The 54,911-nt window shown below is 70.0% G+C and carries 64 protein-coding genes, 4 tRNA genes and 2 pseudogenes (1 of these 70 running past the window's edge); 2 read left to right on the forward strand and 68 right to left on the reverse strand.

The annotated features are described in order from the left end of the window. Positions 1-64: 64 nt before the first annotated feature. The 40 genes and pseudogenes from glmS to rpsL form a co-directional block, all read right to left on the reverse strand. Positions 65-1,888, reverse strand: a complete 1,824-nt coding sequence (gene glmS, locus VFJ21_08250; protein ID HET7407108.1) for a glutamine--fructose-6-phosphate transaminase (isomerizing) — start codon at positions 1,886-1,888, stop codon at positions 65-67. Positions 1,889-1,920: 32 nt separating this feature from the next. After that, positions 1,921-3,249: a phosphoglucosamine mutase gene (gene glmM / locus VFJ21_08255; protein HET7407109.1), complete on the reverse strand. Its 1,329-nt coding sequence runs from the start codon at positions 3,247-3,249 to the stop codon at positions 1,921-1,923. A gap of 4 nt (positions 3,250-3,253) precedes the next feature. Further along, entirely contained in the window at positions 3,254-3,808 is a 555-nt protein-coding gene (gene rpsI / locus VFJ21_08260) for a 30S ribosomal protein S9 (protein HET7407110.1), read from the reverse strand. A 34-nt stretch (positions 3,809-3,842) separates the two neighbouring features. After that, on the reverse strand, positions 3,843-4,286 hold the full coding sequence (gene rplM / locus VFJ21_08265) for a 50S ribosomal protein L13 (GenBank protein ID HET7407111.1): 444 nt from the start codon (positions 4,284-4,286) through the stop codon (positions 3,843-3,845). Positions 4,287-4,396: 110 nt separating this feature from the next. Continuing rightward, positions 4,397-5,179: a tRNA pseudouridine(38-40) synthase TruA gene (truA, locus tag VFJ21_08270; protein HET7407112.1), complete on the reverse strand. Its 783-nt coding sequence runs from the start codon at positions 5,177-5,179 to the stop codon at positions 4,397-4,399. Between the two features lie 4 nt (positions 5,180-5,183). Then, positions 5,184-5,996 carry a 50S ribosomal protein L17 gene (gene rplQ, locus VFJ21_08275; protein HET7407113.1) on the reverse strand — a complete coding sequence of 271 codons (813 nt, stop codon included), beginning with the start codon at positions 5,994-5,996 and terminating at the stop codon, positions 5,184-5,186. A 51-nt stretch (positions 5,997-6,047) separates the two neighbouring features. Further along, positions 6,048-7,076 (reverse strand): DNA-directed RNA polymerase subunit alpha, encoded by a 1,029-nt coding sequence (locus VFJ21_08280; GenBank protein ID HET7407114.1) that lies wholly within the window; start codon positions 7,074-7,076, stop codon positions 6,048-6,050. Between the two features lie 66 nt (positions 7,077-7,142). Beyond that, a complete protein-coding gene (gene rpsD / locus VFJ21_08285; protein ID HET7407115.1) occupies positions 7,143-7,769 on the reverse strand; it encodes a 30S ribosomal protein S4 in 627 nt (208 codons plus the stop codon). A gap of 65 nt (positions 7,770-7,834) precedes the next feature. Next, complete coding sequence (gene rpsK, locus VFJ21_08290) at positions 7,835-8,239, reverse strand: 30S ribosomal protein S11 (GenBank protein ID HET7407116.1); 405 nt, start codon at positions 8,237-8,239, stop codon at positions 7,835-7,837. Positions 8,240-8,299: 60 nt separating this feature from the next. Further along, positions 8,300-8,680 carry a 30S ribosomal protein S13 gene (gene rpsM / locus VFJ21_08295; protein HET7407117.1) on the reverse strand — a complete coding sequence of 127 codons (381 nt, stop codon included), beginning with the start codon at positions 8,678-8,680 and terminating at the stop codon, positions 8,300-8,302. A gap of 120 nt (positions 8,681-8,800) precedes the next feature. Beyond that, entirely contained in the window at positions 8,801-8,914 is a 114-nt protein-coding gene (gene rpmJ, locus VFJ21_08300) for a 50S ribosomal protein L36 (GenBank protein HET7407118.1), read from the reverse strand. A gap of 52 nt (positions 8,915-8,966) precedes the next feature. Then, a complete protein-coding gene (gene infA, locus VFJ21_08305; protein ID HET7407119.1) occupies positions 8,967-9,188 on the reverse strand; it encodes a translation initiation factor IF-1 in 222 nt (73 codons plus the stop codon). 140 nt (positions 9,189-9,328) lie between these two features. Further along, positions 9,329-10,153 (reverse strand): type I methionyl aminopeptidase, encoded by an 825-nt coding sequence (map, locus tag VFJ21_08310; GenBank protein ID HET7407120.1) that lies wholly within the window; start codon positions 10,151-10,153, stop codon positions 9,329-9,331. Between the two features lie 31 nt (positions 10,154-10,184). Then, the gene (locus tag VFJ21_08315; GenBank protein HET7407121.1) at positions 10,185-10,838 is read right to left on the reverse strand and encodes an adenylate kinase; all 654 of its coding nucleotides are present in this window, start codon (positions 10,836-10,838) and stop codon (positions 10,185-10,187) included. A gap of 16 nt (positions 10,839-10,854) precedes the next feature. Then, positions 10,855-12,150: a preprotein translocase subunit SecY gene (secY, locus tag VFJ21_08320; protein ID HET7407122.1), complete on the reverse strand. Its 1,296-nt coding sequence runs from the start codon at positions 12,148-12,150 to the stop codon at positions 10,855-10,857. A 160-nt stretch (positions 12,151-12,310) separates the two neighbouring features. Continuing rightward, positions 12,311-12,751, reverse strand: coding sequence for a 50S ribosomal protein L15 (gene rplO / locus VFJ21_08325; GenBank protein HET7407123.1), 441 nt, complete (start codon positions 12,749-12,751; stop codon positions 12,311-12,313). Between the two features lies 1 nt (position 12,752). Next, entirely contained in the window at positions 12,753-12,935 is a 183-nt protein-coding gene (gene rpmD, locus VFJ21_08330) for a 50S ribosomal protein L30 (GenBank protein ID HET7407124.1), read from the reverse strand. Then, entirely contained in the window at positions 12,935-13,531 is a 597-nt protein-coding gene (rpsE, locus tag VFJ21_08335; GenBank protein HET7407125.1) for a 30S ribosomal protein S5, read from the reverse strand. The genes rpmD and rpsE overlap by 1 nt, the downstream gene beginning before the upstream one ends. A gap of 46 nt (positions 13,532-13,577) precedes the next feature. Continuing rightward, on the reverse strand, positions 13,578-13,961 hold the full coding sequence (rplR, locus tag VFJ21_08340; protein HET7407126.1) for a 50S ribosomal protein L18: 384 nt from the start codon (positions 13,959-13,961) through the stop codon (positions 13,578-13,580). Continuing rightward, positions 13,961-14,497, reverse strand: a complete 537-nt coding sequence (gene rplF / locus VFJ21_08345; protein HET7407127.1) for a 50S ribosomal protein L6 — start codon at positions 14,495-14,497, stop codon at positions 13,961-13,963. Before rplF ends, rplR begins: the two co-directional genes overlap by 1 nt. Before the next feature lie 15 nt (positions 14,498-14,512). Continuing rightward, the gene (rpsH, locus tag VFJ21_08350) at positions 14,513-14,917 is read right to left on the reverse strand and encodes a 30S ribosomal protein S8 (GenBank protein HET7407128.1); all 405 of its coding nucleotides are present in this window, start codon (positions 14,915-14,917) and stop codon (positions 14,513-14,515) included. 64 nt (positions 14,918-14,981) lie between these two features. Then, positions 14,982-15,167 (reverse strand): type Z 30S ribosomal protein S14, encoded by a 186-nt coding sequence (locus tag VFJ21_08355; GenBank protein ID HET7407129.1) that lies wholly within the window; start codon positions 15,165-15,167, stop codon positions 14,982-14,984. A gap of 5 nt (positions 15,168-15,172) precedes the next feature. Further along, positions 15,173-15,739, reverse strand: coding sequence for a 50S ribosomal protein L5 (rplE, locus tag VFJ21_08360; protein HET7407130.1), 567 nt, complete (start codon positions 15,737-15,739; stop codon positions 15,173-15,175). A gap of 31 nt (positions 15,740-15,770) precedes the next feature. After that, complete coding sequence (rplX, locus tag VFJ21_08365; GenBank protein HET7407131.1) at positions 15,771-16,088, reverse strand: 50S ribosomal protein L24; 318 nt, start codon at positions 16,086-16,088, stop codon at positions 15,771-15,773. A gap of 26 nt (positions 16,089-16,114) precedes the next feature. After that, positions 16,115-16,483 carry a 50S ribosomal protein L14 gene (gene rplN, locus VFJ21_08370; GenBank protein ID HET7407132.1) on the reverse strand — a complete coding sequence of 123 codons (369 nt, stop codon included), beginning with the start codon at positions 16,481-16,483 and terminating at the stop codon, positions 16,115-16,117. Between the two features lie 52 nt (positions 16,484-16,535). Continuing rightward, positions 16,536-16,817, reverse strand: coding sequence for a 30S ribosomal protein S17 (gene rpsQ, locus VFJ21_08375; protein HET7407133.1), 282 nt, complete (start codon positions 16,815-16,817; stop codon positions 16,536-16,538). Positions 16,818-16,831: 14 nt separating this feature from the next. After that, positions 16,832-17,068, reverse strand: coding sequence for a 50S ribosomal protein L29 (rpmC, locus tag VFJ21_08380; GenBank protein HET7407134.1), 237 nt, complete (start codon positions 17,066-17,068; stop codon positions 16,832-16,834). After that, positions 17,068-17,487 carry a 50S ribosomal protein L16 gene (gene rplP / locus VFJ21_08385; GenBank protein HET7407135.1) on the reverse strand — a complete coding sequence of 140 codons (420 nt, stop codon included), beginning with the start codon at positions 17,485-17,487 and terminating at the stop codon, positions 17,068-17,070. The genes rpmC and rplP overlap by 1 nt, the downstream gene beginning before the upstream one ends. Before the next feature lie 252 nt (positions 17,488-17,739). Beyond that, positions 17,740-18,357, reverse strand: a pseudogene (gene rpsC / locus VFJ21_08390) (30S ribosomal protein S3). Beyond that, positions 18,357-18,770: a 50S ribosomal protein L22 gene (gene rplV / locus VFJ21_08395; protein HET7407136.1), complete on the reverse strand. Its 414-nt coding sequence runs from the start codon at positions 18,768-18,770 to the stop codon at positions 18,357-18,359. Before rplV ends, rpsC begins: the two are co-directional and overlap by 1 nt. Continuing rightward, positions 18,763-19,044, reverse strand: coding sequence for a 30S ribosomal protein S19 (rpsS, locus tag VFJ21_08400; GenBank protein ID HET7407137.1), 282 nt, complete (start codon positions 19,042-19,044; stop codon positions 18,763-18,765). The genes rplV and rpsS overlap by 8 nt, the downstream gene beginning before the upstream one ends. A gap of 11 nt (positions 19,045-19,055) precedes the next feature. Then, positions 19,056-19,892, reverse strand: a complete 837-nt coding sequence (rplB, locus tag VFJ21_08405) for a 50S ribosomal protein L2 (protein HET7407138.1) — start codon at positions 19,890-19,892, stop codon at positions 19,056-19,058. A gap of 30 nt (positions 19,893-19,922) precedes the next feature. After that, positions 19,923-20,219 (reverse strand): 50S ribosomal protein L23, encoded by a 297-nt coding sequence (gene rplW / locus VFJ21_08410; GenBank protein ID HET7407139.1) that lies wholly within the window; start codon positions 20,217-20,219, stop codon positions 19,923-19,925. 314 nt (positions 20,220-20,533) lie between these two features. Further along, a pseudogene (gene rplD, locus VFJ21_08415) lies at positions 20,534-21,154 on the reverse strand (50S ribosomal protein L4). Further along, the gene (gene rplC, locus VFJ21_08420; GenBank protein ID HET7407140.1) at positions 21,151-21,822 is read right to left on the reverse strand and encodes a 50S ribosomal protein L3; all 672 of its coding nucleotides are present in this window, start codon (positions 21,820-21,822) and stop codon (positions 21,151-21,153) included. The pseudogene rplD and the gene rplC overlap by 4 nt, the downstream one beginning before the upstream one ends. Positions 21,823-21,835: 13 nt before the next feature. Then, on the reverse strand, positions 21,836-22,144 hold the full coding sequence (gene rpsJ, locus VFJ21_08425; protein ID HET7407141.1) for a 30S ribosomal protein S10: 309 nt from the start codon (positions 22,142-22,144) through the stop codon (positions 21,836-21,838). 88 nt (positions 22,145-22,232) lie between these two features. Next, positions 22,233-23,426: an elongation factor Tu gene (gene tuf / locus VFJ21_08430; GenBank protein ID HET7407142.1), complete on the reverse strand. Its 1,194-nt coding sequence runs from the start codon at positions 23,424-23,426 to the stop codon at positions 22,233-22,235. Positions 23,427-23,512: 86 nt separating this feature from the next. Continuing rightward, entirely contained in the window at positions 23,513-25,621 is a 2,109-nt protein-coding gene (fusA, locus tag VFJ21_08435) for an elongation factor G (GenBank protein HET7407143.1), read from the reverse strand. 66 nt (positions 25,622-25,687) lie between these two features. Next, positions 25,688-26,158 (reverse strand): 30S ribosomal protein S7, encoded by a 471-nt coding sequence (gene rpsG / locus VFJ21_08440; protein ID HET7407144.1) that lies wholly within the window; start codon positions 26,156-26,158, stop codon positions 25,688-25,690. Between the two features lies 1 nt (position 26,159). Continuing rightward, positions 26,160-26,534: a 30S ribosomal protein S12 gene (gene rpsL / locus VFJ21_08445; GenBank protein HET7407145.1), complete on the reverse strand. Its 375-nt coding sequence runs from the start codon at positions 26,532-26,534 to the stop codon at positions 26,160-26,162. 255 nt (positions 26,535-26,789) lie between these two features. On the opposite strand from rpsL, the gene VFJ21_08450 reads away from it, so the two are divergent. Continuing rightward, complete coding sequence (locus tag VFJ21_08450; protein HET7407146.1) at positions 26,790-27,332, forward strand: mismatch-specific DNA-glycosylase; 543 nt, start codon at positions 26,790-26,792, stop codon at positions 27,330-27,332. 4 nt (positions 27,333-27,336) lie between these two features. Here the strand turns inward: VFJ21_08450 and VFJ21_08455 are convergent, their stop codons facing one another. From VFJ21_08455 to VFJ21_08550, 20 genes are all read right to left on the reverse strand, one after another. After that, positions 27,337-31,332, reverse strand: a complete 3,996-nt coding sequence (locus VFJ21_08455; GenBank protein HET7407147.1) for a DNA-directed RNA polymerase subunit beta' — start codon at positions 31,330-31,332, stop codon at positions 27,337-27,339. A gap of 44 nt (positions 31,333-31,376) precedes the next feature. Further along, a complete protein-coding gene (rpoB, locus tag VFJ21_08460) occupies positions 31,377-34,835 on the reverse strand; it encodes a DNA-directed RNA polymerase subunit beta (protein HET7407148.1) in 3,459 nt (1,152 codons plus the stop codon). A 230-nt stretch (positions 34,836-35,065) separates the two neighbouring features. After that, positions 35,066-35,794 carry a hypothetical protein gene (locus tag VFJ21_08465; protein ID HET7407149.1) on the reverse strand — a complete coding sequence of 243 codons (729 nt, stop codon included), beginning with the start codon at positions 35,792-35,794 and terminating at the stop codon, positions 35,066-35,068. Beyond that, positions 35,791-36,441, reverse strand: a complete 651-nt coding sequence (locus VFJ21_08470) for a hypothetical protein (protein ID HET7407150.1) — start codon at positions 36,439-36,441, stop codon at positions 35,791-35,793. Before VFJ21_08470 ends, VFJ21_08465 begins: the two co-directional genes overlap by 4 nt. Next, entirely contained in the window at positions 36,408-37,796 is a 1,389-nt protein-coding gene (locus tag VFJ21_08475) for an MlaD family protein (GenBank protein ID HET7407151.1), read from the reverse strand. The genes VFJ21_08470 and VFJ21_08475 overlap by 34 nt, the downstream gene beginning before the upstream one ends. After that, the gene (locus tag VFJ21_08480; protein HET7407152.1) at positions 37,793-38,968 is read right to left on the reverse strand and encodes an MCE family protein; all 1,176 of its coding nucleotides are present in this window, start codon (positions 38,966-38,968) and stop codon (positions 37,793-37,795) included. The genes VFJ21_08475 and VFJ21_08480 overlap by 4 nt, the downstream gene beginning before the upstream one ends. Beyond that, positions 38,965-40,083 (reverse strand): MCE family protein, encoded by a 1,119-nt coding sequence (locus VFJ21_08485; protein HET7407153.1) that lies wholly within the window; start codon positions 40,081-40,083, stop codon positions 38,965-38,967. The genes VFJ21_08480 and VFJ21_08485 overlap by 4 nt, the downstream gene beginning before the upstream one ends. After that, a complete protein-coding gene (locus VFJ21_08490; GenBank protein ID HET7407154.1) occupies positions 40,080-41,069 on the reverse strand; it encodes an MCE family protein in 990 nt (329 codons plus the stop codon). Before VFJ21_08490 ends, VFJ21_08485 begins: the two co-directional genes overlap by 4 nt. Beyond that, entirely contained in the window at positions 41,066-42,133 is a 1,068-nt protein-coding gene (locus VFJ21_08495) for an MlaD family protein (protein ID HET7407155.1), read from the reverse strand. Before VFJ21_08495 ends, VFJ21_08490 begins: the two co-directional genes overlap by 4 nt. Then, positions 42,130-43,410, reverse strand: coding sequence for an MCE family protein (locus VFJ21_08500; protein HET7407156.1), 1,281 nt, complete (start codon positions 43,408-43,410; stop codon positions 42,130-42,132). The genes VFJ21_08495 and VFJ21_08500 overlap by 4 nt, the downstream gene beginning before the upstream one ends. A 6-nt stretch (positions 43,411-43,416) precedes the next feature. Then, positions 43,417-44,286: an ABC transporter permease gene (locus VFJ21_08505; GenBank protein HET7407157.1), complete on the reverse strand. Its 870-nt coding sequence runs from the start codon at positions 44,284-44,286 to the stop codon at positions 43,417-43,419. Continuing rightward, a complete protein-coding gene (locus VFJ21_08510) occupies positions 44,286-45,059 on the reverse strand; it encodes an ABC transporter permease (protein HET7407158.1) in 774 nt (257 codons plus the stop codon). Before VFJ21_08510 ends, VFJ21_08505 begins: the two co-directional genes overlap by 1 nt. Further along, positions 45,056-46,174 (reverse strand): ABC transporter ATP-binding protein, encoded by a 1,119-nt coding sequence (locus tag VFJ21_08515; GenBank protein HET7407159.1) that lies wholly within the window; start codon positions 46,172-46,174, stop codon positions 45,056-45,058. The genes VFJ21_08510 and VFJ21_08515 overlap by 4 nt, the downstream gene beginning before the upstream one ends. Positions 46,175-46,429: 255 nt before the next feature. Further along, complete coding sequence (gene rplL, locus VFJ21_08520) at positions 46,430-46,828, reverse strand: 50S ribosomal protein L7/L12 (GenBank protein ID HET7407160.1); 399 nt, start codon at positions 46,826-46,828, stop codon at positions 46,430-46,432. 47 nt (positions 46,829-46,875) lie between these two features. Further along, the gene (rplJ, locus tag VFJ21_08525) at positions 46,876-47,568 is read right to left on the reverse strand and encodes a 50S ribosomal protein L10 (protein HET7407161.1); all 693 of its coding nucleotides are present in this window, start codon (positions 47,566-47,568) and stop codon (positions 46,876-46,878) included. Between the two features lie 232 nt (positions 47,569-47,800). After that, positions 47,801-48,523: a 50S ribosomal protein L1 gene (gene rplA, locus VFJ21_08530; protein ID HET7407162.1), complete on the reverse strand. Its 723-nt coding sequence runs from the start codon at positions 48,521-48,523 to the stop codon at positions 47,801-47,803. A gap of 55 nt (positions 48,524-48,578) precedes the next feature. Beyond that, the gene (gene rplK / locus VFJ21_08535) at positions 48,579-49,010 is read right to left on the reverse strand and encodes a 50S ribosomal protein L11 (GenBank protein ID HET7407163.1); all 432 of its coding nucleotides are present in this window, start codon (positions 49,008-49,010) and stop codon (positions 48,579-48,581) included. 25 nt (positions 49,011-49,035) lie between these two features. After that, positions 49,036-49,854 carry a transcription termination/antitermination protein NusG gene (nusG, locus tag VFJ21_08540; protein ID HET7407164.1) on the reverse strand — a complete coding sequence of 273 codons (819 nt, stop codon included), beginning with the start codon at positions 49,852-49,854 and terminating at the stop codon, positions 49,036-49,038. A 64-nt stretch (positions 49,855-49,918) separates the two neighbouring features. Beyond that, complete coding sequence (gene secE / locus VFJ21_08545) at positions 49,919-50,164, reverse strand: preprotein translocase subunit SecE (protein ID HET7407165.1); 246 nt, start codon at positions 50,162-50,164, stop codon at positions 49,919-49,921. Between the two features lie 38 nt (positions 50,165-50,202). Further along, positions 50,203-50,275 (reverse strand) — tRNA-Trp (locus VFJ21_08550). A 151-nt stretch (positions 50,276-50,426) separates the two neighbouring features. Here VFJ21_08550 and VFJ21_08555 point away from each other — a divergent pair. After that, the gene (locus VFJ21_08555; protein HET7407166.1) at positions 50,427-51,626 is read left to right on the forward strand and encodes a pyridoxal phosphate-dependent aminotransferase; all 1,200 of its coding nucleotides are present in this window, start codon (positions 50,427-50,429) and stop codon (positions 51,624-51,626) included. Here the strand turns inward: VFJ21_08555 and VFJ21_08560 are convergent. From VFJ21_08560 to VFJ21_08595, 8 genes are all read right to left on the reverse strand, one after another. Further along, a complete protein-coding gene (locus tag VFJ21_08560; protein HET7407167.1) occupies positions 51,612-52,532 on the reverse strand; it encodes a patatin-like phospholipase family protein in 921 nt (306 codons plus the stop codon). The two genes, VFJ21_08555 and VFJ21_08560, sit on opposite strands and share 15 nt — an antisense overlap. 116 nt (positions 52,533-52,648) lie before the next feature. Next, on the reverse strand, positions 52,649-53,314 hold the full coding sequence (locus VFJ21_08565) for a glycosyltransferase (protein ID HET7407168.1): 666 nt from the start codon (positions 53,312-53,314) through the stop codon (positions 52,649-52,651). Positions 53,315-53,400: 86 nt separating this feature from the next. Beyond that, positions 53,401-53,829, reverse strand: coding sequence for a MaoC family dehydratase (locus tag VFJ21_08570; protein HET7407169.1), 429 nt, complete (start codon positions 53,827-53,829; stop codon positions 53,401-53,403). Then, on the reverse strand, positions 53,829-54,293 hold the full coding sequence (locus tag VFJ21_08575; GenBank protein ID HET7407170.1) for a MaoC family dehydratase N-terminal domain-containing protein: 465 nt from the start codon (positions 54,291-54,293) through the stop codon (positions 53,829-53,831). Before VFJ21_08575 ends, VFJ21_08570 begins: the two co-directional genes overlap by 1 nt. A 115-nt stretch (positions 54,294-54,408) precedes the next feature. Beyond that, complete coding sequence (rpmG, locus tag VFJ21_08580; GenBank protein ID HET7407171.1) at positions 54,409-54,573, reverse strand: 50S ribosomal protein L33; 165 nt, start codon at positions 54,571-54,573, stop codon at positions 54,409-54,411. A gap of 31 nt (positions 54,574-54,604) precedes the next feature. Beyond that, a tRNA-Met gene (locus VFJ21_08585) sits at positions 54,605-54,678 on the reverse strand. A gap of 36 nt (positions 54,679-54,714) precedes the next feature. After that, a tRNA-Thr gene (locus tag VFJ21_08590) sits at positions 54,715-54,787 on the reverse strand. A 93-nt stretch (positions 54,788-54,880) separates the two neighbouring features. Continuing rightward, positions 54,881-54,911 (reverse strand) — tRNA-Tyr (locus VFJ21_08595) (it continues 51 nt past the right edge of the window).

Genomic DNA, 54,911 nt, shown 5'->3' on the forward strand with positions numbered 1-54,911 from the left:
CCCACACCGACGATCATCGGTCAGTCACCACGACCCTCGCGGCGGCCGGGTCGGCGAGCCGCGGTCACTCGACCGTGACGGACTTGGCGAGGTTGCGCGGCTGGTCGACGTCGAGGCCGCGGGCGATCGCGAACTCCGCGGCGAGCACCTGCATGGGCACCAGCGTGAGCAGCGGGGCCAGCAGCGACTTGGTGTCGGGGATCCGGATCAGGTGGTCGGCGTGCGGGGTCACGCTCTCGTCGCCGTCGGTGGCGATGACGATCGTGCGGGCGCCGCGCGCGCGGACCTCCTGGATGTTGGTGACCAGCTTGGCCGTGAGCGCGTGCCGGGGGGCGATGACGACGACCGGGGTGCCCTGCTCGACGAGCGCGATCGGCCCGTGCTTGATCTCCCCGGCGGGGAAGCCCTCGGCCGAGACGTAGGCCAGCTCCTTGAGCTTGAGCGCGCCCTCGAGCGCCATCGGGTAGCCGACGTGCCGGCCGATGAACAGCACCCGCTCGCTGTCGCTGATGTCGCGGGCCAGCTTGCGCACGGGGTCCATGCGGGTGAGGACCTCGCGGAGAAGGTCGGGGATGGTGGCGAGGTCGTGGTAGTGCGCGTGCACCTCGTCGGCGTCGCGGGTGCCGCGAACCTGGGCGAGGTGCAGGCCGACGAGGTACATGGCGGCGAGCTGCGTCATCACCGCCTTCGTGGAGGCGACCGCGATCTCGGGGCCGCCGCGGGTGAAGAACGCCGCGTCGCTCTCGCGGGCGATCGAGGAGCCGATCGTGTTGCTGACGGTCATGACCCAGGCGCGCTGCTGGCGGGCGTGCCGCACGGCCTCCAGCGTGTCGGCGGTCTCGCCGCTCTGGCTGATCGCGATGACGAGGGTGTTGCGGTGGACGACCGGGTCGCGGTAGCGGAACTCGCTGGCCATCTCGACCTGGGTGGGGATGCGGGTCCAGCGCTCGATGGCGTACTTGCCGACGAGCCCGGAGTGGTAGGCCGACCCGCAGCCGACGACGAACACCTGGTCGAAGCCGCGGATGTCCTCGTCGCTGATCGACAGCTCGTCGAGGTGCAGCCGCCCGTCGGCGCCCAACCGGCCGCCGATCGTCTCGCTGACGGCCTCCGGCTGCTCGTCGATCTCCTTGAGCATGAACGAGTCGTAGCCGGCCTTCTCCGCCGCCGCGGTGTCCCAGTCGACGTGGAAGCTCTCGCCGGGCACGTCGTTGCCGTCGAGGTCGGTGACGCGTACGCCGTCGCGGCGCAGCTCGACCACCTGGTCCTGGTCGAGCGCCCGGGCCTCGCGGGTGTGCGAGATGAACGCCGTGACGTCGCTGGCAAGGAACTGCTCGCCGTCGCCCAGGCCCACGACGAGGGGCAGGTTGCGGCGCGCGCCGACGACGAGGTCGGGGTGCTCGCGGTGCAGGACCACCAGCACGAACGACCCCTCGAGCAGCCGGCACACGCTGCGCACGGCGGCCGGCAGGTCGCCGTCGTAGGCCTCCTCGAGCAGGTGGGCGACCGCCTCGGTGTCGGTGTCGCTGGTCAGCCGGTGCCCGCGGGCCTCGACCCCGTCGCGCAGCTCGACGAAGTTCTCGATCGTGCCGTTGTGCACCACCGCGATGGCGCCCGTGCAGTCGACGTGCGGGTGGGCGTTGCGGTCGGTCGGCGCGCCGTGGGTGGCCCAACGGGTGTGGCCGATGCCGGTCGTCCCGGCCAGCTCGCGACCGTCGAGCGTCGTCTCGAGGTTGGCGAGCTTGCCCGCCTTGCGCACGACGGCGATGTCACCGTCGAGGATCGCGACCCCGGCGGAGTCGTAGCCGCGGTACTCCAGCCGCCGCAGCCCCTCCATGACGGCACCGAGTGCCTGCTGCTGCCCGACGTAGCCGACGATCCCGCACACGGCGTCGAGGGTATTCCAGCGGGGCGGCGGCGCTAGTCCGCGAGCGCGGCGGCGAGCCGGTCCGCCGCCTGCTGCGCTTCCTGCTCGGTGGGCGCCTCGACCATGACCCGCACGACCGGCTCCGTGCCGCTCGGGCGGACCAGGACCCGACCGTTGTCGCCCAGCTGGCGTTCGACCGCTGCCTTCGCGGCAGCGAGTCCGGACGCGCCCATGGCGGCCGTCTTGTCCGCGACTCGCACGTTGACCAGCACCTGCGGCAGCCGGGACATGACGGCGACGAGCTCTGCCAGCGGGCGGCCGGTCGCGGCCACGCGGGACATCAGCTGCAGCGCCGTGAGCGACCCGTCGCCGGTGGTGGCGTGGTCGAGGAACACCACGTGCCCCGACTGCTCGCCACCGAGCAGGTAGCCGCCGGCCCGCATGGCCTCGAGCACGTAGCGGTCACCGACCGCCGTCTCGACGACCTCGATGCCGTGCGCGGCCATCGCCCGGTGGAAGCCGAGGTTGGTCATGACCGTGGTGACGACCGTGCCGCGGGCGAGCCGACCCTGCTCGTGCAGGGCCAGCGCGAGCACCGCCAGGATCTCGTCGCCGTCGATGATCCTGCCGTCGGCGGCGACCGCGATGCAGCGGTCGGCGTCGCCGTCGAGGGCCACGCCCGCGTCGGCACCGTGCGCCCGGACGGCTTCGACGAGCCGCTCGGGGTGCGTCGAGCCCACCCCGGCGTTGATGTTCAGGCCGTCCGGTTCGGCGGCGATCGCGACGACCTCGGCGCCGGCGGCGCGCAGCGCGTCCGGCGCCGCGTCGTAGGCCGCGCCGTGGGCGCAGTCGACGACGACCCGCAGGCCGTGCAGCGACGCGGGGAGCGTGCCGACGAGGTGGGCCACGTAGCGCGCGACGGCGTCGTGGGCGGTACGCACCCGGCCGACCGCGGCACCGGTGGGCCGCGACCACGGCTGCCGGAGGTGGGCTTCGATCTCGTCCTCGACTGCGTCGGCGAGCTTGAAGCCGCCCGCGTCGAAGAACTTGATCCCGTTGTCGGGCATCGGGTTGTGACTGGCCGAGATCATCACGCCGGCGGCCGCGCCCCACACCGTCGTCAGGTGGGCGACGGCCGGCGTCGGCACGACACCGAGGCGTACGACGTCGACGCCGGCACTCGCCAGGCCCGCGACGACCGTGGCTTCGAGGAACTCACCCGACGCCCGGGTGTCGCGGCCGACGACCACGGTCGGCCTCGCGTCGCCCGAACGCTCGACCAGGACGTGGGCGGCTGCGACGGCCAGGTCGAGCGCGAGCTCGGCGGTCAGGTCGGCATTGGCGACGCCGCGAACCCCGTCGGTGCCGAACAGTCGGCCCAAGCCGCTACCGCTTGGAGTACTGGGGCGCCTTGCGGGCCTTCTTGAGGCCGTACTTCTTGCGCTCCTTCTCCCGGGCGTCGCGGGTGAGGAAGCCGGCCTTCTTCAGGGTGGGCCGGTTGTCGGCGTCGGCGTCGGTGAGGGCGCGCGCGATGCCCAGGCGCAGAGCCCCGGCCTGCCCGGACACGCCGCCCCCGTCGATGCGGGCGACGACGTCCCAGCCGTCCTCCTGCTCGATCGAGCGGAACGGCTCGGTGACGATCTGCTGGTGGACCTTGTTCGGGAAGTAGTCGACCAGGGGCCGGCCGTTGATCTTCCACTGGCCGGTGCCGGGCATGATGCGCACCCGCGCGACGGCCTCCTTGCGCCGGCCGGTCGCCGCCGCGGGGCCCGAGGGGACGGCGCGCGGCCGGGTGACGGTCTCGGACTCGGTGGAGAAGCCCGCGGCGGCGCCGGGCTGCTCGACCGGCTCGGGGGTGGCCGTCGGCGGGGTGCCGAGATCCTCGGCGCTCTGGATGGTCTCCGGCGCGGTCTCGGTACCGGTCAGGGGCTGGTCGCTCACGTGCGTCCTTCGGCTTGCGGGTGTCGGGCCGGCGCTACTGCGCGACCTGGTTGATCTCGTAGGGCACCGGCTTCTGCGCCTGGTGCGGGTGGTCCGGGCCGGCGTAGACCTTCAGCTTGGACAGCGTCTGGCGGCCGAGCGAGTTGTGCGGCAGCATGCCGCGGACCGCCCGCTCGATGGCCTGCTCCGGCCGCTTGGCCAGCAGCTCGTCGTAGGGCACCTTCTTCAGACCGCCCGGGTAGCCGGAGTGCCGGTAGGCGACCTTCTGCTCGCGCTTGTTGCCGGTCAGCGCTACCTTGCCCGCATTGATGATCACGACGAAGTCGCCGGTGTCGATGTGCGGTGCGAAGTAGGGCTTGTGCTTGCCCCGCAGCAACCGAGCGGTCTGGCTGGCCAGCCGGCCGAGCACTACGTCGGTGGCGTCGATGACGTGCCACTGGCGCTGGACGTCGGCAGACTTCGGGGTGTACGTGCGCACGGTGATGCCTTCGGTCGATCGGTGGGTTGCCGCGACTCAACGGGTCGCGAGCGCGCAGGAATCGACCCCGCGCACAACCTGGACAGGATAGCCGCGCCGCGCGGAGCCGGTCAAAGCCGCCGCCGACGAGTGCGCTCGGCCCGGGCCGCGAGCTCCTCGTCGGGCGGGTAGCGCACCGCGACCAGCGTCAGCCCGCGGGCGGGCGCGACGGTCACGGCCGGGTCGCGGGCACCCGCCGCGAGCACGGCAACCGGCCACTCGACCGGACGGCGACCCTCCCCCACGGCGACCAACGCGCCGACGAGCGCGCGGACCATGTTGTGGCAGAAGGCGTCGGCCTCCACGTCGACGAGGACGAGGCCACCGTCCCGGCGTACGTCGAGACGAAGCAGTGTGCGGACCGTCGTCGCGCCCTCGCGCCGGCGGCAGTACGCCGCGAAGTCGTGCTCCCCGAGCAGCGGCGCCGCCGCGACGGCCATCGCGGCCGCATCGAGCGGGCGCGGGTGGGCGACGGTGTCGTGGCGGCGCAGCGGGTCGGGCACCGCGTCGGTGAGCCGGTAGCGGTAAGCCCGCGACAGCGCGGAGAACCGCGCGTCGAAACCCGGCGGCGCGATGCCGGCCGCCGTGACGCGCACATCGGGGTCGAGCACTCCGAGCAGCCGCCGCTGCAGATCGTCGGGCACGGCGGCCAGGTCGGCGTGGGCGACCTGGCCGGTCGCGTGCACCCCGGCATCGGTGCGCCCGGCGACGGTCAGCGCCGCGGGTGCGGGCAGCCGCAGCACGGTGCCAAGGGCCTCCTCGAGGACGCCCTGCACGGTTCGCAGACCGGGCTGGCGGGCCCAGCCGGCGAACCCGCCGCCGTCGTAGGCGAGGTCGAGGCGGACGCGCGTCAGCCCGTCAGGAACGGTCGCCCTCGGCCTGGGACTCCTCGTCGGCCGTCGCGGTCTGCTCCTCGCCCGGACCCACCGCGGCGTCGCCTTCCACCGCGGGCGCGGCCTCGGTGACGACCTCGGTGTCGCCGCCCTCGGCGGGTACGGCGACCTGCTCGGCCGCCGACGCCTCGGCGGGCTCGACGTCGCCCTCGGCGGGGACCGGCGACTGGGCCGAACCGGTCTCCACACCCGCGGGCTCGGCGACCGCGTCCGGCGCGGCCGCCTCGCCGGCAACGGCGTCCTCGGCAGTCGCGTCCTCGCTCGCCGCTGCCTCGGCCTCGGCCGCCACGGCGGCCGCCGTCGCCGACGTCGACGCCAGGTCGGCCGCAGCCTCCGCGGTCGCGCCGGTCGGCGCGCGGCGACCACGGAACCGGGAGCCGCGGGCCCGCTCGGCCTCGCCGACCGCCTCCTGGGCGACCGTGCGGCCCTCGACCAGCTCGATCACCGCCATGTCGGCGTTGTCGCCCTTGCGCGGGCCGATCTTGGTGATGCGGGTGTAGCCGCCGGGACGCTCCGCGAAGCGCGGGCCGATCTCGGCGAACAGCTGGTGGATGACGCCGTTGTCGTGCAGCGTCTTGGCCACCTGCCGGCGGGCGTGCAGGTCGCCCCGCTTGGCGAAGGTGATCAGCCGCTCGGCAACCGGGCGCAGCCGCTTGGCCTTCGACACGGTCGTCGTGATGCGGCCGTGCTCGAACAGCGCGCCGGCCAGGTTGGCCAGCATCAGCCGCTCGTGCGCGGGGCTGCCGCCGAGGCGGGGGCCCTTCGTAGGCGTGGGCATGAGCTCGGTCTCCTCAGACGATCACAGTGCTCGATCGAGCAACGTGCTGCGTTAGTACTGCTCGGTCTCTTCGTAGCCGGTGGCCTCGTCGCCGTAGTCGTCGGAACCGTAGGTGCCGACGACCGTGCTCGGGTCGAACCCGGGCGGGCTGTCCTTGAGCGCGAGGCCCATGCCGGCCAGCTTGGCCTTGACCTCGTCGATCGACTTGGCGCCGAAGTTGCGGATGTCGAGCAGGTCGGCCTCGCTGCGGCTGACCAGCTCGCCCACCGTGTGGATGCCCTCGCGCTTCAGGCAGTTGTAGGAGCGGACCGTCAGGTCGAGCTCCTCGACCGGCAGCGCCAGGTCGGCGGCGAGCGCCGCATCGGTGGGCGACGGGCCGATGTCGATGCCCTCCGCGGTCTCGTCGAGCTCGCGGGCCAGCCCGAACAGCTCGACCAGGGTCTTGCCGGCGCTCGCGATGGCGGTGCGGGGCGTGGTCGACGGCTTGGTCTCGACGTCGACGATCAGGCGGTCGAAGTCGGTGCGCTGCTCGACGCGGGTCGCCTCGACCTTGTAGGTGACCTTGAGCACCGGCGAGTAGATCGAGTCGATCGGGATGCGGCCGATCTCCTGCCCGGGCTGCTTGTTCTGCGCGGCGGTCACGTAGCCGCGACCGCGCTCCACCGTGAACTCGATCTCGAGCTTGGCCTTGGCGTTGAGGGTCGCCAGACGAAGGTCGGGGTTGTGCACCTCGACACCGGCCGGCGGGGCGATGTCGGCCGCGGTCACCTCGCCGGGGCCCTGCTTGCGCAGGTACATCACCACCGGCTCGTCGAGCTCGCTGCTGACCACGAGCTCCTTGATGTTGAGGATCAGGTCGGTGACGTCGTCCTTGACGCCGGGCACCGTCGTGAACTCGTGCAGCACGCCGTCGATGCGGATGCTCGTGACGGCGGCGCCGGGGATCGACGACAGGAGGGTGCGGCGCAGGGAGTTGCCGAGGGTGTAGCCGAAACCCGGCTCGAGCGGCTCGATGACGAACCGCGACCGGGAGTCGCTGATCGGCTCTTCGGTGAGGGTGGGGCGCTGGGCGATGAGCAAGACGAACCTCTTCCGTCAGGGGCGAACCGCTATTTGAACGCCCTGGACTCCCGCGAGCGGGAGGGCTTACTTCGAGTAGAACTCGACGATCAACTGCTCCTGGACCGGCGTGTCGATGACCTGGCGGCTCGGGAGCGCGTGCACGAGGATCCGCATCCGGTTGCTGATGACCTCGAGCCAGGCCGGGACCGGTCGGGAGCCGGCCTCGGCGCGGGCGATGACGAACGGCGTCTGCTCGACGCTGCTCGGGCGCACCTCGACGATGTCGTTCTCGGCGACGAGGTAGCTCGGGATGTCGACCTTCTGGCCGTTGACGACGAAGTGGCCGTGCTTGACCAGCTGGCGGCCCATGTCGCGGCTGTGCGCGAAGCCCGCGCGGTAGACGACGTTGTCGAGGCGGCGCTCCAGCAGCTGCATGAGGTTCTCACCGGTCTTGCCCTGCCGCCGGTTGGCCTCTTCGTAGTAGCCGCGGAACTGCTTCTCGAGCACGCCGTAGATGCGCGCGCACTTCTGCTTCTCGCGCATCTGCAGGAGGTACTCGGAGTCCTTGGTGCGGCCCCGGCCGTGCTCACCCGGGGGGTAGGGACGGATCTCGATCGGGCACTTCGGGGACTCGCACTTGCTGCCCTTGAGGAACAGCTTCATCTTCTCGCGGCGGCACCTCTTGCAATCCGCCCCTGTATACCGAGCCATCTACTTTCTCTCTTTCGGGGACCCCGCCGCGTTTTCGAGCGCAGCGAGAAAACGTGGTGGGGTTGTCAAACCCGCCGCCGCTTGGGGGGGCGGCACCCGTTGTGAGGAACTGGCGTGACGTCCTGGATGGTGCCGACCTCGAGGCCGGCGGCCTGCAGGGAGCGGATCGCGGTCTCCCGCCCGGAGCCGGGGCCCTTCACGAAGACGTCGACCTTGCGCATGCCGTGCTCCTGCGCCTTGCGCGCGGCGGCCTCGGCGACCATCTGCGCCGCGTAGGGCGTGCTCTTGCGGGAGCCCTTGAAGCCGACGTGGCCGGAGCTCGCCCACGAGATCACGTTGCCCATCGGGTCGGTGATCGAGACGATCGTGTTGTTGAACGTGCTCTTGATGTGGGCGTGCCCGTGAGCGACGTTCTTCTTCTCCTTGCGGCGTACCTTCTTCGGTCCGGCCGCTCGGGTCTTCGGAGGCATCTCTCTCCTGCTGGGTTTCGGTAGGTGCTCTGCAGCTGAACTGCGTGTCCGGGGCGCGGACTACTTCTTGCCGACCTTCTTCTTGCCGGCGACGGTCTTGCGGGGACCCTTGCGGGTGCGCGCGTTGGTGTGGGTGCGCTGGCCGCGCACGGGCAGTCCCCGGCGGTGGCGGATGCCCTGGTAGCAGCCGATCTCGACCTTGCGCCGGATGTCGGCCGCAACCTCCCGGCGAAGGTCGCCCTCGACGCGGTAGTTGGCCTCGATCCAGTCGCGCAGCTTGATGACGTCGTCGTCGCTGAGGTCGCGGACGCGGACGTCGGGCGAGACGCCGGTCTGCTTCAACGTCTCGAGGGCGCGGCTGCGGCCGACGCCGTAGATGTAGGTGAGCGCGACCTCGAGCCGCTTCTCACGCGGGAGGTCGACGCCGACGAGTCGGGCCATCTGGGCGGTGCTCCTTCATGCTCGGAGGTCTGTCGCGTCACCGTCCCGACCCGCCCGGGTCAGGCCCCGGCCTCCGACCGGGGGTGAGGTGCGTGGTGCGCGTTGTCCGGGTTGTGGGCTTCAGCCCTGCCGCTGCTTGTGCCGCAGGTTGTCGCAGATCACCATGACGCGGCCGTGACGACGGATGACCTTGCACTTGTCACAGATCGGCTTGACGCTCGGCTTGACCTTCATCGTGTGCTGCTCCTCGGGAGGCGCCCGAGAAGACGCCCGATCAGTGCGGTGCTCACTTGTAGCGGTAGACGATCCGACCGCGGGACAGGTCGTAGGGGCTCAGCTCGACCACGACACGGTCCTCGGGAAGGATGCGGATGTAGTGCTGACGCATCTTGCCGCTGATGTGCGCCAAGACGCGGTGGCCGTTGGCGAGCTCGACCCGGAACATGGCATTCGGGAGCGGCTCGACGACGCGGCCCTCGATCTCGATGGCGCCTTCCTTCTTCGGCATGTCGTGCGGTTCCGTGCTCCTCGGTCGTGGGATCGTCTTGGTGGTGTCGGGCCGCGCGAACCCGGGCACGCCGGGCGTGCCTGGTCGCGGGCCAAAACGAAAGTCTACGTCATGCGGGCCGACGCGGCCAACCGGCCGGATCAGCCGGCCGCACGCTGTGCGGTGAGCCCGGCGAGCCGGTCCTTGCCGCCGTCGAGCGCCGTGAGCACCCACGGGCCCTCGTCGGTGAGCGTGAACGTGTGCTCGAAGTGGGCGCTGGCCGCCCCGTCGCGGGTCACGACCGTCCACTCGTCGGCGAGCAGCCGGGTGTAGCGGGCGCCGAGGTTGACCATGGGCTCGATCGCCAGCGCGAGGCCGCGCACGAGCTTGGGCCCGCGGCCGGGACCGCGGGGCGCGTAGTTGTAGACCTGCGGGTCCTGGTGCATCTCGGTGCCGATCCCGTGGCCGACGTACTCCTCGACGATGCCCCACGCGGCGCCCGTCGGGTGCGGCTGGCTGCGGATGTAGACCTCGATCGCGTGCGAGATGTCGGTGAGCCGGCCACCGAGACGGGCCGCGGCGATGCCCCGCCACAGCGACTCCTCGCAGACCCGGAGGAGCTCGAGCAGCTCGGGTGCAACCTGGCCGACCGGCACGGTCACGGCGGCGTCGCCGTGGTAGCCGTCGACGATCGCGCCGCAGTCGATCGACACCACGTCGCCCTCGCGCAGGACCCGCCCGCGGCTCGGGATCCCGTGCACGATCTCGTCGTTGATCGAGGTGCAGATGCAGGCGGGGAAGCCGCGGTAGCCCTTGAACGACGGCGTCGCCCCCTCGCCGCGGATCGCCTCCTCCGCGATCGCGTCGAGCTCACCGGTGCTGACCCCGGGGGCGACGGCGGCCTTGAGCTTGTCGAGCGTGCGGCCGACGACGAGGCCGGCTTCCCGCATCAGCGCGATCTCGGCGTCGGTCTTGATCTGGATCATCGGTTTGCGCCTTCTCGAGAACACCGTGGGGTCACCGGGAGTGCGGCCGCAACGCCGCCATCGCGCGGTCGGTGATGTCGTCGACAGGGCCGGTCGCGTCGATGCCCACCAGGATGCCGCGGGCCGCGTAGAACTCCACCAGCGGTGCGGTCTGCTCGTAGTAGACCTCCAACCGGTGCCGGATGGTCTCCTCCCGGTCGTCGTCGCGCTGGAACAGCTCGCTGCCGCACGCGTCGCAGATGCCCTCGACCGACGGCGGGTCGAAGTCGACGTGCCAGACGTGCGAGCAGCCACGGCAGGTACGCCGACCGGACAGGCGCCGCACGACCTCCTCGTCGTCGACGACGAGCTCGAGGACGACGTCGAGCCCAGTGCCCATGTCGAGGAGCATGTCCTCGAGGATCCGCGCCTGCGGCACGTTGCGGGGGAAGCCGTCGAGCAGGAAACCCTTGCGGGCGTCGTCCTCCGCCAGCCGGTCGCGGACCATCGCGACGGTCACCTCGTCGGGCACGAGGTCGCCCCGGTCCATGTACTCCTTCGCCCGGCGGCCGAGCTCGGTGCCCTGGCTGACGTTGGCCCGGAAGATGTCGCCGGTCGAGATCTTGGGCACCTGCAGATGGGCGGCAACGAACTCGGCCTGCGTGCCCTTGCCGGCACCGGGCGGCCCGACGAGGACGAGCCGCATCAGCGTTGCCCCAGCACTAGCGGAGGAAGCCCTCGTAGTTGCGCAGCATGAGCTGGCTCTCGATCTGTTTGGCCGTGTCGAGGCCGACACCGACCAAGATCATGATCGAGGTGCCGCCGAACGGGAAGACCTGGCCGTTGCCGAGGAACCCGAGCGCGATCATCGGCAGCACGGCGACCAGCCCGAGGTAGAGCGAGCCCGGAGCGGTGAGCCGGGAGAGCACGTAGTCGAGGTACTCGGCGGTCGACCGGCCCGGTCTGATGCCCGGGATGAAGCCGCCGTACTTCTTCATGTTGTCGGCGACCTCGACCGGGTTGAACGTGATCGCGACGTAGAAGTAGGTGAAGAACAACGTCAGCACCAGGTAGGTGAGGACGTAGGACGCGCTGTCACCGTGCGACAGCCACTTCTGCACGAAGCTGTTGAAGCTGTTGTTGTGCCAGACGCTCGCCGCGAGGCTCGGGAGATACATGAGGCTCGAGGCGAAGATGACCGGGATGACACCGGCCTGGTTGACCTTGAGCGGGATGTAGGTCGACGTGCCGCCGTACATCCGCCGGCCGATCATGCGTTTGGCGTACTGCACCGGGATGCGCCGCTGGCCCTGCTCCATGAAGACGATCGCCGTGACGATCGCGACACCGATGAGGATCACGATCGCGAAGACGAACCCACCGTTGGAGGCGAGGATCTGCTGCCCCTCGAACGGGAAGCGTGCCGCGATCGAGACGAAGATCAGCAGTGACATGCCGTTGCCGACGCCGCGGTCGGTGATCAGCTCGCCGAGCCACATGATGACCGCGGTGCCGGCCGTCATCGACAGCACGAGCGTGGTGATGCGGAAGATCGAGGTGTCGGGGATCAGCGTCTGCGGGCAGCTCACGCCCTGGAACAGCCGGCCGGTGCGGGCGAGCGCCACGATGCCGGTGGACTGCAGGATCGCCAGGGCAACCGTCAGGTAGCGGGTGTACTGCGTGAGCTTGGCCTGACCGCTCTGACCCTCCTCCTTGAGGCGCTCCAGCCGCGGGATGACCACGACGAGCAGCTGGATGATGATGCTCGCGGTGATGTAGGGCATGATCCCGAGCGCGAACACCGACAGCTGCAGCAGGGCGCCGCCGCTGAACAGGTTGACGAGCGTGTAGACGTTGCTGGTCTGCGCCTGGGTGAAGCAGGCGTGGACGGCCTTGAAGTCGACGCCCGGCGAGGGCACCACCGACCCCAGCCGGTAGATGCCGAGGATCGCGATCGTGAAGAGGATCTTTCGCCGCAGGTCGGGCGTGCGAAACGCCCGGGCGAAAACGCTGAGCACTGCGTCCTCCTGCGACGGTCAGCTAACGCGGTCCGGCACCAGCGGCCGGGCGAGAGGAGGCCGCCCCCACCCGGGCCGGCGGCCAGCGCAGGAGGGACCTGAAACGACGTTCAGACTCTAACAGCCGGCCCCGCCGAAGCGGGGCCGTCGCGGGAGACGCTCAGACCCCCGCGACGCTCCCGCCGGCAGCAGTGATCTTGTCCCGGGCGCTGGTCGAGACGGCGTGCACGCGCACCTGGAGCGCGACCGAGATCTCGCCGTCGCCGAGGATCTTCACCGGGTGGCCGCGACGGACCGCGCCCCGCGCCGCCAGCACGTCGGGGTCGACCTCGCCGCCCTCGGGGAAGAGCGCGGCGAGGCGCTCGACGTTGACGACTTGGTACTCGGTGCGGAACGGGTTCTTGAAGCCCTTGAGCTTCGGCACCCGCATGTGCAACGGCATCTGGCCGCCCTCGAACGCCGCGGAGACCTGGCCGCGGGCCTTGGTGCCCTTGGTGCCCCGGCCGGCGGTCTTGCCCTTGGAGCCCTCACCGCGGCCGACCCGCGTCTTGGCCTTGTGCGCGCCGGGGGCCGGGCGCAGATGGTGAACCTTGAGCGTCACGTCACTCCACCTCCTCGACGGTGACGAGGTGCGAGACCTTCGCCACCATCCCGCGGATCTCGGGGCGGTCTTCCTTGACGACGACGTCACGGATCCGCTTCAGCCCGAGCGAGCGCAGGCTCTCCCGCTGGGCGTGGTTGCCACCGATCGCCGAGCGGACCTGCTGGACCTTGAGCCGCGCCATCAGCCGCCCACCCCCGCGCGGGCGCGCAGCATCGCGGCCGGTGCGACGTCCTCGAGCGGCAGACCGCGCTTGGCGGCGATCTCCTCGGGACGGTGCAGGCCGCGCAGCGCGGTCACCGTGGCGTGGACGATGTTGATCGGGTTGGAGGACCCGAGCGACTTGCTGAGCACGTCGTGGATGCCGGCGCACTCGAGCACCGCTCGCACGGGGCCGCCGGCGATGACGCCGGTGCCGGGGCTCGCGGGCTTGAGCAGCACCACGCCGGCCGCCTCCTCGCCCTGCACCGGGTGCGGGATCGTGCCCTGGATGCGGGGGACGCGGAAGAAGTGCTTCTTGGCCTCTTCGACACCCTTCGCGATCGCGGCGGGCACCTCCTTAGCCTTGCCGTAGCCGACGCCGACCTGGCCGTCGCCGTCACCGACGACGACGAGCGCGGTGAAGCTGAACCGCCGGCCGCCCTTGACGACCTTGGCGACCCGGTTGATGGCGACGACGCGCTCGAGGTACGCCGTCTTCTCGGCCGCGGCGCCCCGGCCCTCGCGGCGGTCCCGCCGCTCGTTGCCGCCGGCGGAGCCGCGGCGCTGGGGTCCTGGCATCAGAGATTCCTTCCGTCACGTGCAGGAACGGTCGTGGTGTTGGGGATCAAAAGCTCAAGCCCCCTTCGCGAGCCGCGTCGGCGAGCGCCGCGATCCGACCGTGGTACTGGTAGCCCGCCCGGTCGAACACGACCGCGTCGACGCCGGCGGCCTTCGCCCGCTCGGCGACCAGGCGGCCGACCTCGCGGGCCTTGGCGCTCTTGTCACCGCTCGCGCCGCGCAGCGCGTCGTCGAGCGTGGACGCGTGCGCGAGCGTGCGGCCCTGCGCGTCGTCGATGACCGAGGCGTAGATGTGGCGCGCGGAGCGGAACACCGCGAGCCGGGGCCGCGCCGGCGTGCCGAAGACCCGCTTGCGCACGCGCAGGTGGCGGCGCAGTCGCATGAGCCGGCGCTGGTTGCCCCGGCGCGGGACGAGCGTGGTGGACGACATCACTTACCAGCCTTTCCGGCCTTGCGGCGGACGACCTCGCCCGCGTAGCGCACGCCCTTGCCCTTGTAGGGCTCCGGCTTGCGGATCGCCCGGATGTTGGCGGCCACCTGGCCGACCTGCTGCTTGTCGATGCCTTCGACGTGGAAGCGGGTCGGGGACTCGACGGTGAAGGTCACCCCGGGCGGGGCGGTGACCACGACCGGGTGGCTGAACCCGAGCGCGAACTCCAGGTCCGCGCCCCGGGCCTGCACGCGGTAACCGGTGCCGACGATCTCCAGCGTCTTGCGGTAGCCCTCGGTGACGCCGGTGACCATGTTCGCGACGAGCGTGCGCGACAGGCCGTGCAGGGCCTTGTTGGGCCCCTCGTCGTCGGGGCGGGTCAGCAGGATCGCGCCGTCGCCCTGCGCGACCGCGATCGGCGCGACCACCGTGTGGCTGAGGGTGCCCTTGGGCCCCTTCACGGTGAGGTCACTGCCGGCGATCGTCACCTCGACGCCGCTGGGCACGGGGACGGGCTGCTTGCCGATGCGAGACATGTCAGTCCTCCCTTCTCACCAGACGTAGGCGAGGACTTCCCCGCCCACGCCACGCTTGGCGGCCTGCTTGTCGGTCAGCAGTCCGGTCGAGGTCGAGATGATTGCCACACCGAGGCCGCCGAGCACCTTCGGCAGGTTGGTGGCCTTGGCGTAGACGCGCAGGCCGGGCTTGGAGATGCGGCGTACGCCGGCGATCGTGCGCTCCCGGTTGGGGCCGTACTTCAGCTCGATCACCAGGGACTTGCCCGGGTGGTCGACCGCGTCCTGCACGTTCCAGCCGGCGATGTAGCCCTCCTGCTGCAGGATCTCGGCGATGTGCACCTTGATCTTGGAGTGGGGCATCGCCACGCTCTCGTGGTAGGCGTGGTTGGCGTTGCGCAGACGCGTCAACATGTCTGCGATCGGGTCGGTCATCGTCATGTCGAGGCCCTCGGGCCTTTCTCGTCCCGGTTTCCCCGGCGGGGACCTGTGACGTCGGTGGGTGCTACCAGGAGCTCTTGGTGACGCCGGGCAGCTCGCCGGCGTGCGCCATCTGCCGCACGCAGATCCGGCACAGGCCGAACTTGCGGTAGACGGAGTGCGGCCGCCCGCAGCGCGAGCAACGGGTGTAGGCCCGCACCGCGAACTTCGGCTTGCGGGCGGCCTTTGCGATCAGTGCCTTCTTCGCCATCGTCCTCAGTCCCTGAAGGGGAAGCCGAGCGCCCGCAGCAGCGCGCGCCCCTCGTCGTCGGTCGTAGCGGTCGTCACGACCGTGATGTCCATGCCGCGGACGCGGTCGATGCTGTCCTGGTTGATCTCGTGGAACATCGACTGCTCGGTGAGGCCGAACGTGTAGTTGCCGCTGCCGTCGAACTGCTGGGCCGACAGGCCGCGGAAGTCACGGATGCGCGGCAGCGCGAGCGACAGCAGCCGGTCGAGGAACTCCCACATCCGGTCGCCGCGCAAGGTGACGTGGGCGCCGATCGGCATGCCCTCGCGCAGCTTGAACTGCGCGATCGACTTGCGGGCGCGCGCCACCGCCGGCCGCTGGCCAGTGATGACGGTGAGGTCGCGGACCGCACCCTCGATCAGCTTGGCGTCGCGGGCCGCGTCACCGACCCCCATGTTGACCTTGATCTTGGTGATCGTGGGGACCTGCATGACGTTGCGGAAGGAGAACTGCTCGCGCAGCGCGGGGACGACCTCGTCGCGGTAGCGGGCTTTGAGCCGCGGGACCGCACGGTCGGTGGTGGTGGCTGTCATCGTGGTTCCTCGGTTGTCCTTCGGGTGCCGCTCAGATGTCGCTGTCGCAGCGCTTGCAGACGCGGACCGTCCGGCCTTCGTCGTCCTTGCGGTGGCCGACCCGGGAAGCCTTGCCGCACCCCGGGCACACGACCATGACGTTGCTGGCGTGGATCGGCGCCTCCTGGGTGACGATCCCGCCGGACTGGGCGCCGCGCTGGTTGGTCGTCACCCGGGTGTGCTTCTTGACCCGGTTGACGCCCTCGACGATGACGCGGCCCTCCTTCGGCAGGGTCAGGATGACCTTGCCGGTCACGCCGCGGTCCTTGCCGGTGATGATCTGGACGGTGTCGCCCTTCTTGACGTGCAGCGTGGTGGCGGTCTGGGTGGCCATGGCTACAGCACCTCCGGCGCCAGCGAGATGATCCGCATGAAGCGCTTCTCCCGCAGCTCGCGGCCGACCGGGCCGAAGATGCGGGTGCCGCGCGGGTCGCCACCGTCGCGGATGATCACGGCGGCGTTCTCGTCGAAGCGGATGTAGGACCCGTCGGGGCGGCGGCGGGGCTTGACCGTGCGGACGACGACGGCCTTCACCACGTCGCCCTTCTTCACCCCCGCGCCGGGCAGCGCGTCCTTGACCGTGCCGACGATGATGTCGCCGATGCCGGCGTAACGGCGCCCCGAGCCGCCGAGCACCCGGATGCAGAGGATCTCCTTCGCACCGGTGTTGTCCGCCACGCGGAGTCGGGATTCTTGTTGAATCATTTCTGGGCCCCCGCGGCATTCCGAGCGGAGCGAGAGACTTCGTGGGGTGAGGTCACTTGGCCTTCTCCAGAATCTCGACCACGCGCCAGCGCTTGCTCGCCGACAGCGGCCGGGTCTCCATGAGCAGCACGCGGTCGCCGACGCCGCAGGCGTTGGCCTCGTCGTGCGCCTTCAGCCGGCTGGTGCGCCGCATGATCTTGCCGTAGAGGGCGTGCTGCACGCGGTCCTCGACGGCGACCACGACGGTCTTGTCCATCTTGTCGCTGACCACGAGGCCCTCGCGGGTCTTGCGGAACCCGCGGCCTTCGGTCGCGGCAGTGGTGGCGGTGCTCATCTCACTTCTCTCCGTCACGCCACATCACCGGCCGGCTCGGGCGCGGCGTAGATGCCGAGCTCGCGCTCACGCATGACCGTGTAGATGCGGGCGATGTCCCGGCGTACGACCTGCAGCCGGCGGTTGTTGTCGAGCTGCCCGGTGGCGCCCTGGAAGCGGAGGTTGAACAGCTCCTCCTTGGCCTCCCGCAGCCGGGTCACGAGGTCCTCGTCGACGAGAAGGCGCAGCTCGTTCGGATCGGTGCCTGCCATCAGCCCTCACCCACTTCACGCTTCACGATCCGGCACTTCATCGGCAGCTTGTGGATCGCGCGAGTCAGCGCGGCCCGGGCCACTGCCTCGTTGGGGTAGGCCAGCTCGAACATCACCCGGCCCGGCTTGACGTTGGCGATCCACCACTCCGGGGAGCCCTTGCCCGACCCCATCCGGGTCTCGGCCGGCTTCTTCGTCAGCGGGCGGTCGGGGTAGATGTTGATCCAGACCTTGCCGCCACGGCGGATGTGCCGGGTGATCGCGATACGGGCGGACTCGATCTGGCGGTTGGTGACGTAGGCCGGCTCGAGCGCCTGGATGCCGTACTCGCCGAACGCCACGGCGGTGCCGCCCTTGGCGCGCCCGCTGCGCTTCGGGTGGTGCTGCTTGCGGTGCTTGACCCGACGGGGGATCAACATCGGTCAGCCCTCCCCACCGGTGCTCGTGTCGGTCTGCGACGTCTCGACGTCGACGGGCGCGGTCGCCGGCTCGGCCTGGACGGGCGCGGTGCCGGTCGCGTCGGTGACGTCACCGGCGGCGACCTCCGGCGCCGGCGGAGCGACCTGCGCCGGCTCCTCGCGGCGGCGCGGTGCGGCGCTGCGCGGCGGGCGCTGGCGACCGGCGGCCCGGGCCTGCGCCTGCTCGGCGGCCCGCTCGAGCCGACCGGCGGTGACGTCGCCCTTGTAGATCCACACCTTGACGCCGATGCGGCCGAACGTCGTGCGTGCCTCGTAGAAGCCGAAGTCGATGTTGGCGCGCAGGGTGTGCAGGGGCACCCGGCCCTCGCGGTAGAACTCCGAGCGACTCATCTCGGCACCGCCCAGGCGGCCGGAGCACTGCACCCGGATGCCCTTCGCGCCGCCCTTGAGCGCACTCTGCATCGCCTTGCGCATCGCCCGGCGGAAGCTGACCCGGCTCGAGAGCTGCTCGGCCACGCCCTGCGCGACCAGCTGCGCGTCGATCTCGGGGTTCTTCACCTCGAGGATGTTCAGCTGCACCTGCTTGCCGGTGAGCTTCTCGAGGTCGCCGCGGATGCGGTCGGCCTCGGCGCCGCGGCGGCCGATGACGATGCCGGGCCGCGCGGTGTGGATGTCGACGCGGACGCGGTCACGGGTGCGCTCGATCTCGACCTTGCTGATGCCCGCGCGCTCCATGCCGCGGGTCATCATCCGGCGGATCGCCACGTCTTCCTTGACGTAGTCCTTGTACATCTTGTCGGCGTACCACCGGCTCTTGAAGTCGGTGCTGATGCCGAGGCGGAACCCGTGCGGGTTGACCTTCTGCCCCACTAGCGGGTCCTTCCCTTGCGACTGGACGGCTGGCCGGCCGCGGCGGCGGGCCGCGACTCGACGACGACCGTGATGTGGCTGGTGCGCTTGCGGATGCGGTAGGCGCGGCCCTGCGCCCGCGGCCGGAACCGCTTGAGCATCGGGCCCTCGTCGACGAAGGCCTCCGCGACGAACAACGTCTGCGGGTCGAGCCGGTTGTTGTGCTCGGCGTTGGCGACCGCGCTCGCGAGCACCTTGCCGACCGGCTCGCTCGCGGCCTGCGGGGCGAACTGGAGCACGGCGGCGGCCTCGGCGACCGGCAGGCCGCGGATCAGGTCGACGACCCGGCGGGCCTTCATCGGTGACATCCGCACGTAGCGGGCCACGGCCCGGGCCGAGGTCGCGTCCTCGAGCGCGAAGGTGGGCTCAGCCACGGCGCGACCTCCGTTCGTCCTTGACGTGCCCGCGGAACGTGCGCGTCGGGGCGAACTCGCCGAGCTTGTGGCCGACCATGCCCTCGGTGACGAACACCGGGACGTGCTTGCGACCGTCGTGGACGGCGATCGTGTGGCCGAGCATCGCGGGCACGACCATCGAGCGCCGCGACCACGTCTTGATGACGTTCTTGGTGCCCTTGTCGTTCTGGACCAGCACCTTCTTCATCAGGTGGTCGTCCACGAAAGGACCCTTCTTCACGCTGCGGGGCATCCCAATGGCTCCTAGCGCCTCTTGCTGGCGTAGCGACGGCGGACGATGAGACGGTCACTCGGCTTCTTGGCCTGACGGGTGCGGCCCTCGGGCTTGCCGGCCGGGTTGGTCGGGTGCCGACCACCGGACGTCTTGCCCTCGCCACCGCCGTGCGGGTGGTCGACGGGGTTCATGGCGACACCGCGGACGGTCGGGCGCTTGCCCTTCCACCGCATGCGGCCGGCCTTGCCCCAGTTGATGTTGGACTGCTCGGCGTTGCCGACCTCCCCGACCGTGGCGCGGCAGCGGACGTCGACGTTGCGGATCTCGCCCGAGGGCATCCGCAGCTGGGCGTAGGCGCCCTCCTTGGCGACGAGCTGGACGCTCGACCCCGCGGATCGCGCGATCTTCGCCCCGCCCCCGGGCCGCAGCTCGATGGCGTGGACGACCGTGCCGACCGGGATGTTGCGCAGGGGCAGGTTGTTGCCGGGCTTGATGTCAGCCGACGGGCCGGACTCGACACGGTCGCCCTGCGCGAGCCGGGCCGGGCAGACGATGTAGCGCTTCTCGCCGTCGGCGTAGTGCAGCAGGGCGATGCGCGCGGTGCGGTTGGGGTCGTACTCGATGTGCGCGACCTTGGCCGGCACGCCGTCCTTGTCCGCACGCCGGAAGTCGACGACCCGGTAGGCCCGCTTGTGCCCGCCGCCCTGGTGCCGGGTGGTGATCCGCCCGTGCACGTTGCGGCCGCCCTTGCTGTGCAGGGGGCGCACCAGCGACTTCTCCGGCTCACTGCGGGTGAGCTCGACGAAGTCGGCGACGCTCGCGCCACGCTGGCCCGGCGTGTTCGGCTTCAGCTTGCGGATGCCCATGTGTCTTCTCTCAGTCCCTGTCGGTGGCCGCTAAGCGACCGGACCACCGAAGATCTCGATGCGGTCGCCCTCGGCGAGCGTGACGATCGCGCGCTTGGTGTCCTTGCGCCGCCCCCACCCGGCCCGGGTGCGCTTGCGCTTGCCCTGGCGGTTGGCGGTGTTGACCCCGGTCACCTTGACGTTGAACACCTGCTCGACGGCGATCTTGATCTCCGTCTTGTTGGCGTCGGGCCGGACGATGAAGGTGTACTTGTTGTCGTCGAGCAGGCCGTAGCTCTTCTCGGAGATGACCGGCGACAGCAGCACGTCTCGGTGGTCGGCGATCACTGGTCGTCACCCGGCATCTCGTCGGCGAGCGCCTCGTTGGCCGGTTTGTCGGTCTCCTTGCCGCCGGCCTTCTCGAAGGCCTCCTCGGCGGCGCGGTCGGGGCTGGTCGTCTCGGCGACCTCGCGCGCCATCTCCTCGTCGCTGACGCCCTCGCCTGCGGGGCGGGTGACGCCGGCGCCAGTGGCCGGCTGCTCGCTCACGGTCTCCTCCTGCTGCGCCTGCTTGCCGCTGGTGCGGGTCGCGGCTTTCGTCTCGGACGCCGGCGCCAGGGTGCTCACCGCGTCGGCGAGGTCGTCGCCGCGCCGGCCGCTGGTCGGGCCGGCCACGAACTGCGCAAACGCACCCTCGGTGAACACGACGTCGTCGCTCACCAGCACGTCGTACGTGTTGAGCTGGTCCGGCGCGATGAGGTGCACCCGCTCGACGTTGCGCAGGCTCTTCCAGGTCACCTGGTCGTCGCGCTCGACCACGACCAGCACGTGCCGCCGGTCGGTCAGCCGCGCGAGGTGGGCGACCGCCGTCTTCGTCGAGGGGGCGTCGCTGTCGACAATGCCGGTGACCACGTGCAGCCGGCCGCCGCGAGCGCGGTCGGACAGGGCCCCACGCAGCGCCGCGGCCTTCATCTTCTTCGGCGTGCGCTGCTCGTAGCCGCGGGGCGTCGGCCCGTGGACCGTGCCACCGCCGGTGAACTGGGGCGCACGGATGGAGCCCTGCCGGGCCCGGCCGGTGCCCTTCTGCCGGTAGGGCTTGCGCCCGCCGCCGCGCACCTCGCCGCGGGTCTTGCTCGAGGCGTTGCCGCTCCTGGCCGCGGCCAGCTGGGCCACCACCACCTGGTGGATCAGCGGCACGTTGACCTGCACGTCGAAGATCTCTGCCGGCAGGTCGACAGTGCGTGCCAGGTCGCCGGAGGGCGACTGGACGTTGACGGTCGTCACTGCGAGGCCTCCATCTCGGGCAGGGGCTTCTTCGCCGCCGAGCGGACGAGCACGAGACCACCGGTGGGGCCGGGCACCGCGCCGCGCAGCAGGATCAAGCCCTGCTCCGCGTCGACGGACTGCACGGCGAGGTTCAGGGTCGTGGTGCGTACGCCGCCGTGCCGGCCGGCCATGCGGGTGCCCTTGAACACCCGCGAGGGCGTGGCGCAGGCGCCGATCGAGCCGGGCGAGCGGTGCTTGCGCTCGACGCCGTGACCGGCGCCCAGGCCGCGGAAGCCGTGCCGCTTCATGACACCCGCGAAGCCCTTGCCCTTGCTGGTGCCGATGACGTCGACGATCGTGCCCGGGGCGAACACCTCGGCGGTGATCTCCTGCCCCAGCGTGTAGGTCGCCGCGTCGAGCGTGCGGATCTCCACGACGTGGCGGCGCGGCGGCACGCCCGCCTTGCGGAAGTGTCCGGCGAGCGGCTTGTTGACCTTGCGCGGGTCGATCGCGCCGTAGGCGATCTGCACGGCGTGGTAACCATCGGTCGAGGGGGTGCGGACCTGGGTCACGACGCACGGCCCGGCCTTGACGACGGTGACCGGGACGAGGCGATGCTGCTCGTCCCAGACCTGCGTCATGCCGAGCTTCTCGCCCAGCACCGCTCGAATCGTTCTGTCAGCCATGGGTCAGCGGTCCCTACAACTTAATTTCGATGTCGACGCCAGCCGGCAGGTCGAGACGCATCAACGAGTCGACGGTCTTCGGCGTGGGGTCGAGGATGTCGATCAGCCGCTTGTGTGTGCGCATCTCGAAGTGCTCGCGCGAGTCCTTGTACTTGTGCGGCGAGCGGATGACGCAGTAGATGTTCTTCTCGGTCGGCAGCGGCACCGGGCCCGCGACCTGCGCGCCCGTCCGGGTCACCGTCTCGACGATCTTGCGCGCCGAGCTGTCGATGACCTCGTGGTCGTAGGCCTTGAGCCGGATGCGGATCTTCTGTCCCGCCATCTCGTCCTTCTTCGGTCGGTGCCAGTGCTGCTTCGGGGTGCTCACGCTGCGGCGGCCGGACCTGCTCGGCCCGGCCGCCGCAGGTGCGCTACTTGATGATCTTGATGACGCGCCCGGCGCCGACGGTGCGGCCGCCCTCGCGGATGGCGAAGCGCAGGCCCTCCTCCATGGCGATGGGCTGGATCAGCTCGACGCGCATCTCGGTGTTGTCACCAGGCATGACCATCTCCGTGCCCTCGGGCAGGTTGACGACCCCGGTGACGTCCGTGGTGCGGAAGTAGAACTGCGGCCGGTAGTTGTTGAAGAACGGCGTGTGCCGGCCGCCCTCGTCCTTGGACAGGATGTAGACCTGCGCCTCGAACTCCGTGTGCGGCGTGATCGAGCCCGGCTTGCACACGACCTGCCCGCGCTCAACCTCCTCGCGCTTGATGCCGCGCAGGAGCAGGCCGACGTTGTCGCCCGCCTGGCCCTGGTCGAGCAGCTTGCGGAACATCTCGACGCCGGTGACGGTGGTGCGCTGCGTCTCGGTCTTGATGCCGACGATCTCGACTTCCTCGTTGACGTTGACGACACCACGCTCGACGCGGCCGGTCACGACCGTGCCACGACCGGTGATCGTGAAGACGTCCTCGATCGGCATGAGGAACGGCTTCTCGATGTCGCGGACCGGCTCGGGGATGTTGGCGTCGCACGCGTCCATGAGCTCGACGATCGACTCGGCCCACTTCTCGTCGCCCTCGAGCGCCTTGAGCGCCGAGACGCGGACGACGGGGACGTCGTCGCCGGGGAACTCGTAGCTGGAGAGCAGCTCACGCACCTCGAGCTCGACCAACTCGAGGATCTCCTCGTCGTCGACGACGTCGGCCTTGTTCAGCGCGACCACGATGTAGGGCACGCCGACCTGGCGGGCGAGCAGCACGTGCTCCTTGGTCTGCGGCATCGGGCCGTCGGCGGCGGACACCACGAGGATCGCGCCGTCCATCTGCGCCGCGCCGGTGATCATGTTCTTGATGTAGTCGGCGTGACCCGGGCAGTCGACGTGGGCGTAGTGCCGGTTGTCGGTCTGGTACTCGACGTGGGCGATCGAGATCGTGATGCCGCGGGCCTTCTCCTCCGGCGCCTTGTCGATCTGGTCGAACGGCGTGAAGGGGTTGAGGTCCGGGTGCTTGTCGTGCAGGACCTTGGTGATGGCGGCCGTCAGCGTCGTCTTGCCATGGTCGATGTGACCGATGGTGCCGATGTTGACGTGCGGCTTGGTCCGCTCGAACTTGGCCTTCGCCACTGGTGTCCTCCTGGTGGACTGCTGTTCCGTGCGCCGGGCGCCGGCGGGTGGGACTGGGTCGTCGGGGTCGGGGGCTGTCGCCGGGCCTACTCGCCGTGGGCCTTGGCGACGATCTCCTTCGCGATGTTGGACGGGACCTCCGCGTAGGAGTGGAACTGCATGGAGTAGCTCGCCCGGCCCTGGGTGCGCGACCGCAGGTCGCCCACGTAGCCGAACATCTCCGCGAGCGGCACCAGGGCCCGGACGACGCGGGCGCCGGCCCGCTCCTCCATCGCCTGGATCTGGCCGCGCCGGGAGTTGAGGTCGCCGATCACGTCGCCCATGAAGTCCTCGGGCGTGGTGACCTCGACCGCCATGAGCGGTTCCATGATGACGGGGTCCGCCTGGCGAGCGGCCTGCTTGAACGCCATGGAGCCGGCGATCTTGAACGCGAGCTCGGACGAGTCGACCTCGTGGTAGGCGCCGTCCCGCAGCGTCACCTTGACGTCGACCATCGGGTAGCCGGCGAGCACGCCGAACTCCATCGCCTCCTGGCAGCCCGCGTCGACCGCCGGGATGTACTCGCGCGGGATGCGGCCGCCGGTGATGGCGTTGACGAACTCGTAGCCGCCGCCGCCGTCCTCGCCGTCGCCGTGGGTCGGCTCAACGTCGATGATCACGCGACCGAACTGGCCGGAGCCGCCGGTCTGCTTCTTGTGGGTGTACTCGACGCCGGTGACCTTCTTGCGGATGGTCTCGCGGTAGGCGACCTGCGGGCGGCCGACGTTGGCCTCGACCTTGAACTCGCGCTTCATCCGGTCGACGAGCACCTCGAGGTGCAGCTCGCCCATGCCGGAGATGACGGTCTGGCCGGTCTCCTCCTCGGTGCGCACCGTGAAGGTCGGGTCCTCCTCGGCGAGCCGCTGGATCGCGGTGCCGAGCTTCTCCTGGTCGGACTTCGTCTTCGGCTCGATCGCGACGTGGATGACCGGCGCCGGGAAGTTCATCGACTCGAGGATGATCGGCTTGCTCGGGTCGCAGAGGGTGTCGCCGGTGGTGGTGTCCTTGAGCCCCTGGACGGCGACGATCTGGCCGGCACCGCAACCCTCGCGCTCCTCGCGGTGGTTGGCGTGCATCTGGTAGATCTTGCCGATCCGCTCCTTCTTGTCCTTGGTCGAGTTGAGGACCTGGGACCCGGCGTGCAGGCGACCGGAGTAGACCCGGATGTAGGTGAGCTTGCCGAGGTGCTGGTCGCTCATGACCTTGAAGGCCAGGGCGGCGAACGGCGCGTCCTCGGAGGCCTCGCGCTCGATGATCTCGTCCTCGTTGCCCACGGTGTGGCCGGTGATCGCGGGCACGTCGAGCGGGCTCGGGAGGAACTCGACGATCGCGTCGAGCAGGGGCTGGACGCCCTTGTTCTTGAACGCCGTGCCGCACAGGACCGGGTTGATCTTGCCGGCGATCGTGGCGCGGCGGATGCCGGCGACGAGCGTCTCGTGGTCGGGCTCCTGCCCCTCGAGGTAGAGCTCCATGACCTCGTCGTCGTTCTCGGCGACGGTCTCGAGCAGCTTCTCGCGCCACTCGCGCGCGGCCTCGAGATGGTCGTCGGGGATGGAGACGACGTCGAAGGTGTCGCCCTTGCCCTCGGTCTGCCAGAGCAGGGCATTCATGTTGATCAGGTCGATGACGCCCTTGAAGTCGCTCTCGACGCCCCATGGCAGCTGCACGACCAGCGGGGTGGAGGCGAGCCGGGTGACGATCATCTCGACGCAGCGGTGGAACTCCGCACCGACGCGGTCCATCTTGTTGACGAAGCAGATGCGGGGGACGCCGTAACGGTCGGCCTGCCGCCACACGGTCTCGGACTGCGGCTCCACGCCGGCGACGCCGTCGAACACCGCGACCGCACCGTCGAGCACCCGCAGCGACCGCTCCACCTCGACCGTGAAGTCGACGTGGCCGGGCGTGTCGATGATGTTGATCGTGTGGTTCTTCCACTCGCACTTGGTCGCGGCGGACGTGATCGTGATGCCGCGCTCCTGCTCCTGCGGCATCCAGTCCATCGTCGCGGCACCCTCGTGCACCTCGCCGATCTTGTAGTTGACGCCGGTGTAGAAGAGGATGCGCTCGGTGGTCGTGGTCTTGCCCGCGTCGATGTGGGCCATGATCCCGATGTTGCGGACCTTGGCCAGGCTGGCTACGACGTCGGTCGTCACGGTTGCTTCGTCTCTCTCAGGTGTGTCGGTCGCGGGGTCGCCGCGCGGACGGGTCGGGCCGGCGGGTTACCAGCGGTAGTGGGCGAAGGCCTTGTTGGACTCCGCCATCTTGTGGGTGTCTTCGCGCCGCTTGACCGCGGCACCGAGACCGTTGCTTGCGTCGAGCAGCTCGTTCATGAGCCGCTCGGTCATCGTCTTCTCGCGGCGCTGGCGGGAGTAGGCGACCAGCCAGCGCAGCGCCAGGGTGGTGCTGCGGCCGGGCTTGACCTCGACCGGCACCTGGTAGGTCGCGCCGCCGACCCGCCGGCTCTTGACCTCGAGCGTCGGCTTGACGTTGTCGAGCGCGCGCTTGAGCGTGATGACGGGGTCGGTGCCGGTCTTCGCGCGGCAGCCCTCGAGCGCCTCGTAGACGATGCGCTCGGCGATCGACCGCTTGCCGCTCTGCAGCACCTTGTTGACGAGCGAGGTGACCAGCGGCGAGCCGTAGACGGGGTCGACGGTCACCGGGTGGCGAGGAGCGGGGCCCTTGCGCGGCATCTCAGCTCTTCTCCTTCTTCGCGCCGTAGCGGCTGCGGGCCTGCTTGCGGCCGCGCACGCCCTGCGTGTCGAGCGTGCCGCGAACGATCTTGTAGCGGACGCCCGGCAGGTCCTTCACCCGGCCGCCACGGACGAGCACGATCGAGTGCTCCTGGAGGTTGTGCCCGACACCGGGGATGTAGGCCGTGATCTCGATGCCGCTGGTCAGCCGGACGCGCGCCACCTTGCGCAGCGCGGAGTTGGGCTTCTTCGGCGTGGTCGTGTAGACGCGCGTGCAGACGCCGCGGCGCTGGGGGCTCCCCTTGAGCGCCGGGGTCTTGGTCTTCTCGACCTTGTCCTGCCGGCCCTTGCGGACCAGCTGCTGGATCGTGGGCAACCGCGTCTCCGTCGTCGTTCGGTGTGATGGTCTGAGGCTCCGCCCACCCCCGCGGTCGGGTGTGTCGGCCCGGCCGGGACCCGTCACGTGCAACCGTTGACGGGAGGGTGGTCGTCGCACGCCTCACCGAGAGGCGCGCGGATGGGCCCGGGTCGCCCCAGGCACGAAGATGAAGACTAGCCGACGCTCGCGCCGACGGTCAAAGCGGGGCCCCACGCAGAGACCGGCTCGGCGACGCTCGGGTTGGATGACCGCATGCCGACCCGACCGGAGCTGCTGGCGGCCTACGGCAGCACGATCCCCGACCTGGTCGCACCCGGCATCCGCGTGCTGCTCGTCGGCATCAACCCGTCGCTCTACTCCGGCTGGTCGGGTCATCACTTCGCGAGCCCGGGCAACCGGCTGTGGCGCACGCTGCACGAGGCCGGCCTCACCCCGCGCACGTTGCACGCGTCGGAGCAGGGCGCGATCCTCGCCAGCGGTCTCGGGATCACGAACCTGGTCGCCCGGGCAACGGCCCGAGCCGACGAGCTCACCGACGACGAGCTGCGCGCCGGGGTCGCCCCGCTCACCGCGCTCGCCGAACGGGTCGGCCCCGCATGGGTGGCGTTCCTCGGGCTGTCGGCGTACCGCGTGGCGTTCGGCGAGCCGCGGGCGAAGATCGGCGCGCAGCAGCGCACGCTCGGGCCCGCTGGGGTCTGGCTGCTGCCCAACCCCAGCGGGCTCAACGCGCACTACCAACAACCCGCGCTGACGGCGGCGTACGCCGAACTGCGAGAAGTCGCCTACTCGAGCTGACGGTCTACCTGTAGTCCCGGTAGTCGAAGTCCTCGAGCGGGACAGCCTCGCCGGAGCCGGTGCCGAAGGCGTACTGCGACTCGTCGTACTCGACCATCGAGTAGACCGCGGCACGCGCCTCCTCGGTGGGCTCGACCCGGACGTTGCGGTAGCGGCTGATGCCGGTGCCGGCCGGGATGAGCTTGCCGATGATGACGTTCTCCTTCAGCCCCAGCAACGAGTCGCTGCGGGCGTGGATTGCGGCGTCGGTGAGCACCCGCGTCGTCTCCTGGAAGGACGCGGCCGACAGCCACGACTCGGTCGCGAGCGACGCCTTGGTGATGCCCATGAGCACCGGGCGGGCCGCCGCCGGCTGGCCACCATCCGCGACGACGCGGCGGTTCTCGGCCTCGAAGCGCGGCCGCTCGACGAGCTCGCCGGGCAGCAGGTCGGTGTCACCCGACTCGAGGATGTTCACCCGCTTCAGCATCTGCCGGATGATGATCTCGATGTGCTTGTCGTGGATCGTCACGCCCTGCGAGCGGTAGACCTCCTGCACCTCGCGGACGAGGTGCAGCTGGACCGCCCGCGGGCCGAGGATGCGGAGCACCTCGTGAGGGTCGACGGCACCGGCGTGCAGCTGCTGACCGACCTCGACGTGGGCCCCTTCCTCGACGCGCCACTGGCCCATCCGGGCCCGCTCGGCCTCCGAGTCGATCCACTTCCACGCGAGCAGGCGCTTGGAGAACGGGTACTCCTTCGGCTCTGACCCGTCGTCGGGGGTGACGACGAACTTCGCCGACTTGTCGGTCTCCTCGATGGCGACCCGGCCGGCGACCTCGCTGATCGGCGCCACGCCCTTGGGCTTGCGGGCCTCGAACAGCTCGACGACACGCGGCAGACCGTGGGTGATGTCCTCACCGGCGACACCGCCGGTGTGGAACGTGCGCATGGTCAGCTGGGTGCCCGGCTCGCCGATGGACTGGGCCGCGACGATGCCGACCGCCTCCCCGACGTCGACGAGCTTGCCGGTCGCGAGCGAGCGGCCGTAGCACATCGAGCAGGTGCCGGTCTTCGACTCGCAAGTGAGTACCGACCGGATGCGGACCTGCTCAACGCCGGCCTCGACCAGGCGGCTGATCATCACGTCGCCGAGATCGGTGCCCGCCTCCGCGAGCACCTTGCCGCCGACCTCGACGGCCTCGGCGAGCGTGCGCGCGTAGATCGAGGTCTCGACGTCGTCGTCCTTGCGGACGATGCCGTCGGGGCCCTTGGTGCCGATCGGGACGAGCACGCCGCGCTCGGTGCCGCAGTCCTGCTCGCGAACGATGACGTCCTGCGACACGTCGACGAGCCGGCGGGTGAGGTAGCCGGAGTCGGCGGTGCGCAGGGCGGTGTCGGCCAGGCCCTTGCGGGCGCCGTGCGTGGAGATGAAGTACTCCAGCACGGTGAGGCCCTCGCGGAAGTTGGTCTTGATCGGCCGCGGGATGATCTCGCCCTTCGGGTTGGCCACCAGGCCACGCATGCCGGCGATCTGGCGCACCTGCATCATGTTGCCGCGCGCGCCGGAGCCGACCATCATCGAGACCGGGTTGTACTTCTCGAAGTTGGCCTCCATCTCGCGGGCGACCTCGGCCGTGGCCTTCGTCCAGATCTCGATGAGCTCCTGGCGGCGCTCGTCGTCGGTGATCACACCGCGCTCGAACTGCTTCTGGACCTTCTCCGCCTGCGCCTCGAACTTCTCGAGGATCTCCTGCTTGCCGGGCGGGGTGACGATGTCGTCGATCGCGATCGTGACACCGGCCCGGGTCGCCCAGTGGAAGCCCGCGTCCTTCAGGGCGTCGAGCGTCGCGGCGACCTGGACCTTCGGGTAGCGCTCGGCCAGCTCGTTGACGATCTCCGACAGCTGCGGCTTGCGGACCTCGTAGTTGACGAACGGGAAGTCCTCGGGCATCGCCTCGTTGAACAGGCAGCGGCCGAGCGTGGTGTCGACCACCATCGGCTGCCCGGGCTCCCAGCCCTCCGGCGTCGGCGCGAGCGTCCGCCGGCCCGACTCGTCGTGGACGTAGATGCCGGGCAGGTCCGGCATCCGGACCTTGATCACGCTCTGCAGGTCGATGTCACCGACGTCGTAGGCCATGATCGCCTCGGCGACCGAGGAGTAGGCCTGCCCGTCGCCCTTGGTGCCGTCGCGGTCGCCGGTCAGGAAGAAGATGCCCAGCACCATGTCCTGGGTCGGCGAGGTGATCGGACGACCGCTCGCCGGCGACAGGATGTTGTTGCTCGACAGCATGAGGATGCGCGCCTCGGCCTGCGCCTCCGCCGACAGCGGCAGGTGCACCGCCATCTGGTCGCCGTCGAAGTCGGCGTTGAACGCGGTGCAGACCAGCGGGTGGATCTGGATGGCCTTGCCCTCGACCAGCTGCGGCTCGAAGGCCTGGATGCCGAGGCGGTGCAGGGTCGGTGCGCGGTTGAGCAGCACCGGGTGCTCGGTGATGACCTCCTCGAGCACGTCCCACACGACCGGGCGCTGCCGCTCGACCATCCGCTTGGCGCTCTTGATGTTCTGCGCGTGGTTGAGGTCGACCAGCCGCTTCATGACGAACGGCTTGAACAGCTCGACCGCGATCTGCTTGGGCAGGCCGCACTGGTGCAGCTTGAGCTGAGGGCCGACGACGATGACCGACCGGGCGGAGTAGTCGACGCGCTTGCCGAGCAGGTTCTGGCGGAAGCGGCCCTGCTTGCCCTTGAGCATGTCGGACAGCGACTTCAGCGGGCGGTTGCCCGGGCCGGTGACCGGCCGGCCGCGGCGGCCGTTGTCGAACAGCGCGTCGACGGCCTCCTGCAGCATCCGCTTCTCGTTGTTGACGATGATCTCGGGCGCACCGAGGTCGAGCAGCCTCTTCAGCCGGTTGTTGCGGTTGATGACCCGGCGGTAGAGGTCGTTGAGGTCGCTGGTGGCGAACCGGCCACCATCGAGCTGGACCATCGGGCGCAGGTCCGGCGGGATGACCGGGACGCAGTCGAGGACCATGCCCATCGGGCTGTTGCGGGTGTTGAGGAACGCCGAGACGACCTTGAGCCGCTTGAGAGCCCGGGCCTTCTTCTGGCCCTTGCCGTTGCGGATCGTCTCGCGCAGCGACTCGGCCTCGGACTCGAGGTCGAAGTTCTCGAGGAGGTTCTGCAGCGCCTCGGCGCCCATGCCCGCCTCGAAGTACTCGCCCATCGTGCCGGGCGGGGTCTTCCAGTTGCCCTCGGCGTCGCGCACGCCCTTGCCGAACCGGTCGCGCAGCTCGCGGTAGAGCCGGTCGTCGGGGATCAGCTGCTTGACGGCCAGCTTGCGGAACTCGTCGAGCACCTGCTCGAGCTCCTCGACCTGGCGCTCGGCCCGCTGGCGGATGTTCTTGGCCTCGCGGTCGGCCGAGTCGCGGACCTTGCGCTTGGCGTCGGACTTGGCACCCTCGGCCTCGAGCGCGGCGAGGTCCTCTTCCTGCTTCTTCAGCCGGGTCTCGACGTCGGCGTTCATCCGGTCGACGATGCGCTGCTTCTCCACCCCGATCTGCGCCTCGATCGAGGGCAGGTCGCGGTGCCGGGCGTCGTCGTCGACACCCGTGACGAGGTACGCCGCGAAGTAGATGATCTTCTCGAGGTCCTTGGGGGCCAGGTCGAGCAGGTAGCCGAGCCGGCTGGGGACGCCCTTGAAGTACCAGATGTGGGTGACCGGCGCGGCGAGCTCGATGTGGCCCATCCGCTCGCGCCGGACCTTGGCGCGGGTCACCTCGACGCCGCAGCGCTCACAGATGATGCCCTTGAAGCGGACCCGCTTGTACTTGCCGCAGTAGCACTCCCAGTCGCGGGTCGGACCGAAGATCTTCTCGCAGAAGAGCCCGTCCTTCTCCGGCTTGAGGGTGCGGTAGTTGATCGTCTCGGGCTTCTTGACCTCGCCGTGCGACCACTGCCGGATGTCGTCGGCGGTCGCCAGGCCGATGCGTAGCTCGTCGAAGAAGTTGACGTCGAGCACTCTGTTCCTTCTTTCAGGCCGTGGTCAGCGTGGGAGGGGGGTTCTCAGACCTCTTCGACTGACGACGGCTCCCTTCGACTCAGGTCGATGCCGAGCTCTTCCGCCGCGCGGAAGACGTCCTCGTCGGTGTCGCGCATCTCGAGGGCGACGCCGTCGCTGGAGAGCACCTCGACGTTGAGGCACAGCGACTGCATCTCCTTGATCAGCACCTTGAACGACTCGGGGATGCCCGGCTCCGGGATGTTCTCGCCCTTGACGATCGCCTCGTAGACCTTGACCCGGCCGAGGACGTCGTCGGACTTGATCGTGAGCAGCTCCTGCAGCGCGTAGGCCGCGCCGTAGGCCTCGAGCGCCCACACCTCCATCTCGCCGAAGCGCTGGCCGCCGAACTGCGCCTTACCGCCCAGCGGCTGCTGGGTGATCATGGAGTAGGGGCCGGTCGACCGAGCGTGGATCTTGTCGTCGACGAGGTGGAGCAGCTTCAGGATGTAGATGTAGCCGACCGAGACCGGGTCACGGAACGGCTCGCCGGTACGGCCGTCGTACATCCGTGCCTTGCCGTGGCGACCGACCAGCTTGGTGCCGTCGCGGTTGGGCAGGGTCGAGTCGAGCAGGCCGCTGATCTCACTTTCGCGCGCGCCGTCGAAGACCGGCGTCGCGACCAGCGTGTCGGGGCTGGCGCTGCCGGCGCCGATGCTCTTGAGGCGCTTGGCCCACTCCTCGGACTTGCCGTCGACCTCCCAGCCGGTCTTGGCGACCCAGCCGAGGTGGGTCTCGAGGACCTGGCCGACATTCATGCGGCCCGGCACGCCGAGCGGGTTGAGGATGATGTCGACCGGCGTGCCGTCCTCGAGGAACGGCATGTCCTCGACCGGCAGGATCCGCGAGATCACGCCCTTGTTGCCGTGCCGGCCGGCGAGCTTGTCACCGTCGGTGATCTTGCGCTTCTGGGCGATGTAGACGCGGACCAGCTCGTTGACGCCGGGCGGCAGCTCGTCGCCCTCCTCGCGGGAGAAGACGCGTACGCCGATGACCTTGCCGCTCTCGCCGTGCGGGACCTTCAGCGAGGTGTCGCGGACCTCACGCGCCTTCTCGCCGAAGATCGCGCGCAGCAGCCGCTCCTCGGGCGTCAGCTCGGTCTCGCCCTTCGGCGTGACCTTGCCGACGAGCACGTCGCCCGGCACCACGTCGGCGCCGATGCGGATGATGCCGCGGTCGTCGAGGTCGGCGAGGACCTCCTCGCTGACGTTGGGGATGTCGCGAGTGATCTCCTCGGGCCCGAGCTTGGTGTCACGGGCGTCGACCTCATGCTCCTCGATGTGGATCGAGGAGAGCACGTCGTCCTGCACGAGGCGCTGCGACAGGATGATCGCGTCCTCGTAGTTGTGGCCCTCCCACGGCATGAACGCCACGAGGAGGTTCTTGCCGAGGGCCATCTCGCCGTTGGCCGTGCAGGGGCCGTCGGCGATGACGGTGCCCACCTCGACGCGGTCGCCCTCGTCGACGATCGGGCGCTGGTTGATGCAGGTGCCCTGGTTGGAGCGGCGGAACTTCGCCAGCCGGTAGGTGCGGTGGGTGCCGTCATCGGCGGCCACCGTCACGTAGTCGGCGGAGACCTCCTCGACGACGCCGGGCTTCTCGGCCACCACGACATCGCCGGCGTCGACGGCCGCGCGGTACTCCATGCCGGTGCCGACCAGCGGGGCCTCGCTGCGCAGCAGCGGCACGGACTGGCGCTGCATGTTGGAGCCCATGAGCGCGCGGTTGGCGTCGTCGTGCTCCAGGAACGGGATCATCGCGGTCGCGACGGAGACCATCTGCCGCGGCGAGACGTCCATGTAGTCGACCTGGTCGGGTGCGAGGTAGTCGACCTCGCCGCCCTTCTTGCGGACCAGCACGCGGGCCTCGGCGAACGCGCCGTTGGCCGTCAGCGGCGCATTGGCCTGCGCGATGACGTGGCGGTCCTCCTCGTCGGCCGACAGGTAGTCGATCTGGTCGGTGACCTTGCCGCTCTCGACCTTGCGGTAGGGCGTCTCGACGAACCCGAAGGCGTTGACGCGCGCGTAGGTCGACAGCGACCCGATCAGGCCGATGTTGGGACCTTCCGGCGTCTCGATCGGGCACATGCGGCCGTAGTGGCTCGGGTGCACGTCGCGGACCTCGAAGCCGGCGCGCTCCCGGGACAGACCGCCGGGGCCCAGCGCCGACAGCCGGCGCTTGTGGGTCAGCCCCGCGAGGGGGTTGGTCTGGTCCATGAACTGGCTGAGCTGGGAGGTCCCGAAGAACTCCTTGATGCTCGCCACGACCGGCCGGATGTTGATCAGGGTCTGCGGCGTGATCGCCTCGACGTCCTGAGTCGTCATGCGCTCGCGCACCACCCGCTCCATGCGGGCGAGGCCGATGCGGACCTGGTTCTGGATCAGCTCGCCGACCGTGCGCAGCCGCCGGTTGCCGAAGTGGTCGATGTCGTCGGGCTCGAAACCGGCGTCACCGCGGTGCAGCCGGCAGATGTAGTCGATCGCCGCGACGATGTCGTCCTCGGTGAGGACGCCAGTCGAGGTGGGGGCGTCGAGGCCGAGCTTGCGGTTGACCTTGTAGCGCCCGACCTTCGCCAGGTCGTAGCGCTTCTGGTTGAAATAGAGGTTGGTCAGCAGCGTCTCGGCCGCGTCGCGCGTGGGGGGCTCCCCCGGGCGCAGCTTGCGGTAGATGTCGACGAGCGCCTCGTCCTGCGTGGACGTGTGGTCCTTCTCCAGCGTGGTGCGGATCGACTCGAACTCGCCGAAGCGCTCGAGAATCCGGGCCTCGTCCCAGCCCAGCGCGCGCAGCAGGACGGTGACCGGCTGGCGGCGCTTGCGGTCGATGCGGACGCCGACGGTGTCGCGCTTGTCGACCTCGAACTCCAGCCACGCGCCGCGGCTCGGGATGACCTTGCAGCCGAAGACCTCGCGGTCGCTGGTCTTGTCGAGCGCCCGGTCGAAGTAGACGCCGGGCGAGCGGACGAGCTGGCTGACGACGACCCGCTCGGTGCCGTTGATGACGAAGGTGCCGCTCGGCGACATGAGCGGGAAGTCGCCCATGAAGACCGTCTGGCTCTTGATCTCGCCGGTCTCGTTGTTGGTGAACTCGGCGGTGACGAACAGCGGCGCCGAGTAGGTCATGTCCTTGTCCTTGCACTCCTCCACGGAGTACTTGGGCTCGTCGAGGCGCGGCTCGCGGAACTCGAGGGACATCGATCCGGAGAAGTCCTGGATCGGGGACAGCTCGGCGAGGATCTCCTCGAGACCCGACGGGACGTCGGAGCCGACCTCGGCGCGCCACTGGGGCTCGCCGACCAGCCACTTGAACGAGGAGGTCTGCAGCGCCAGGAGGTCGGGCACCTCGAGCGGCTCGGCGATCCGCGCGAAGGAGATGCGGCGGCCACGGGAACTCTGGCTGGGAGTGCGTGAATCAGGGGTGAAACTGTCGGAGGCGGTGCGCGAGGCGGCCAACAGCGGTCCTTCCACAGTGCTCGCGATCGGTGCGCGCGCACGCCGAGCGACCCGGGATCAGCGGGCTCGGGGGTGGGCAGCGCAAAGTGACAGTGTAGCGAACTGGCCACACTGCTGTCGAGACGCACCGGAGACGGTGCCCCATAGGGTTGTCACTGCTGAGGGAAGGATCACCCGGGAGGCGTCTCCCGTCAAGCAGCAGCGCCCGGTCGGTGTGCGAAATCGCGGCCGCGCCCAGACCGCGACTACAGCGCCTCGAGCTTGCTCAGCAGCCAGCGACCGCCGTCCTTGACCATGGTCACCCGCACCCGGCTCTGGTCGATGCGCGGCTGCGCGTGCTTGGTGTTGGTGCTGGTCTGGTCGACGAAGAGCAGGACGGTCGCCGAGTCGGCGCTGACGTTGCGGGCGCCGGCCGCGGTCACCTCGGCGGTCACCACCGCGTGGTACTGCTTCGCCGTCGGCGCCACGGCCTTCGTCGTCTCCTCGTAGTCCTTGGCGAACCCGGGAGTCAGCAGCTTGCGGCCGGCGGTGAAGTCCTGGTCGAGGTGGCGGTAGTCGTAGGACAGCACCCCTTGCACGGCGCTGCGCGCGGCGGCGACCGCCTGGGTGCGCGCGTCGGCCACCGAGTCGGCCTGACGGACGTGCGCCACCTCGAGGCCGGCCGCGACCGACAGGGCGATCGCGAGCACGCCGAGAGCCCAGGGCAGCACGGCCGCGAGACGCGGGCCGGCCGGTGACCGGCGACGGGTCGGCCCCTCGGCGGCGAGAGCGGACGGCTCGTCCGCGGACGACGTCTCGCCCGAAGGGCCCGTCGCCGCCGGGAAGCTCGCCTCTTCCGCGAGCGCGGGCTCCTCGGGCGGTGTCGTCTCGTCGGCCAACGCCGCCTCCTCCGAAGTGACCTGCGCGTCGCCGGCGGGCTGCCCGCTGTCCCTGCTCGCGCGGCGCCCCGGGCCGTCGCCGCCCTCGGCGCTCATGCGACCGGCTGGACGTTGGCGACGAGCCACTGGCCGCCGATCTTCTTCAGGTCGATGCGCAACCGGTAGTGCTTGACCACGCCCTTCGGCGCCTGGGTGTTGGTGATGGTGTCGTCGACCGCGACGAGCACGGTGGCGTCGCTGGAGCCGGCCGAGACGATCGCCGCGTCGACGACCTGGCCGGTCGCCACCGCCTTGCTCTGCTGGATGACCTGGGCGAGCACCTTGCTCTGCTTGTCGAAGTCGGCCTTGAAGGCGCCGGTGGCCCCGTCGCGTACCCGCTTGTAGTCGGCGTCGAGGTGCCGGTAGTCGTAGCTGGTGAAGTTGACCGCCGCCTGCCGCGCCGAGGCGAGCGCCGACTCGCGCTGGGAGGTGACCGAGTCGCGGCTCGACGCCTTGCTGAGGAACACCGCGAACACGACGGCGGCCGCGATGACCACGACGGCGAGGACCGCGCTGACCGTCGTACGCGTCAGCCACCTCGGGAACCGGCGCCGGGCCGCGAGCGCATTCCCCGCGTCGGCCGCGGGTTGCTGCGGCTCGCTGTCGACGGGTGGGGTCTCGGAGTAGGTGTCCGGCACGATCGCTGCCTTCGCGTGGGGGGCGGGGACGGTCAGTCCGAGGCCGCCGGGGCCAGCAGCAGCCACCGCCAGGAACCCGGGCCGAGGACCCGCTGACCGCCGGTGGTGCCGAGCTGGTAGGCCTCGCCGCCCGGACCGAACAGCAGACCGCTCACCGGATCATATGTCGTCACGGCCGGGCCGGAGCCCGCCGACGCGGCCCCGCCCGAGGGCGCCGGGAGCGACGGTGCGCCGCCCGAACCGCCGGAGCCGGACGACGCCGTCCCGGTGTCGGACGCCGGCTGATCGGTGGTGTCACCCGGCGGACGCGGCGCGTTGCGCGATCCGCGGACGTTGATCTGGCTGTCGTGCGGCTCCCGGCAGTCGGTGTTGAGGTTGGCCTTGCCGCCGAAGGCCTCCGGGTTGGTCTTCGGGTCGAGGGTGTTGTTGCGCCACTCGCTCTGCGGGATGTAGCCGTTGGTGCAGACGGGCGCCTGGTCGGTCGCCACGAGACCGAAGTGGCCGGTGCCGTCACCGGGGCTGGCGAGGAAGCCGTTGGCCACGCTCGCCGGGTAGAGCGTCAGCATCACCTTGAGCCCGGGCAACCGCGCCGCCTGGATCGAGTTGACCGTCACGAGGTTGCCGAGCAGGATCGGCAGCGCCGACCGGTTGTCCTGCAGCAGCTGGGTGATCTGGTTGGCGCTGGTCACGCCGTTGTCGAGCACGGATCGGATGGCCGGGTCGTCGGTCACCAGCTGCTGGGAGAACGTCGCCAGCTGCTTCGCGAACGTCTGGAAGTCGCCGCGGATGGCCTGCTGGGTGTCGAGCACGGTCTTGCTGTCGTTGATGAGGGCGACGGTCTGCGGCAGCGCACTCTGAGCGGCCTTCGTCAGGGCGTCGCCCTGGTCGATGAGCCGCTGCAGGTCGGGACCGAGGTCGCGGAACGCCGCGCCCAGCTCCTCGATGACGGTGCCGAGGTGGTTCTTGTCGACCGAGGACGCCAGCGCGTAGAGGTTCTGCAGGATCGTCGCGTCGTCGATGGGCGTCGACGTGCGCGACAGCGGGATCACGCTGCCGTCGTGCAGGTAGGGGCCGCCCTTGGACTGCGGCACGATGTCGACGAACTGCTCGCCGACCGCCGACAGGTTCACGACCTTCGCCTTGGCGTCGGCCGGGATGTGGAACTTCGGGTCGATGGCCATCGTGACCGCGACGCCGTCGGGGACCACTTGGAGGTCCTGGACGCGGCCGGCCTCCACGCCGCGCACGGAGACCGCGGCGTTCTTGAAGATGCCGCCGGAGTCCGCGAAGTGGGCGGTGACGCGGTACTGCGGGTTGAAGGGGCGTACGCCGACGTAGGAGAAGCCCGCATAGGCGATGCCCGCGGCGGACAGCAGGATGAAGATCGCAAGCTGGATCTTGACGCGACGGCTGAGGATCATCGCAGGCCTCCCTGCAGGAGGCCGCCGAGCCCGCCGAGCACCCCGCCGACACCGCCGGGCGTCGTGCCGGGCTTGGGCAGCAGGTCACCGAGGCTGGGCAGCTGGCCGATGCCGAGCAGACCACCGTTGCCCTGCGGCAGGTTCGGGATCGTCGGCGTCGGCGCCGGGCCGGTCGGCGGGGCGAGGATGCGGAACAACGTGTCCGCGGCGAGCGTGACCCGCAGGCCGGTGTAGTCGCCCGGGATCGCGTTGGTGGCGTCCTTCGGGAACGGGTAGTCGAGCAGCAGCTCGAGCGACTTCGGGAGGTTCTGCTCGGCGGCGGCGAGCTTGGTGAGCACCGGCGCGAGGTTGTTGAGGTTCTTCACGGTGTCCTCGCGGCTGGCCGTGATGATGCGGTTGCCGACCTCGCCGAGCTTGGACATGTGCTGCAGCAGGTCGACCAGCTGGACCCGGTTGTCGGCCAGCACCTTCAGGCCCGGCCCGATGTCCTTCAGCGCGGTCGCGATCGTGCCGTTCTGGGCGGCGAGCTTCCCGCTGAGCTTGTCGAGCTCGGTCAGCGCCCGGACGATCTCGGACTTCTGCGCGTCGAGACCGGCCACGAACGTCGTGAGCTGGTTGAGCAGGTCCTTGACCTGGCTTTCGCGACCCTGGAGCGCCTTGGTCAGCTCGACGTTGATGGTCTGCAGGTTGGCCAGGCCACCGCCGTTGAGGACGCCGGACAGCAGCGCGAAGACCTGCTCGACGTCGGGGTAGTCGACGGTGTTCTGGTTGCGCAGGGTGGTGCCGGGTCGCAGCACGCCCGTCGGCACGACGCCGTCTGGCGGCCCGATACCGATGAACTTCTCGCCGAGCAGCGTCGTCTGCTGCAGGGTGGCGATGCTGTTGGCGGGCAGCTTCACCGACTTCTTGATGCGCATCTGCACGAGCGCCTTGAAGTCCTTCGTCAGCGTGATCTTGTCGACGCTGCCGACCGCAACGTCGTTGACCCGCACCGCCGACTGGGGCACCAGGTCGAGCACGTTGTCGAAGACCGCGTTGACCTGGTAGGTCGGCGAACCGAACGCCGCACCGCCGGGGAGGCTCAGGTCGGAGATGCCGGTGAAGTTGCAGCCGGTCGCGCAGACGAGGACGGCGATCGCGGCCGCGACCGGACGAAACAGGCGCGCTCTCATTGGCCCGCCTTCAACAGCTGCATGATCTCCTGCGTGGGCGACAGGGTGGAGGGCACGGCCGTCGGCAGGCCCAGGCTCGGGCAGGGCTGGTGGGTGACCGCCGAGTAGAGGAAGCAGGCCGGGTTGGTCGGGTTGCTCGGGTTGCCGAAGTCGTTCTCGAAGTCACCGCGCGAGTCGAGCGTGTGGTAGGTCGCGTTGTAGGCCAGCGTGAGGTTCTGCAGGCCGAGCGGGGCGTCGTCGAGGATCTCGGTGAGGTCGCGCTGCCGGTTGACCAGGATGTTGGTGATGTCGGTCAGCTGCTTGACGTCGGTGGTCAGCGTGCTGCGGTTGTCCCGGACGAAGCTGCCCACCTGGCCGAGCGCGACCGCCAGGTTGCGCAGCGCTGCGTCGAGCTCCTCCCGGTCGCCCGCGAGGATCGTCGAGACCTGCGCCAGATCGGTGTTGAGCTTGCGCACGTCGGTGTCGTGGCTGGCCAGGTTGGTCGTGAACTTCTGCAGGTTGGTCAACGTGCCGAACAGGTCCTCCTTGTGCCCCGACAGCGTCGAGATGGCCTGGGAGAAGTTCTGCAGCGCGGTGTTCAGCTTGTCGCCGTTGCCCTTGAGGTTGGCGGCGCCGACGTCGACCAGCCGTGACAGCGCGCCGTTCTTGTTCGCGCCGTTCGGGCCGAGCGCGACGTTGAGCTGGTTGAGGTTGCCGAAGATCTGGTCGAGCTCCAGCGGGATCGCGGTGCGCGACTCGGGGATCGTCGCGTTGTCGGCCATCTTCGGCCCGCCGGTGTAGGCCGGGGTCAGCTCGACGTAGCGGTCGCTGACGATCGACGGCGGGATGATGACGGCACCGGCGTTGGCGGGCACCGGATGGCTCCCGTCGTAGTCCATGACGACCTTGACGCGGGTGCCCTGCGGCTGGATCTTCGTGACCTTGCCGACCGGCACGCCGAGGATGCGCACGCTGGAGCCCTCGTAGAGGCCGATCGTCTGCGGGAAGTAGGCGGTGAGCTTCATCGAGCCGCCACCGCTGCCGAAGGCCGCGGTGCCGCCGAAGACTGCCGCGATCACGACCGCCGCCGCCCCGAACGCGATGATCGCGACCCGGCCGGCGCCGTAGCGCTTCACCCTCCACCTCCGCTGCCGGCGCCGCCCTGCACGGCCGGGAAGGCGCCCGGCGGCAGATCGGCGATGAAGTTGTCGAAGAAGTGACCGTTGCCGAGGGTGTTGTCGAAGTTGCGGACGAACGGCGCCAGCTCGTGGATCGCCGTGTCGAGGTCGTCGCGGTGCTTCTCCAGGATGTTGAGCACCGAGTGCAGGTTGTCGAGCGCCGGCGAGAGCGCCGCGCGGTTCTCGTTGACCAGCGCGGTCAGCTGGCTCGCCAGGTCGGCGGTGTTGACGAGCAGGTCGTGGATCACGGCCCGCTGGTCCTCGACCAGCTGCAGCACCACGTCGGCGTCCTGGATCAGCTTGGTGATCTGCTCGTTGCGGCTCGCGAGGACGCCGCTGACCGAGTTGGCGTGCTTGAGCAGCTCGCCGAGCTCCTGGTCGCGAGAGGAGATGGTCTGGGAGAGGCGCGACAGACCCTGTAGCGACTGCGACACCTCGGGCGGGGTGTCCTTGAACGTCGACGCGAGCGTGTCGAACGCCTTGGCCAGCTGGTCGGTGTCGATCTCGCCGGCGCGCTTGCCCAGGCCGATGAACGCCTCGGTCACGATCAGCGGGGTGGTGGTGCGGCTCACCGGGATCGTGCCGTGCAGGTCGCCCGGACCGTCGGGGGTCAGGTCGATGAACTTCTGCCCGAGCAACGTCTTGATCTTGATGTCTGCTCGCGCCTGGTCACCGAGGCGTACGCCGGAGTTGTCGGTGAACGCGACCCGCACGACCGATCCGTGCAGCTCGACGGACTTCACCGAGCCGACCTTGATGCCGGCGATGCGGACGTCGTCCTTCGGCTGCAGCCCGCTGGAGTTGGCGAAGTCTGCGGTCAGGGTGCGGCCCGCGCCGATGAGCGGCAGCTTGTCGACGTTGAAGGCGAGCACCAGGAATCCGAGCAGCAGGCCGACCCCGATCAGGGCGATCGGGATCGGGTTGCGCTCGCGGAACGGCTTCACGGCTGCCCCGCCGCTTCCTTGTTGTAGACGGTGTTGCAGACCGGCACGTTGTTGTGGATCGTCGGCGTCGTGATCTTCGTGCCGCCGCTGGTGAACGACCCGTCCACGTCGCAGAGGTAGAAGTTGAACCACGAGCCGTAGGTTGCGGTGCGGATGATCGTGTTGAGCTTGTCGGGGAAACGGCCCAGGAACTCATCGAGGAAGACGTCGCCCTGGTCGTTCTTCGTGTTGGCGAGGTAGTCGGCGGCCTTCGACAGCTGGGTCAGGTCGACCGGGAGCGCAGGCCGGATCTGCTCGATCAGCAGCGCGGTGTTGCCGGCCAGCTGGTCGATGTTGCCCAGCGAGTCACGGATCGCCTCGCGGTCGCCGGCCAGCCCGGTGACCAGGCGCTGGAGCTGGCTGACCAGCTCGTCGAGCCCGCCCGAGTTGGCGTCGACGGTGGCGACCGTCGAGCTGAGGTTGTCGATGACCTGGCCGATGATCTTGTCGCGGTCGGCGAGCGCGTTGGTGAGCGACGCGGTGTGGATCACCAGCTGGTCGACGGTCGGCCCGGTGCCCTGGAAGGTCTGGATGATCTCGTAGGCGAGCTGGTTGACCTGGTCGGGCGTCAGCGCCTGGAACAGCGGGCGGAAGCCGTTGAACAGCGTCGTCAGGTCGAGCGCCGGCTGGGTCTGCGCCAGCGGGATCGTGCCGCCGGGCTTCAGGGCCGCGCCGCTGCCGGGCCCCGGCACCAGGTCGAGGTAGCGCTGGCCGACGAGGTTGCGGAACTTGAGCTCGGCCTGGGTGCCCTGCGTCAGCGGCACGTCCTTGTCGACGGTGAAGGTCACGTCGGCGTACTTGCGGTCCGCGAGGTGAACACCGCTCACCTGGCCGACTCGCACGCCCGCGATGCGCACGTCGTCGCCGCTGAGCAGGCTGGTCGCGTCGGTGAACATCGCGTGGTAGGTGTGCGTGCTGCGGAACTGGATGTTGGCGATCGTGAACGCCAGGATCGTGGTGACGATCAGGGTGATGACCGTGAAGATCGTCAGCTTCACGAAGCTGGCGAGGGTCTTGCCTCTCATGACAGGCCCACCGCCATCCCCCGCATCATCGGCCCGGCGAGCAGCGTCGCCAGCCCGGCGGGCACGTCGTCGCTCGGCATGTTCATGACCGGAGCGAGCAGCGCGGTGACGAACTGCTGCTCCGCGGTGCTACCGACCGGGCCGATGTCGTAGTCGGCCTGAGTGGTGCGGGTCGGGTTGGCCGCCGGCTGCTGGGTGTAGGCCGACGGGTAGGCGGAGCTCTGCGGGCTGCTGGGCAACCCGTGGCAGTCGGGGCCGGTGATCGTGTCGTACTTGGGCAGGTCGGCCGGGTAGGTGTAGGCCCCGCGGTCGGGGACGTACTCGAGGGTGATGTGCAGGTAGGGCCCCGGACCGAACGCCTGGTTGAGCCGCGGCTCGAGGGTCGCCAGCCCGTTGAGCAGGCAGGTGAACTCCGGCGAGTAGTAAGCGAGCACGTCGGTCACCGGCCGGCTCACGTGAGCGAGGCTGATGATGCGGTCGGCGTTCTCACCGAAGACCTGCGTCGCCGTGTCGGCGAACGTCGCGGTCTGCCGCAGGAAGTCGGCGTAGGTGTCCTGCTTGTCGGTCAGCGTGCGCGCGTTGACCGCGAAGTTGCGGGCCTGCGCCAGGATCGAGGGCGCGGCCTCGTCGAGCGACGACGCGAGGTCGGCCAGGCCGGAGATGTCGTGCTGGATCGTCGGCAGGTGCGCGTTGAGCTTGCGGAAGTAGTCGTCGGCCAGCGAGAGGTTCTTGCCGAGCTCCTCACCGCGTCCCCGTAGCGCATCGGCAAGCGCCGACAGCGTCTGGTTGAGCTGGACCGGCTTCAGCGTCTTGAGCAAGGGCACCAGCTGCTGGAAGACGTTCTGCAGCTCGATCGCAGTCTTCGACCTGTCCTCGGGGATCACGTCGCCCGCGGCGAGACGCACCGTCTCGGGGTGGTCGGGATAGACGAGGTCGACGTACTTCTCACCGAAGAGCGTCTTGGGCAGGATGCGCGCGACCACGTTGGCCGGGATCTCGTGCAGCTTCGAGGGGTCGATCTCCATGTGCAGCGTGGCGATCCGGCCGCTGCTGCTGACCGAGGTGACCTCGCCCACGAGCACGCCGCGCAGCTTCACGTCGGCGGGCACGATCAGCTGGTTGCCGATGTCCTGCGTCTTGAGGGCGACCGGTGCCCAGTTGCGGAACGCGTGACTGTAGAGCGCGCCCGTGAGGGCGATCAGTCCGACGATGACGACGACGAGGGTCAACCCGAGCAGCCGACGCTTGACCGTCGCGCCAATTCCGAGGGCAGGCATCGCTGGCTACCCGGCGATCCGGACGGTCGTGGTGGAGCCCCAGATGGCGAGGCTGAGCAGGAGGTCGATCACGTTGATCGCGACGATCGAGGTGCGCACCGCGCGCCCCACCGCGACGCCGACGCCGGCCGGACCGCCCTTGGCGTAGTAGCCGTAGTAGCAGTGGATCAGCATGATCACGACGGCGAAGACCAGCACTTTGAGGAAGGAGTACAAGACGTCGATCGGCGGCAGGAACAGATGGAAGTAGTGGTCGTAGGTGCCGCTGGACTGGCCGAAGTACGACGTGACGATGAACCGCGTCGCGAAGTACGACGAGAACAGGCCAATGACGTAGAGCGGGATCACCGCGACCAGCCCAGCGATGATCCGGGTCGTCACCAGGTAGGGGATCGACGGCACGCCCATGACCTCGAGGGCGTCGATCTCCTCGCTGATGCGCATGGCCCCGAGCTGGGCGGTGAAACCGGCGCCCACCGTCGCGGTCAGTGCGAGCCCGGCAACCAGGGGGGCGATCTCGCGCGTGTTGAAGTAGGCGGAGACGAAGCCGGCGAAGGCTGCGGTGCCGATCTGGGCCAGCCCCTGGTAGCCCTCGAGGCCGACCTCCGTGCCGGTGAAGAACGTCATGAAAGCGATGACGCCGACGCTGCCACCGATGACCGCGAGCGGGCCCGAGCCGAGCGCCACCTCAGCGATCAGGCGGAAGACCTCGCGCTTGTAGCGCAGGATCGTCTTCCAGAGCCAGCCGAGCGACCGGCCGTAGAAACCCATCTGCTCGCCGAGGTCGTCGAGCACTCCCAGCGGGTAGTCGACGACGCGCTTCGCGACCCGGGCGGGGCCGCGCAGCGGTCGTGGGAGGGAGATCGGTGCGGCCATCAGATCGCCTTCTGCGGGACGATCTGGAAGTAGATCGCGGTCATGATGAAGTTGGTCAGGAACAGCAGCATGAACGTGATGATCACGGACTGGTTGACCGCGTCGCCCACGCCTTTGGGACCGCCGGCCGGGTGAAGCCCGCGGTAGGACGCGACGATCGCGGCGATCGCCCCGAAGACCAGCGCCTTCGCCTCGCTCGCGTAGAGGTCGGGCAGCTGCGCCAGGGCGGTGAACGACGCGATGTAGGCGCCCGGGGTGCCGTGCTGCAGGAAGACGTTGAAGTAGTAGCCGCCGGCGACGCCCACGACCGAGACAAGCCCGTTGAGCAGCACCGCGACGAACATCGAGGCGAGCACGCGCGGGACGACGAGGCGCTGGATCGGCGAGATGCCGAGGACCTCCATCGCGTCGATCTCGTCGCGGATCTTGCGGCTCCCGAGGTCGGCGCAGATGGCGGAGCCGCCGGCCCCGGAGATCAGCAGTGCCGTGACGATCGGCGACGCCTCGCGCACGATCGCGAGCACCGAGGCCGACCCGGTGAACGACTGCGCGCCGACCTGGCGGGTCAGGTTGCCCAGCTGCAGCGCGATGACCGCGCCGAACGGGATCGAGACCAGCGCGGTCGGCAGGATCGTGACACTGGCGATGAACCAGGCCTGGTCGATCGTCTCGCGCCACTGGAACGGCCGGCGGAACAGTGCCCTGAACGTGTCGAGCGCGAGTGCGAACAGGCTGCCGGTCTGGCGCAGCGCGCCCTCCCCGACGAAGCTCATGTGTCCCCGCCGCGGGATCGGCGAGTGCGGGGCGCGCGGGGCTTGCGGGCCGCCGGCTCCCCCGACGGGCGCGGGAGCACCTCGCCGGTGTCGCGGTCGATCGGACGACGTGGCCGGCGCATGGGTCCGCCGTCGGCCGGCGCCTGCTCGCGCTCCATGCCGATCGCGGCGCGGGTGCCGATGTCGGGCTCCTGGTCGAGCAGGTCCGGCGCCGGGTCGTCGGCGGCGAGCGTGCCGCTCGGGCGCAACCGGACGGGTACGCCGGCGCCGCCGGCGCCCTTGGGGCCGGCCCCCGCCGCCGGCAGAGGCGCGGCACCGACGCTCGCGAGCTCCTGGGCGACGAGCGCCTCGTCCTTCTCCTCTGCCATGCCGATGGGGCCTTCCATGCGGCCGTTGAGGAACTGCCGCACGACCGGGATGTCGCTGGTGAGCAGTTCCTCCCGCGGACCGAACATGACGAGCTCGCGGCGGAACAGCAGGCCGATGTTGTCGGGCACGGTGCGGGCCGTGCCGATGTCGTGCGTGACGATCAGCATCGTCGCGCCGATCTGGGCGTTGAGGTCGACGATCAGCTGGTTGAGGTAGGCGACGCGCACGGGGTCGAGACCCGAGTCGGGCTCGTCGAACAGAATGATCTCCGGGTCGAGCACGAGGGCGCGGGCCAACCCGGCGCGCTTGCGCATGCCACCGGAGATCTCGCCGGGGAGCTTGCTCTCGGCGTTGGCCAGCCCGACCATCTCGAGCTTTTCCATGACGATCTGCTTGATCTCCGGCTCGCCCTTCTTCGTGTGCTCGCGCAACGGGAAGGCGACGTTGTCGAAGATGTTCATCGAGCCGAAGAGCGCGCCGTCCTGGAACAGCACGCCGAAGAGCTTGCGGGTTTCGTAGAGCTCGTGCTCGGACAGGTGGGGGACGTCGCGACCTTCGATCCAGACGTGGCCGCGGTCCGGCCGCAGCAGTCCGACCAGGTGCTTGAGGAAGACCGACTTGCCGGTGCCGGACGGGCCGAGAAGGACGGAGATCTCACCTGCGGGCAGGGTGAGCGAGACGTCTTGCCAGATGACCTGCTTGCCGAAGGACTTGGACAGCCCTTCGACCCGTACCTCGACGCCCACGTGCTTCCTCTCGGTCGGCCTTCGCGATCAGGCCTTGTGGTCATAAGGCCGGCCACGAATTGCAACGAGCCGTTCACTCCTAGGTAACGGCTGGCGCACGCCGGGCTTGAGCGCTGACTAGCCCCATCGGACCAGGTTACGTCGGGGTGACGACCGTCACAGGCCGCTTCCCCCGATGCAATCGATCCGTAACTGACCCGAAACAGCCGGAAGCGGATGCCCCACGTGGGAGCACCCGCTTCGGGCAAAGCGCCTCTACTTGACGGTCACCGAGGCGCCGGCGCCCTCGAGGGCGGCCTTCGCCTTGTCGGCGGTTTCCTTGTTGACCTTCTCGAGCAGCGGCTTCGGCGCGCCGTCGACCAGGTCCTTGGCCTCCTTGAGGCCGAGGTTCGTCAGTGCGCGAACCTCCTTGATGACCTGGATCTTCTTGTCGCCGGCGCTCTCGAGCACGACGTCGAACTCGTCCTGCTCCTCGCCGCCACCGGCCTCCGCGCCGCCACCGGCCGCTGCCGGGGCAGCCGCCGCGGCGACGGCCACCGGAGCCGCGGCCTTGACGTCGAAGGTGTCCTCGAACTGCTTCACGAACTCCGACAGCTCGAGCAGCGTCATCTCCTTGAACGCGTCGAGCAGCTCGTCGGTGCTGAGCTTCGCCATGGTGGCGTTCCTTCCTGGTGCTTGATGGTCCGGGGTCGGGTAGATCGTCAGCCCTGCGGCTGCTCGTCCTGCGGTGTGTCGGTTTCTGACTCGGTGGCTGCGCCAGCCTCGGCCGCCTGCTCGGCGGTCGGGGACTCGCTGTCGGTCTGCGCGGCGACCGGCGAGTCGTCGGCGTCGGCAGCCGGGGCCGCGGGCGTGCCGGCGCCACCGGCGAGCACGCTCGGGTCGGCCTCGGCCTTGACCCGCAGCGCCTCGGCGAGCCGGGCGGCCTGGGTGAGCGGCGCCTGGAACATCGCCGCCGCCCGGGAGAGCGAGGCCTTCATGCCACCGGCCAGCTTGGCCAGCAGCACCTCGCGCGACTCCAGGTCGGCCAGCCGCCGGATCTCGTCCGCGCCGACCGGGCTGCCCTCGAGCACGCCACCCTTGACCACGAGCATCGGGTGCTCGCGGCTGAAGTCGCGCAGCCCCTTGGCGACGGCGACCGGGTCGCCGGTCACGAACGCGATGGCCGACGGACCCTCGAGCAGCGACTCGAGGGTCTCGAGACCGGCCTCGCGAGCAGCGATCTTGGTGAGGGTGTTCTTGACGACGGCGTAGGTCGCGTCCTCGCCCAGCGCCCGCCGCAGCTGCTTGAGCTGCGCGACGGTGAGCCCGCGGTACTCAGTCAGGACGGCAGCCGACGAGCCGCGGAACGCCTCGGTGATCTCGGCGACCGCGGCGGCCTTGTCGGGCCTTGCCATACGACTCCTTCCGGTGTGCCGGTCGGTGCCGGCCCCGGAAGACGACGAACGCCCCGGCGCAGGCGCGCGGGGCGTGGGCGCACGCAAGAGCGTGCTTCCATCCTCAACACCTGCGCGGGCCGCCCGCGGCTGCGGGGCCTTCGGCCGCCCCGGAGGGCGGCAACCAGCGGTCTTCGGCTCGGTCAGGGTACGGCGGGTTCGCCGTACCGGTCAAAACACGGGAGCACCCCCGTCAGGCGACGGGCGCCGCCTCCTCCATCAGGTTGCGGCTCTTCGACGGGTCGACCGGGATGCCGGGACCCATCGTCGTCGTCAGCGTGACCTTGCGCAGGTAGCGACCCTTGGCGGACGACGGCTTCGCGCGCAGCACCTCGTCGAGCGCGGCTGCGTAGTTCTCGACCAGCGCCTGGTCGCTGAACGACGTCTTGCCGATCACGAAGTGCAGGTTGGCCTGCCGGTCGACGCGGTACTCGATCTTGCCGCCCTTGATGTCCTCGACGGCCTTCGCGACGTCCATCGTCACGGTGCCGGTCTTCGGGTTGGGCATGAGGCCGCGCGGGCCGAGCACCCGGCCGAGCCGGCCGACCTTGCCCATCATGTCGGGCGTGGCGACGGCGGCGTCGAAGTCGGTGCGACCGCCCTCGACCTCGGCGATCAGGTCGTCGGCGCCGACGATGTCGGCACCCGCGGCGCGCGCCTCGTCGGCCTTGTCGCCGGTGGCGAAGACAGCGACGCGGGCGGTCTTGCCGGTGCCGTGCGGCAGGTTGACGGTGCCGCGCACCATCTGGTCGGCCTTGCGCGGGTCGACGCCGAGGCGCATGGCGACCTCGACGGTGGCGTCGAACCCCTTGGTGGGCGACGTCTGCTTGGCGAGCCGGACGGCGTCGAGCGGGCCGTAGAGCCGGTCGCGGTCGACGAGCGCCGCGGCCTCGCGGTACTTCTTGCTGCGCTGCATTGCTTCTCCTCGTGGTCCAGGCGGGCTCCCTCGGAGCCCTCCCACAGCTTTCGAACTACTCGGTGACGGTGATCCCCATGGAGCGAGCGGTGCCGGCGATGATCTTCTCTGCCGCGTCGACGTCGTTGGCGTTGAGGTCGGCCATCTTCGTCTGGGCGATCTCACGGACCTGGTCGCGGCTGATCGTCGCCACCTTGGTCTTGTGCGGCTCGCCGGAACCCTTCTCGACGCCCGCCGCCTTGAGGATCAGCCGGGCGGCCGGCGGGGTCTTGGTGACGAACGTGAACGAGCGGTCCTCGTAGACCGAGATCTCGACGGGTACGACGTTGCCGCGCTGGCTCTCGGTCTCGGCGTTGTACTGCTTGCAGAACTCCATGATGTTGACGCCGTGCTGGCCGAGCGCAGGGCCGACCGGCGGCGCCGGGGTGGCCTGGCCGGCCTGGATCTGCAGCTTGATGATCGCCGCGATCTTCTTCTTGGGAGGCATGACAGTCCTTCGGACGAGCGGAAGCTCAGATCTTGGCGACCTGGCTGAACGACAGCTCGACCGGGGTCTCCCGGCCGAAGATGGAGACCAGCACCTTGAGCTTCTGCGCGTCGGGGTTGATCTCGTTGATGGTGGCGGGCAGCGTCGCGAACGGGCCGTCCATGACCGTGACCGACTCGCCGACCTCGAAGTCGACGACCTTCGGCGCCTCGGCCTTCTTCTCCTTGGGCTTCGGCGCGAGGATGCGGGCGACCTCGTCGAGCGTGAGCGGGGACGGGCGGTTGGTCTGGCCGACGAAGCCCGTGACGCCGGGGGTGTTGCGGACCGTGGACCACGACTCGTCGGTGAGGTCCATGCGCACCAGGATGTAGCCGGGGAAGACCTTCGACTGGACGACCTGGCGCTTGCCGCCCTTGACGATCGTCTCCTCCTGCGTGGGCACCTCGATCTGGAAGATGAAGTCCTCCATGTTCAGCGAGGTGATGCGGCTCTCGAGGTTGGTCTTCACCTTGTTCTCGTAGCCGGCGTAGGAGTGCACGACGTACCAGTCGCCGGGAGCCGAGCGCAGCGCGCGCATGAACTCCTCAACCGGGTCCTCCTCAGGACCGCTGACGCCCTCGCCCGCACCGGCCTCGCTGCCGGCATCGTCGACCGCGTCGTGGACCTCGTCGGTGCGCTCGGACGGCGTCTCGGGCTGGAGGTAGCCGGGCGTCTCGTCGTCGTTGAGGCCGAGGCCCATCTCGTCGGCGCTGTCCGCGCCGGCACCCGCGTCCGTCGACGGCATGTCGGGCGCGCCGGGCGTGGCGAACGGCTCGGACTGCTCGTCCAGCGGCTGGTCGGACACGGGGATGCTCTGCTTCCTGGAGGTTCGGTGGCTCGGGGTGGGGTCGGGAGTGCCCGCGGGCTGGCTACCCGAAGATCGCGATGACGGCCTTCGTGAACGCGACGTCGAAGCCGGCGATGATGGCGATCATCACGGAGACGAAGAAGATTGACACGACCGTGTAAGTGATCAGCTCCCGGCGGGTCGACCAGATCACCTTGCGCAGCTCGGCGACGACCTGGCGGTAGAACGTGGCGCTGCGGCGGATCGGGCCGCCGGCTGAGCTCCCGGAGCCGCTGCGCGCGGGGCGCTGCTCGGTCGTCTGCGTCACGGTGTCACCTGTCGGTCGCTACGGTCGGACTGGTCCAGCAGGGCAGGAGGGACTCGAACCCCCAACCACCGGTTTTGGAGACCGGGACTCTGCCAATTGAGCTACTGCCCTACGGCCGCCGGGGCGCTCCCGCACGGGCGTGCCGGAACACCGGTCGGACCGGCCGGGTGTCAGTGTACGTGCCGACGCGTGCGCCGGTCGACTCGGAGCAACGGCCGACGGGCGCGGCAATTGGGGTGCATCCCCATGGGACCATGGGGGCATGGCACGAGTCTCCGCGCGCATCGCCGGCATCAGCGAGTCGGCCACGTTGGCCGTCGACGCGAAGGCCAAGGCGCTGAAGGCCGCCGGCCGCGACGTGATCGGCTTCGGCGCCGGCGAGCCCGACTTCCCGACGCCCGACGCGATCGTCGAGGCGGCGGTGCGGGCCTGCCGCGATCCGCGGTTCCACCACTACACGCCCGCCGCGGGCCTGCCAGAGCTGCGGGAGGCGATCGCGGCGAAGACGCTGCGCGACTCCTCCTACACCGTGCAGCCGGGGCAGGTCCTGGTGACCAACGGCGGGAAGCAGGCGGTCTACCAGGCCTTCGCGACCCTGCTCGACCCCGGCGACGAGGTGCTCCTGCCGGCGCCCTACTGGACGACCTACCCCGAGGCGATCAAGCTCGCCGGCGGCGTACCGGTCGAGGTCATGACCGACGAAGCGAGCGGCTACCTCGTCTCGGTCGCGCAGCTCGAGGCAGCGCGCACGCCGCGGACGAAGGTGCTGCTGTTCTGCTCGCCGTCGAACCCGACCGGCGCGGTCTACCCGCCGGACCAGGTCACGGCGATCGGCGAGTGGGCGGTCGAGCACGGCGTCTGGGTGCTCACCGACGAGATCTACGAGCACCTCGTCTACGGCGACGCGGAGTTCTCCTCGATGCCGGTGCGGGTCCCCGAGCTCGCCGACACCTGCGTCGTGGTCAACGGCGTCGCCAAGACCTACGCGATGACCGGCTGGCGGGTGGGCTGGCTGATCGGCCCGCCCGACGTGGTCGCGGCCGCGGGCAACCTGCAGTCGCACGCGACGTCCAACGTGTCGAACGTCGCGCAGGCGGCGGCGCTCGCCGCGGTGTCGGGCGACCTCTCGGCGGTCGCGCAGATGCGCACGGCGTTCGACCGGCGGCGGCAGACGATGACCCGGATGCTGCAGGAGATCCCGGGCGTCACCTGCCCTGAGCCGCAGGGCGCGTTCTACTGCTACCCCTCGCTCAAAAGCGTGCTCGGCAAGGAGCTGCGCGGCCGGCGGCCCACCACGTCGGCGGACCTGGCGGGGCTGGTCCTCGAGGAGGCGGAGGTCGCGATCGTTCCGGGTGAGGCGTTCGGCACGCCCGGCTACGCGCGCCTGTCCTACGCCCTCGGCGACGACGACCTGGCCGAAGGGGTCGGCCGGATGGCGAAGCTGCTGTCAGAAGCCCGCTGACAGCGAGACGTCGCCCGACGGAGCCTCCCCGCCGAGAGCCTCGGCGACCATCGCGCGACCGGCGGCGAAACCCGCCGCGAGCAGCTGATGGGTGCGGTTGAAGTCGCGCAGGTCGTGACGGCCGACGCCGAGCGGCGGCAACGTGAACACCTGCTGCCCCTGCCCGAGGGTCGGGTCCTGCCGGGCCAGCAGCGAACGGGTGACCGCGAAGCTCTCGAGCAGCACGTCGAGGGCGCTCATGGCGCCGTCCCCCCAACCGTGGAACTCGCTCGACACGTCGAGCACCCACACGCGCCGGGCACCGAGGTCGAGCGCCCGCTGCACGGGCACCGGACAGGTGACCCCGCCGTCGACGTGCAGGCTGCCCCCGAGCTCGACCGGCGGGAAGAGCAGCGGGAGTCCGGCGCTGGCGAGCAGCACGCGAGCCGGGTCGCCGGCGTCCCACCAGCACGCCTCGCCGGCCAGCAAGTCGGTCGTGGCGACGTGGCAGGGGACCCGGGTGTCGGCGAGGTCGTCGACCGGTACGCACCGGGCGATCAGGTCCAGCAGAGCGTGGGGGGACTGCAGGTGGTCGGTGCGTCCGACGAGCCGGCGGGCGACGTCGAAGCGGCCGTCGGGGAAGACGTCGCGGTAGCGCAGGGCCAGCCACACCCGCTGCAGCTCGGCGACCCGCGCGGGCGTCGGCTCGACGGCGATGAACGCCGCGTTGAGCGCGCCCACCGAGCAGCCGACGACGAGGTCGGGCCGGATGCCGGCTTCGAACAGCGCCCTCAGGGCACCGGCCTGCGCGGCACCGAGGCTGCCGCCCCCGGAGAACACGATCGCGTCGCCGGGCGGAGCCGCCACCGGCTGGACCGGGACGGCGGGCTCGTGGCGACGACGGCGGCGAAACGGGATCACCGTCATCGCTGCGCCACCTCCTGCCGTCTCCGTTACCGGTAGTGACGTTCTCCCTACCCTTGTCGACAACGAACGACCCTCCCCTTAGTCACTCTGAGTACCCGCGGAACCACGCAGATACGTCATCGCGTCCCGGGCGGGCGGTAACGGTCGCGCATCCGCAACCAGGTGCGCCGCGACTCGCGGTCGCGGTAGGCGGGGTCGGTGTCGTGATAGCCGTGGTGGCGGCCCTGCCGCACCGGCAGCTCGAGATCGGGCACGACCAGCCGGCCGCCGCTGGCGGCGCGCAGCGCGAGGGAGAACTCCAGGTCGGCGTTGCGGTAGTAGCGCGCCTTGCGGTGCGGCCCGCCGGTCGCGAGCGCCGCCGACCGGCGCATCGCGAACAGGTAGCCCAGCAGCACGTCGACCTCCCCCGGTCCTGCGTCGGCGACTTCGTGCCACTCCGCGTCGAAGACCCCGCCCCGCCACCCCGCACCCACGACGCCGGGGTCGTCGAACGCGGCCAGCAGCGGACCGAGCGCGTCACCTTCGAAGACCGTCGAGACCTCGCACCACACGTGCACGGCAGCCGTGTCGGCACGCAGCAGCGCTGCACGTGCGGCGGCCCAGCCGGCGGCACCGGCGACGTGCCAGGCCTGCACCCGCGGGCCCGCGAACTCTTCGACGGCCGCGCCGGCACCGTCGACGTCGCCCAGGTCGAGCACCTGCACGACCACGTCATCGGACGTGTGGCGCAGCAGCGCGTCGAGGCAGGCGCGGACGTCGTCGGGCCAGCCCTCGACGAGCACGGAGACGGTCGCCCGCCGGTCGTCGGGCGCGGCGGAGCGGTCCGGCAGGTCGGCGACCGCCGGCAGGACCGGGAACGATGCGGGCGTCAGGCGAGCTGGACGATCGCGACGGCGTTCTGCAGCACGCGGTTGTCACCCGACCGCGCGTCGATGTTGACCTTGACCCGGCGGCCGTCGAGCTTCTCCTCGACGGTGCCCCCCACCTCGAGCGTGGCGCCCTTGTCGTCGTCGGGCACGGGCACCGGGGCGGAGAACCGCACGCCGTACTCCAGGACCGCGCCGGGGTCGCCGGCCCAGTCGGTGACGACGCGGCCGGCCTCGGCCATCGTGAACATGCCGTGCGCGATGACGTTGGGCAGGCCGACGGCCTTCGCGATGCGTTCGTTCCAGTGGATGATGTTGAAGTCGCCGGAGGCGCCGGCGTACATCACGAGGTTCGCGCGTTGCACGGTGAACGTCTGCTTCGGCAGCTCGGTGCCGACCTCGACGTCGTCGTAGCTCACCTTCGCGGTCATCAGCCCTCCTGCGCAGACGCGGCCGTGCCGCGGGAGACGATCGTGCTGTAGGCGGTGCAGACCTGCTCACCCTCGACGGTCGTGATCTCGGTCTTGGTCGTCATCAGCTCGTTGCGGCCGGCGTCGCGGATGTCGGTCACCGTCGAGACGCCCTTCAGCACGTCGCCGGCGCGGGCCGGCCGGTGATGGACGAACCGCTGCTCGCCGTGCACGACCCGGCTGTAGTCGAGGCCGAGATCGGCATCGCCCACCGGCCCGGCACCGAGCCGGAAGTTGACGACCGTGAGGAAGGTCGGCGGGGCGATCACGTCGGGATGGCCGGCCTCCTTGGCGGCCTCGGTCGAGCGGTAGACCGGGCTGCGGTCACCGATCGCGTCGGCGAAGTCACGGATCTTCTCGCGCGACACCTCGTAGGTGCCGGCGGAGGCGAACTCCCGTCCGATGAAGTCGCGGTTGAGCGGCATTGCCCCCACTCTCCAGGCTGATCGACGACAGCGTGGGGCGCAACGTAGCAAGCCGCTGGACGACGAAGGCCGCCACCCCTGCGGGTGACGGCCTCGACGTCGGCGGGCGCAGCGTTCAGCGCGTCTCGCGGTGCGCAGTGTGCTGGTTGCAGTTGGGGCAGTACTTCTTCATCTCGAGCCGATCGGGATCGTTGCGGCGGTTCTTGCGCGTGATGTAGTTGCGGTGCTTGCACTCGTTGCACGCCAGAGTGATCTTCGGTCGTACGTCGGTGGCTGCCACGGTGCCTCTCCTGTGTGTTGTCGCATCGAAGTAGCGGAGGCCGGACTTGAACCGGCGACACAGCGATTATGAGCCGCTTGCTCTGCCAGACTGAGCTACTCCGCCGTCGTGCGTCGCGCTCGGGAGAGCGGCAACGCACAGAGCCCCCTTACGGAATCGAACCGTAGACCTTCTCCTTACCATGGAGACGCTCTGCCGACTGAGCTAAGGGGGCGAGCGCCCGACCAGCGTACCCGACCTCGGCGAGGGCGGGACGCGGCCGGCGCGGACGCAGCACCGATGGCAAACGGTGCCGCGATCCGGTCAGTGGCAGGTGTTGGATTCGAACCAACGTAGGC

The sequence above is a fragment of the Mycobacteriales bacterium genome, assembly GCA_035690485.1.
Classification (GTDB): Bacteria; Actinomycetota; Actinomycetes; order JAFAQI01; family DASSKL01; genus DASSKL01.

Coding starts and splice junctions, on each gene's coding strand:
- rplQ (HET7407113.1), bottom strand. CDS start 5,996: ATGCCCACGCCTACGAAGGGCCCCCGCCTCGGCGGCAGCCCCGCGCAC.
- rpsD (HET7407115.1), bottom strand. CDS start 7,769: ATGGCTCGGTATACAGGGGCGGATTGCAAGAGGTGCCGCCGCGAGAAG.
- rpsK (HET7407116.1), bottom strand. CDS start 8,239: ATGCCTCCGAAGACCCGAGCGGCCGGACCGAAGAAGGTACGCCGCAAG.
- rpsM (HET7407117.1), bottom strand. CDS start 8,680: ATGGCCCGACTCGTCGGCGTCGACCTCCCGCGTGAGAAGCGGCTCGAG.
- rpmJ (HET7407118.1), bottom strand. CDS start 8,914: ATGAAGGTCAAGCCGAGCGTCAAGCCGATCTGTGACAAGTGCAAGGTC.
- infA (HET7407119.1), bottom strand. CDS start 9,188: ATGCCGAAGAAGGAAGGCGCCATCGAGATCGAGGGCCGCGTCGTCGAG.
- map (HET7407120.1), bottom strand. CDS start 10,153: ATGATCCAGATCAAGACCGACGCCGAGATCGCGCTGATGCGGGAAGCC.
- VFJ21_08315 (HET7407121.1), bottom strand. CDS start 10,838: ATGCGGCTCGTCCTCGTCGGGCCGCCCGGTGCCGGCAAGGGCACGCAG.
- rpmD (HET7407124.1), bottom strand. CDS start 12,935: ATGGCGCGGCTCAAGGTCCAGCAGGTCCGCTCGGCGATCGGTGGCAAC.
- rpsE (HET7407125.1), bottom strand. CDS start 13,531: ATGCCAGGACCCCAGCGCCGCGGCTCCGCCGGCGGCAACGAGCGGCGG.
- rplR (HET7407126.1), bottom strand. CDS start 13,961: ATGTCGTCCACCACGCTCGTCCCGCGCCGGGGCAACCAGCGCCGGCTC.
- rplF (HET7407127.1), bottom strand. CDS start 14,497: ATGTCTCGCATCGGCAAGCAGCCCGTCCCCGTGCCCAGCGGCGTCGAG.
- rpsH (HET7407128.1), bottom strand. CDS start 14,917: ATGACGATGACCGACCCGATCGCAGACATGTTGACGCGTCTGCGCAAC.
- VFJ21_08355 (HET7407129.1), bottom strand. CDS start 15,167: ATGGCGAAGAAGGCACTGATCGCAAAGGCCGCCCGCAAGCCGAAGTTC.
- rplE (HET7407130.1), bottom strand. CDS start 15,739: ATGACAGCCACCACCACCGACCGTGCGGTCCCGCGGCTCAAAGCCCGC.
- rplN (HET7407132.1), bottom strand. CDS start 16,483: ATGATTCAACAAGAATCCCGACTCCGCGTGGCGGACAACACCGGTGCG.
- rpsQ (HET7407133.1), bottom strand. CDS start 16,817: ATGAGCACCGCCACCACTGCCGCGACCGAAGGCCGCGGGTTCCGCAAG.
- rpmC (HET7407134.1), bottom strand. CDS start 17,068: ATGGCAGGCACCGATCCGAACGAGCTGCGCCTTCTCGTCGACGAGGAC.
- rplP (HET7407135.1), bottom strand. CDS start 17,487: ATGTTGATCCCCCGTCGGGTCAAGCACCGCAAGCAGCACCACCCGAAG.
- rpsS (HET7407137.1), bottom strand. CDS start 19,044: ATGCCCCGCAGCGTGAAGAAGGGTCCTTTCGTGGACGACCACCTGATG.
- rplB (HET7407138.1), bottom strand. CDS start 19,892: ATGGGCATCCGCAAGCTGAAGCCGAACACGCCGGGCCAGCGTGGCGCG.
- rplC (HET7407140.1), bottom strand. CDS start 21,822: ATGGCTGACAGAACGATTCGAGCGGTGCTGGGCGAGAAGCTCGGCATG.
- rpsJ (HET7407141.1), bottom strand. CDS start 22,144: ATGGCGGGACAGAAGATCCGCATCCGGCTCAAGGCCTACGACCACGAG.
- rpsG (HET7407144.1), bottom strand. CDS start 26,158: ATGCCGCGCAAGGGCCCCGCTCCTCGCCACCCGGTGACCGTCGACCCC.
- VFJ21_08450 (HET7407146.1), top strand. CDS start 26,790: ATGCCGACCCGACCGGAGCTGCTGGCGGCCTACGGCAGCACGATCCCC.
- VFJ21_08465 (HET7407149.1), bottom strand. CDS start 35,794: ATGAGCGCCGAGGGCGGCGACGGCCCGGGGCGCCGCGCGAGCAGGGAC.
- VFJ21_08475 (HET7407151.1), bottom strand. CDS start 37,796: ATGATCCTCAGCCGTCGCGTCAAGATCCAGCTTGCGATCTTCATCCTG.
- VFJ21_08480 (HET7407152.1), bottom strand. CDS start 38,968: ATGAGAGCGCGCCTGTTTCGTCCGGTCGCGGCCGCGATCGCCGTCCTC.
- VFJ21_08495 (HET7407155.1), bottom strand. CDS start 42,133: ATGAGAGGCAAGACCCTCGCCAGCTTCGTGAAGCTGACGATCTTCACG.
- VFJ21_08500 (HET7407156.1), bottom strand. CDS start 43,410: ATGCCTGCCCTCGGAATTGGCGCGACGGTCAAGCGTCGGCTGCTCGGG.
- VFJ21_08505 (HET7407157.1), bottom strand. CDS start 44,286: ATGGCCGCACCGATCTCCCTCCCACGACCGCTGCGCGGCCCCGCCCGG.
- VFJ21_08510 (HET7407158.1), bottom strand. CDS start 45,059: ATGAGCTTCGTCGGGGAGGGCGCGCTGCGCCAGACCGGCAGCCTGTTC.
- rplL (HET7407160.1), bottom strand. CDS start 46,828: ATGGCGAAGCTCAGCACCGACGAGCTGCTCGACGCGTTCAAGGAGATG.
- rplJ (HET7407161.1), bottom strand. CDS start 47,568: ATGGCAAGGCCCGACAAGGCCGCCGCGGTCGCCGAGATCACCGAGGCG.
- rplA (HET7407162.1), bottom strand. CDS start 48,523: ATGCAGCGCAGCAAGAAGTACCGCGAGGCCGCGGCGCTCGTCGACCGC.
- rplK (HET7407163.1), bottom strand. CDS start 49,010: ATGCCTCCCAAGAAGAAGATCGCGGCGATCATCAAGCTGCAGATCCAG.
- VFJ21_08555 (HET7407166.1), top strand. CDS start 50,427: ATGGCACGAGTCTCCGCGCGCATCGCCGGCATCAGCGAGTCGGCCACG.
- VFJ21_08560 (HET7407167.1), bottom strand. CDS start 52,532: ATGACGGTGATCCCGTTTCGCCGCCGTCGTCGCCACGAGCCCGCCGTC.
- VFJ21_08570 (HET7407169.1), bottom strand. CDS start 53,829: ATGACCGCGAAGGTGAGCTACGACGACGTCGAGGTCGGCACCGAGCTG.
- VFJ21_08575 (HET7407170.1), bottom strand. CDS start 54,293: ATGCCGCTCAACCGCGACTTCATCGGACGGGAGTTCGCCTCCGCCGGC.